The organism is Streptomyces sp. LUP30, from assembly GCF_001746365.1.
Classification (GTDB): Bacteria; Actinomycetota; Actinomycetes; order Streptomycetales; family Streptomycetaceae; genus Streptomyces.
Genome location: NZ_MJAJ01000069.1, coordinates 1 through 42830 on the forward strand (window position 1 = coordinate 1; position 42830 = coordinate 42830).

The following is a 42830-nucleotide window of genomic DNA, read 5'->3' on the forward strand; positions in this document are numbered from 1 at the left end:
ACGCCCTCGTCTGCGACCAGAGCGGCCCCACCGTCCCCAACACCTGCGAAGTCGTCGACAAGGTCCTCTACCGCAGCAGCAGACTCGTCTCACTCGCCGCCACGGCCTACAACAACGAGCACGCCAAGTTCCTCACCGACGGCGGCCTCATGCTCTCCGACCACGACCCGATCACCGTCGGCTTCTCCTGGACCCGCAACCCGGACTACCAGCTCAGCGACCAGTTCGGCGGCCCCCACGGCGACTACTACAACGACATCGACGCCGTACCGGCGGGCGCGCGCCCTGTCAGCCTGTCGCTGCACAGTGGGGCCCGCGTCGACGGCGTCGGCCTGACCCTCGGCAACGGTCAGGTCCTCAGCCACGGCGGCATCGGCGGGACGGTGTCCACCCTGACCCTCGGCAGTGGGGAGTACGTCACCTCCGCACAACTCTGCCAGGGCCAGAAGGACGGCCTCACCCGGATCTTCTACGCCAAGTTCACCACCGACCGGGGGCGCACCCTGGCCGGCGGGACCGTCACCTCCGACTGCGTGACACGCACCGCGCCCGCGGGATGGCAGCTCGCCGGCTTCCACGGCCGCGCCGCAGACGAGCTGGACAAACTCGGCTTCGTCTACACCAAGCGCTGACCCCGCCCCAGCCCGAGCACGGCGACGGCCGGACCCGCCCCTGCGGCACCGCCCGCCCGCCCAGCACGCACATGGCGTGCGGGCGGCGGGGGCCGGGGGGCGGGTCCGGCCGCGGTGGTCGGGTCAGACGTTGACGCCGAAGTCCGCGGCGATGCCCGCCAGTCCGGAGGCATAGCCCTGGCCGACGGCACGGAACTTCCACTCGCCACCGTTGCGGTAGAGCTCGCCGAACACCATGGCCGTCTCCGTCGAGGCGTCCTCGGACAGGTCGTAGCGGGCGATCTCGGCCCCGCCGGCCTGGTTGACGACCCGGATGAAGGCGTTGCGGACCTGGCCGAAGCTCTGTCCGCGGCTCTCGGCGTCGTGGATGGACACCGGGAAGACGATCCGGTCGACCTCGGCGGGCACGGCCGCGAGGTTCACCTTGACGGACTCGTCGTCGCCCTCGCCCTCGCCGGTCAGGTTGTCGCCGGTGTGCTCGACCGAACCGTCGGGGCTGGTCAGGTTGTTGTAGAAGACGAAGTGGCGGTCGGACAGGACCTTGCCGGACGCGTCCAGAAGCAGGGCCGAGGCGTCGAGGTCGTAGTCGGTGCCCGTGGTGGTGCGCACGTCCCACCCCAGGCCGACGAGAACTGCCGTCAGGCCCGGCGCCTCCTTGTTGAGTGAGACGTTGCCGCCCTTGGACAGGGAAACTCCCACGGTGAACTCCTTCGTCGATGCGACAGGTCCGGGCCGTCGCGGCCCGGACCTGAAATCTACATCACTGTAGAAATCGATGAAGGGCCAGTCGCGGCACAGGAGTTGCCGCGACTGGCCCTGCCGACATCGCTCACGCGCCCCCCGGTCCGGCGCGTCGGTACGCCCTGGGGTTCGGCTGCCGCCCGACGAGTGCCGGGACCGAGTCCGTCCTGCCCGAGGCCGGGGGCCCTACGAACACGACCAGCCCCCGTCGGCATCCGGATCCATCCGTCGCCGACGGGGGCATGTTCGTCCCTGACGTGTGCGGTCGCCGCATGTACGGGCGGCGACGCCCGAGTCCGTCACTGAGTGGTGAGCATTCCTTCCCGCAGGCGGGTCAGCATGCGGGTGATCAGGCGGGAGACGTGCATCTGGGAGACGCCGAGACGCTCGCCGATCTCCTTCTGGGTCAGCTCCTCGACGAAGCGCCAGTGGATGATCTGGCGGTCCCGCTCGTCGAGCTCGGCGATCATCGGCGCGAGGGCGTGGAAGTCCTCGACCAGCCCCAGGGCGGCGTCCTCGTCGCCGATGAAGTCCGCGAGCGCGGCCTCGCCGTCCTCGTTGCCGCTGATCGCCGCGTCCAGGGAGGCGGACCGGTAGCCGTTGGAGGCCAGCTGCGCGTCGACGACCTCCTCCTCCGGCAGGCTCATCAGCTCGGACAGTTCCCTGGTGGTCGGCGTCCGGCCCAGCCGGCTCCGCAGTTCCTCATTGGCGCGGGCCAGCTGGACGCGCGCCTCCTGCAGCCGGCGCGGCACGTGCACGGCCCAGGAGGTGTCGCGGAAGAAGCGCTTGATCTCGCCCACGATGTACGGCACGGCGAAGGAGGTGAACTCGACCTCGCGGGTGAGCTCGAACCGGTCGATCGCCTTGATCAGACCGATCATGCCGACCTGGACGATGTCCTCCATCTCTTCCGGTCCGCGGCTGCGGAAGCGGCCGGCAGCGTAGCGGACCAGGGACATGTTCATCTCGATGAGCGTGTTGCGGGCGTACTGGTATTCGGGCGTCCCCTCCTCCAGCACCGTGAGCTGGTCGAAGAACACCTTCGACAACTCCCGCGCGTCCTTCGGCGCCACCTTGGACGGGTCCGCGATCTCCGGAACCTCCACGGTCCGCCCAGCAGCCGGCGCGGTCGTCGTCAACATGATGTGCCCCTCCCTGTCGATCAGCATCGTTCTCGCCGGTCCCTGCTCCGGCAAGGACGCGCTTACCCCGCGATCCGGAGCACATGCCTGCGTCTTGCCGACCGATCATCGGATTCTTTTCCGGATCCCGGGCCCCGGGTCCCGAGCTGCCGGACCCCGTCCCGGGTGGGGCAGGCTCAGTCGTCGCTGTCTCCCCGGCTGCGGACGACCTCCTTCACCTTGGCGACGGCGAAGCCCCAGCCCTGCTCCACGGTCGGCTTGGCCGGGACGGCGATCTCGTCGGGGTTGGTGAGGACGTCCAGCAGCACGGGGCCGGGGGTGTCGAAGGCGCGGCGGACGGCGCTCTCCAGGTCGGCCGGGTCGGTCACGCGGATGCCGGTGATGCCCATGGCCTCGGCGACGGCCGCGAAGTCGGGGTTGTCCAGCACGGTGCCGAACTCGGGAAGACCGGCCTGTTCCTGCTCCAGCTTCACCATGCCGAGCCGGCGGTTGTCGAAGACGACGAGCTTGACGGGGAGGCGGTGCGTCTTGAGCGTCATGAGGTCGCCCAGGAGCATGCTGAGCCCGCCGTCGCCGCAGAACGCCACGACCTGGCGCTCACGGTCCAGGCACTGGGCGCCCAGCGCCTGGGGCATGGCGTTGGCCATGGAGCCGAGGTTGTAGGAGCCGATCAGACGCCGCTCACCGCGCATCTCGACGAAGCGCGAGAGCCACACCGTTGCCATGCCCGTGTCGGAGGTGAAGACGGCGTCGTCGGACGCGATCCGGTCCACGAGGGCGGCCAGCGCCTCCGGACGGATGTCGTGGCTGCGGTTGTCCAGAGCGGAGCGGACGCGGCCCACGAGACCCTTGTCGTGCGACGGATCGGCCAGCCGGGCCTGTCCGGCGCGCCACTTGTCGAAACGTTCGCGGGCCTTCTCCAGGTGCGAGCGGTCGCGCGCGCCCTCGGTCCCGGCGGGCGCGGCGTCGAGCCGGGCCAGGATGTCGCGCACGGTGGCGCCGGTGTCGCCGACGAGCCCCACCTCGACGGGCACCCGACGGCCGATGTGCGCGGCCTCGGTGTCCACCTGGATGACGGTCCGGCCCTCGGGATACCAGTCCCGGTAGGGGAAGTCGGTGCCGAGCAGCAGGAGCGTGTCCGCGTCCTGGAGCGCCGACGCGGCCGCCGGGTTGCCGATCAGGCCCGTCTGACCGACCTGGAAGGGGTTGGCGTCGCCCTCGAAACCGGCCTTGGCCTTCAGGGTGAGGACCATCGGCGCGGCGAGGCGGTCGGCGAGCGCGAGGACGTCCGCACGCGCGCCGCGTGCGCCCTGACCGACGAGCAGTGTGACCCGTTCGGCGCTGTCGAGGAGCTCCACGGCCCGGCCCACGGCGGACTCGTCGGGGCGGCTCAGGGGCGGGTTCAGGGAGAAGCGCGCCGGACGGTCGGCGGTCAGTTCCTGTTCCCCCAGGTCGCCGGGCACGGTCAGCACGGCGACCCCCTTGCGGCCCAGGGCGTTGCGCACCGCCGTCTCCAGCATCTGCGGCAGCTGGTCGGGCGAGGTGATGGTGGCGCGGAAGACGGCCACGTCGCTGAAGAGGGCGTCGTTGTCGACCTCCTGGAAGTAGTCGCTGCCCAGTTCCGCGAGGGGCACCTGGCCGGCGATCGCCAGCACCGGGGTACGGCTCTTCGCCGCGTCGTACAGCCCGTTGAGCAGATGGACGGAACCGGGTCCGACGGTGCCCATGCAGACGCCGAGCGTGTCGCTGAGCTGCGACTGGGCGCTCGCGGCGAACGCCGCCGCCTCCTCGTGCCGACAGCTCACCCACTCCAGTCCCTCGGTGGTGCGGATGGCGTCGGTGACGGGGTTGAGCGCGTCTCCCACGACGCCGAAGACCTGGCGCACACCGAGTTCGCTCAGTGCGTCCACGATGACACGGGCAACGGTACGGGCCACTTGGCACTCCAGTTCAGACGGTGAATCGGTCAGGGTCGGCGGCCTTCCAGTCGGCCGCCCAGGACAGGGGAGGCTCGGCGAGCAGCTGCCCCGGCTCGAGCCACTCGTACAGCTCCGCGTAGGAGCGTTCGGTGTAGGGGTCGATGCGTCGTCGGAGCATGTGCGGACGCAGCTGGGCCGGATCGGTGACACCCATGGAGGCCATGATCTGCAGGGCGCTGGCCACGGTCGCTTCCTGGAAGCGCTGGACGCGCGGCGTCTTGTCGCGGACGTCGAGGGCGCGGGCGCGCCGGGGGTCCTGGGTCGTGACGCCGGTCGGGCAGGTGTTCGTGTGGCAGCGCTGGGCCTGGATGCAGCCGACGGCGAACATCATCGCCCGTGCGGCGTTGCCGTAGTCGGCGCCCTGGACGAGGCGTTTGACCAGATCGGTACCGGTGGCGATCTTGCCGCTCGCGCCGACCTTGACGAGGTCCCGCAGGCCCGTGCCGACCAGGGCGTTGTGGACCGTGAGGAGGCCTTCGGTGAGCGGGGTGCCGACGTGGTCGGCGAACTCCAGCGGCGCCGCGCCGGTGCCGCCCTCGGCGCCGTCCACGATGATGAAGTCGGGAACCGTGCCCTCCTCCAGCATGGCCTTGCACACGGCGAGGAACTGCCGGCGCGACCCGACGCAGAGCTTGAACCCGGTCGGCTTGCCGTCGGCGAGCTCCCGCATGTGCGCGATGAAGCGGACGAGTTCGCGCGGGGTGGAGAAGACCTTGTGGTAGGGCGGTGAGACGACCGTCCGGCCTTGGGGCACGTCCCGGACCCGGGCGATCTCGGCGTTGACCTTGGCCCCCGGCAGGACCCCTCCGATCCCCGGCTTGGCGCCCTGCGACAGTTTCAGGGACACGCACTTGACGTGGTCGTGGGCGGCCTTGTCGGCGAACTCGGACGGGTCGAAGTCGCCGTCCTGGGTGCGGCAGCCGAAGTAGCCGGTGCCGATCTCCCAGACGATGTCGCCCCCAGGACGCAGGTGGTACTCGGAGAGGCCGCCCTCTCCGGTGTCGTGGGCGAAGCCCCCGGCCGCGGCTCCGCCGTTCAGCGCGAGGATCGCGTTGGCCGACAGCGAGCCGAAGCTCATGGCCGACACGTTGAGCAGGGCCATGTCGTAGGGGCGGGTGCAGTCGGGGCCGCCGATGTGCACCCGCGGCGGTGTCTTCGGCACCTCGCGGGGCGCCATCGACGGCACCAGGAACTCGTAGCCGGGCTGGTACACGTCACGCTCGGTGCCGTACGGCTCCTCGGCGGCGGTGCCCTTCGCCCGCTCGTAGACGATGCTGCGCACGTCCCGGTCGAAGGGGCGGCCGTCGTAGTTCCGCTCGATGAAGTACTGCTGGAGTTCCGGACGGATCCGCTCCAGGAGGTAGCGGGCATGGCCCAGGACGGGATAGTTGCGCAGCACCGAGTGGCGGCGCTGCAGCAGGTCCCGGACTCCCAGGAGTCCCAGAAGCAGCAGCGGGACGGCGGCGATGAGCCAGTAGAGCGAGATCCCGACCGCTGCCGCCACGGCCACGAGAGCGACGAGCAGAGTCACAAGAACGATTCCGACGCGTGTCACGTTTCGCACCTTGCCCGCCAGGCGTGTCCCATGCACGTCGCCGCCACCCGAACGGCTCATGAAATGGTCAAGGAACCCGCCGCGGCGCCCGAACCTGCCAGGTCACCGCCCGGCGCGTCCGGCTCACCGGGGGCGCCGCTCGGTCACGCGCTCCGTTCGGCTCCGGCGAACGCGGTGATCAGGCCGTGGGGTGCGTCCTCGCCGAACATGAGCTCGTGCAGGCGGGCGCCGTCGGCGGCCGTCTCGGTGCTCCGGCGGAACATGGCCTGCTCGTAGGCGGTGAGCGCGGCCTCGACGTCGTCGGGATGCCCGGCGAGGGCCTCGCCGAGTTCGGCGCCGTCGTACATGGCCAGATTGGCGCCTTCGCCGTCGGGGGCCGAGACGTGGGCGGCGTCGCCCAGCAGGGTCACGCCGGGCATCCGGTCCCATCGGTGCCCGACGGGCAGCGCGTTGAGGGGCCGCAGGACGGGCGCGGTGTCGCTGTCGGTGATCAGCGCGGTGAGCTCCGGCGCCCAGCCCTGAAACTCCTGTGCGATACGTGCGATCGCCGCGGCGGGGTCGGTGAAGTCGACGGCGGCGAACCACTCCTGCGGTTCGGAGAGCGCCACATAGGTGTGCAGGGTGGCCCCGCTCTCGCGGTGCGCCTGGATCCCCCTGCCCGGGGCGAGCGCGAGCATCGATCCGCCGCCCACGGCCTTCGCGGCGGCAGGGTGCCGGGTGTCGCAGTCGAACAGGTAGGTCTCCACGAACGACCGGCCGAAGTAGCGGGGTGTGGCGGTGGAGAGCAGCGGGCGGACGCGCGACCATGCGCCGTCCGCGCCGACCAGCAGGCTCGTGACGACGGTGGCGCCGTCGGTGAAGGTCACCTCGTGGCGTCCCTCGCCCAGGGAGCGGACGCCGGTCGCCTTGCGGCCCCACCGGACGGCGTCGGCCGGGAGCGAGTCGAGCAGCATCCTCCGCAACTCGCCACGCTGCACCTCGGGGCGTCCGCCGGTGCCGTCGTCGGGCTCCTCGAACAGGACGGTTCCGTCGCGGTCGAGGAGCCGCAGGGCCTGGCGGCCGGGCAGGATGAGGCTGCGGAACCGGTCCGTCAGGCCCGCCGCCCGCAGAGCGAGCTGACCGTTGTGGTCGTGGATGTCGAGCATCCCGCCCTGCGCACGAGCCGTCGGCGATGTCTCCGCCTCGTAGACGGTGGCCCGAATGCCGTGGACGTGCAGGACGCGGGCGAGGACCAGCCCGCCGAGTCCGGCGCCGACGATGGTGACGTCATAGGTCATGGTGATTCCTTACGGGTCGCACGCCCGCCGGACGGCCGCCGGCGGGATCTCCTGCAAGGTTCCAGACCTCGCCGACAGACTGCCGACACAGGACCGACAGCCCCGGCAGACCACCGACACCGCCCGTCCGGGGAACTGTCACCGCAGGTCGCGGCCGCCGTTCCGGCACGAGAGAGCGCCACGGGGCCGGGGCGTCCGGCCCTGAGCGGTGCGCCCCGCAGGACGCAGGCGTCCTCCACGCGGGTGGGCGCGGGGGCTCGTCCCCTCAGGCGGCGATGCCCGCCCCCTCAGGCCGCTGCGCTCGGAGCCCCGCGCCCCTCGGCCTCGTCGAGGAGCACGACGAGGGCCGCGCGGGCCCGTGCGACCCGTGAGCGGATCGTCCCGACCGGGCAGCCGCTGGCCTCGGCCGCCTCCTCGTACGGCAGCCCCGCCAACTGGGTGAGGACGAACGCCTCGCGACGCTCGGCCGGCAGCGCGTCCAGCAGGTCGAGCAGCGCAACGCCGTCGTCGAATCCGGGCAGACCTCCGGGCTGGGCGCGGTCGGCCCAGGTCGTCCAGTCGTCCACGTCGGCCGACCGCGGCCGGGCGGCGGCGCGCCGCAGGCTGTCGACGACCGTGCGGCGCGCGATGGACAGCAGCCAGGTGCGGGCGGACGAGCGCCCCTCGAACCGGTGCAGACTGCCGAGTGCCCGCAGAAAGGTGTCCTGGGCGAGGTCGTCGGCCAGTTGGCGGTCGGCGGAGAGGTAGGTGACATAGCGGACGACGTCCGGATGCAGGGCACGCACGAAGCGGTCGACGGCGTCGGGATCGCCGGCCCGGGCGGCGAGGGCCCAGACGGTCGCCGGATCGTCGGCCGGCGTCGTCGTGGCGGGTCGGTCCGCCGTCACGCACCCCGTGTCGCGCTTCTCGGACGGCAGGGGGAGGACAGGAGTGATCACCTGATGTCCTTCTCGGGTGGTCCGGGACCGAGCCCGCACGGCGCGCCATGCGCGCGAGCGGATGCCGAACACGCCGGACTCGAGGTGCACGCCGGGCGTGGGGCCGCCGGGGAGGGTCCCGGGACGGGAGGGGGAGGGGGCGTGCGCCGTGCACGTCCCGCGCCCGAGGCCTCGGAACCGACCCATGCGGAGTCGGCTCGACGGCCTCGGGGAACCGGCTGTCTCAGATGACAGCGGTCCCGGCCGGAGGCCCTCGAGAGATGATCGTGTGCGTGAGCGTCAGCCGCGGGAGCCGTTCGGCGTGTTCGCGCGTCGGCCGCAGCCCGGACCGGCGTACCGGCACGGGCAGGGCGGTGAGGGGCAGCCGCAGCGGAGCGGCCAGCCACCCGGCGACGGCCCGCAGGAGACGGAACGCGGCGCGCTCGCCGTACGCCAGCCACAGGCCGGTCAGCAGGGCGGCCAGCGTGTGGGCGGCGAGCATGCCCGGCGAGGACATGCCCTCGCCGTGGGCCATGTGACCGAGGTGCCCGGCAGACACGGAGTGCACCGCCTGCCCCATGCCCAAGGAGCCCCCGGACCCCATCGAGCCCATGGCACCCATGGAACCCGAGTCCATCGCGTCCATGGGCATCGAACCCATGGACATGCCGTTCACGCTCTGCGCCGAGGGGCCCGTGCCGGATCCTGACGCCGTCGGCCGGCTCCAGGAGAAGCCCGAGTGCAGCGCCCCCTGTGCCAGGACCACGACGGACACGACCGTCGGGAGCCCGCGTTCACGGCCGGCAAGGGTCCAGCCGACGGCGCTCGTGGCCGCGAAGCCGGCGGACATCGTCCACCACGGCACGGTGGAGCCCGACATCAGGACGTGGCCCAGGGCGGCGAGCAGCACACAGACGGCCGCGAACACCGCGGCCCGTACCGTGCGCACACCCCGCCCAGCAGTCATGACCGCCTCATCCTCGCATCCGGCCACCGCCCGTCACGGGTGGGTACGCACGGAACCCGGCCCTGTCACTCACTCCCCGGAGAGTGATCCAGGACACAGGCCCCCACGGTGACGGCGCTCGTCCCCCCGGCCGTCCCGGCAGCCGGACGAGCGGAGGAGGTCGGTCGGCCCTGCCGTCAGGTGTCCGACGGCGGGGCCGACGACCGGACTACTCCGGCCGGGATCCGGCGGAACGCCCGCTGACGACGGCGAACACCGCGGCCGCCAGGCCCAGCACGCCCACCACCAGTCCGGCGACACCGAGCCCGCGGGCGGTGGAGTCGTCGGCGGACGCGGTGGCCGTGGAACTGCCGGAGCTCTTCGTGGCCGCCGAAGCAGCCGGGGCGGCGCCGTTTTGCGTCGCCCCCTCTGCCGTCCCCTCGGCGGCCTTCGCGGTGAGCTTCAGGACCGGGGCCGGGTTCTCCGGCTCCGCGCCACCGGACTCCGCCTCCTCGATCCAGCGGACGGTCTTGCCGTCGGAGTACGTCTGCAGGGTCTTGAAGGCGAGTTGGCCGGCGTTGTCGGGCAGCTGACCGAAGGCCACGTCGAAGTCCTCGAACTGCCCGGCGCCGATCTTCCCGCCGGTCCAGGTGATCTCGGAGACGGCGTCGGTGATGGTGCCGTCGTCCGTCTTGACCGGCGTCTTGAGCTTCGTGTTCGTGACCTTGGCGGTCCAGCCGTCCCGCGGCGCGACGAGCACGCCGAGCACCGGGTGGTCGGTCGGCAGGAAGACCTGCACCTTCGTGGTGGCGGCCGCGTTCTCCTCGTTGGGGACGCGGAAGGTCAGGACGCCGTCCGTGGCGCCCTTGGCGTAACTCTCGGGGTGCACGGTGACATGCGCCGAGGCGGCGCCGGCCGCGGTGAGGACCGCGACGGCGGCAAGGACGGCGCCGGCGCCGGCGCGGCGCAGGGGGGTGGTGCGAGTCGTGGACATGACTGAGTGGATCTCCGTACTGGGGGACGAGGGACGTCTGGTGTCAGATCGCGTACGACGTCCCCGTCGGCGGCCCCCGCCGGTGCACGGCGTACCGCAGCCTCGTCCGGCGCAGCGGGCGCGTTCCCCCGGTCGCGAGGCGCACGGTACCGGGTGTCCCCCACCCGCCCCGGAAGTCCCTCGCCAGATGCCACCAGGCGGCGAGCCCGGGCACGAAGGCGACCGCCCACCGCAGCAGCGACCACAGCGCGGCCTCACCGCGCCGCAGCCACCAGGTCAGTGCCAGGGCGGCGACGATGTGGGCGGCGCCGGCGTGCGGGGTCAGCGCGTGCGGGCCGAGGGCGTGCGCGGAGGAAGCGGAGGAAGGAGACATCCGCATCCCGTGCATGAGCATCGCGGAGTCCGGCCGGGCGGTGTGGAACGCAAGATGCAGCGCGCCCTGCGACGCCAGCGTGCCCGCGCCGATGCCGACCAGGGACCGCTCCCGACCGCCCAGCAGGCACGCCCCGAGGAAGACCGGCACCGCCCCGACGATCTGCACCCGCGCCGCGGGCGCCACACCGGTGGCCAGCGCGTGGCCCCCCGCCGCGAGCAGCACGCAGAGTGCGGCGAACACGGCCGCGCGCAGGCATCGCACCGCCATGGACGCACTCATGTCGGCAGATGGTGTCATGCCTGCGGGGGACCTCTTCCCGCGCGTGCGCACGCTCATCACCGCCCCCGTAGCCCGTGGTTGGACCCGCCTCCTTCTTACGGGTCGCGCGCGGGAGCCGTTCAGTTCCCTTCGCCACCACGAACCGGGCCGGAGGCGAGGACGGATCGGGGCGCGGCGGGAGCTGCGCGTGGCAGGCGCCGTGCCCGGACGCTGCTGCCGGTGCGGCCCTTTTCGCCGGTGTGACATCGCGTCGTCGGGGATACCTGCAGATCATGAGCGTGACGAGAACACTGCGGGAAACGGACCGGCGGCTGACCCGGCAGGCGGCCTCCCGCATTCCGCCCGGGTTCGGCAAGGTGCTGTCGGCCGTGGAGGAGAGCGCGGAGAGCTCCAAGCTGTGGTGCGGCGCCGCCTTGCTGATGGCGGCGTGCGGCGGGTGGCGGGGGCGGAAGGCCGCCACCGCGGGGCTGACGGCGCTCGCCGTCGCACAGTTCGCCGCCAACGGGCTGTGCAAGCAGCTCGCCGACCGGCCCCGGCCGCCCAAGGAGTGGATCCCGCACGACGAGGCGGAGGACCGGCCCGACTCGTCCTCCTTCCCCTCCGGGCACACCGCCGCCGCAGTCGCCTTCACGGCAGCGGTCGCCCCCTCCCTGCCCCTGGCCGGCGCGTTGTGCGCGGTCCCGGCCGCGCTGGTCGCCGTCGAGCGGGTGCAGAGCGGCGCCCACTACCCGACCGACGTCGTCACCGGCGCCGCCGTCGGACTGGGCAGCGCCTGGGCGGCACGGAACGCCCCGCGCCTGGCGCGCAGGCTCTGGCTGACGTGACGGGCGCGGGCCGGGGGCCGTCGTCCGGGCCGGGCGAGCCCGGCATGAACGACGGTCCTAGCTCAGGGTGCGGGCCGCGGGGGCGCCGGTGCCGGGGGTCTCGGCCAGGGCGATGCGTGCCGTGATGCGCTTGCCGACCGCCTCCTGCTCGACGAAGAGGTCCTCGGTGACGGCCTTGACGATCTCCAGGCCGTGCTGGCCGATACGCCCGGGGTTGGCGGCCCGTGCCGCCGGAACCGTGGGATCGCTGTCCCACACGACGACGTCCACCCTGCCCGCGGTGATGCGCAGTTCCATCAGCACGGGTCCGGGGGCGTACTTGCGGGCGTTGGTGACCAGCTCGCTGACCACCAGTTGAGTAAGATCTCTCACCCGCGACGGCAGGGGAAGGCGATGATCGGAGTGGGCCCGGTCGAGGAAGGCCACGGCGTGGTGGCGGGCGTCGGCGATGCAGCCGTCATCCTCCCCCAGTGCGTAGCCGGCCCGCATCAGGTACTCCTCCGGACCGCTGCAGCCGTCATCGTCGGCATGGGATTCCACGCGTTCGCCCTCACTCCCCCGTTCACGTGCGCCGGTACCCACAACGGCGTCGTTCATGCCAGGGGTGTTGTTCCACGCGTCCGCCCGGGTGCATGCCGCCGTGGCATCGGGGCAGAATTCCGCGCACGCCCGTTTTCCGGGGGCCAGCCTAAGCGCAGTCGAGGGGACAGTGACCGACAACCACCAAATGGACCGGCCGGAACGGCTGTCCGTCCGGCCCGAAGTGGTCGAAGGCGTCCGTGTCGTGCGGGTGAGCGGTGAGATCGACCACGACGTCACGGATGTCCTCGGCCGGGCGCTGACGTCCGAGGACGGCGCGACTCCGCCCCACATCGTGGCCGATCTCAGCGGGGTGACCTTCATGGACTCCAGCGGGATCAACGTCCTGGTCGCCGCCCACCAGCGGGCGAGCGACGCTCAGGGGTGGCTGCGCATCGCCGGCGCACAGGCGCCTGTCTCCCGTGTGCTGCACCTGGTCGGCATCGACCTGCTCATCCCCTGCCGTCCCACCGTCGAGCAGGCCCTGCGCGGGTGATGGCGCTCTGCGTCGCCGCCCGGTGCGGTGCGGTGCGCTTGCCGTCACCGTCTCGGATCCGGTCTGGTGCCGGCCGGTCGGCGACGGTTGCCGTGCCAGTCCAGTATCACGACCGTGGCGTCGTCCCTGAGGCTGCCGTGGCAGGCCTCGATCACGGCGGCCGTCAGACTCTGGACCGCTTCCCGCGGGTGCAGCGCGCGCGTGTCGTGGAGGACCGAGGCCAGGTCGGCGGCCGCGGCACCGCGCTCCTGCATGCCGTCGGTGAGCAGGATCAGGCGGTCGCCGGGGAGCAGTTGCAGCTCCTGCAGGCGATAGGAGGTGGGCGCCGCCACGCCGAACGGCAGGTTGACGGCGAGTCTGACCTCCTCGACGACGCCGTCGCGCAGCCGCAGCGGCCAGGGGTGACCGGCGTTGACCAGTTCGCACAGGCCGGTGTCGAGGTCGACGCAGAGCAACTGCCCGGTGGCCAGGCCGCGGCTGTGGCTCAGCAGGGCCTGGTGGGCGTGCTGGGCCTGCCTGAGCGCGTCACAGCCGCTGCGGCGGGCCCGTCGCAACGCGCCGACCAGCAGGGTTGCCAGCAGGGCCGAGTTCGTGTCGTGACCCATGGCGTCGGTGATGGACAGGTGCAGGGTGTCGCGGTCGAGGGTGTAGTCGTAGGTGTCGCCGCCGATGTCGTCGGCCGGGATCAGCCCTGCGGCGAGCGTGAACTCCTCCGCCTCGCAGCAAGGGGCCGAGGGCAGCAGCTGGTGCTGGATCTCCGCGGCCAGGCTGGTCTCGGTGGTGCGGCGGCCCAGGTGGTACAGGTCGGTGAAGCGCCGGTCGGTGACGATGATGTACGCCAGCGCGTGAGCCGCGTCGCGGACCTGCCGCAGCACGGCGTCGTGCACGGACTGCAGGGTCATCTCCAGCACGCCGATGCAGTCACCGCGGTTGGTGACCGGCGTGATGACGCACTGCCCGCCCTGGTCATCGGCTTCCACGCGCTGGCGTTGGCTGCGCAGGACCTCCTCGTAGACGCTGCCCTGCAGGTCGATCGGCCCGGCATCGTCGGCGACGTCGTCACCGGCCGCGACCAGCCGCACCAGCCGTCGGCCGACGAGATCGGCGAACAGAAAGGACACACGTTCGGCGCCGAACCGCTTCTGCAGATCGTGCGCCACCACGTCGACGGACTCACCGGGCGGGGCCGCCTCCGCAGCGGCCAGCAATTCGCCCAGTTCCAGATCTCCACCCTCCACAGCAACCTCCCATCGGCTGCCGCAACTTCTTCCCCCAATCTCCGCAACGTCACCTGATCTGCCCGTCTTGGCTGGTCGACGGCGTTTCGCGGTAGGCCGGCCAGGCTCGTAGGTCCGGCTGGGCGGTCAGCCGGCCGGGGGTTCGGGCTGCGACTCCTCGATCTTCCGCAGCAGCGCCAGAAGGGTCTGCCGCTCCGCCTCCGTCAGGCCTTCGAAGCACTCCCCGAGCACGGTGTCCGCCACATCGTGGCCCGCGTTCAGCACCCGCTCCCCCTCGGCGGTGAGGTGGTGCTCGATGCGGCGGCCGTGGCCGGGGCGCCGGTCCACCAGGCCCTGTGCCACCAGTCGTCCCGCGAGAGTGCCGAAAGCCTGCTCGCTCTGGAACGTCGCCGCCGCCAGTTGGCGCGCGCTGGCGCCCGGCGTGCGGCCGATCGCCCTGAGGGCGTCCCACTGGGCGAGCGTGCTGCCGATCGACGCGAGGCGACTGTCGAGCGCCCGGTGCTGGCGGTGCTGGACGGCCTTCACGGCCCGTCCGAGGATCTGCAGTTCAACGGCCATGTCCGCCAGGTTAGCACCCTGACTAAACTTGCTTATATAAATATCCTTAGTTATGGTCCGGTCATGACTTCACAACTGACGCTCACCGAATCCGGCCCCGCCGCCGGCCGCCCCGTCCTCGTCCTGCACGGCGGCGGCGGTCCACTCACCGTCGCCCCCGTCGCCGAGCACTTCGCCGCGACCGCACACGCCCTGCTGCCCACCCATCCGGGCTGGAACGGCGCCCCCCGGCCCGCCGACCTCACCACCGTGGGCGACCTCGCCGCCGCCTACCTCCGCCTCCTGCGCGAACGGCGCCTGTCCGACGTCCTGGTGGTGGGCTCCTCCCTCGGCGGCTGGATCGGGGCCGAGTTGGCCGCAGCCGACACGGAGGGGCTGATCAGCGGGCTCGTGCTGGTGAACGCGGTCGGCATCGAGGTCGACGGTGAGCCGGTGCGCGACTTCTTCAGCCTCGACGCACGGGGCGTCGCCGAGCACGCCTACCACGACTCCGAGCGTTTCTACGTGGACCCGGCGACCTTCCCGGCGGAGCGGGTCGCCGGCATCCAGGCCAACATGGCGGCCCTGCGCGTCTTCTCCGGCGGCCCCGCGATGAGCGACCCCACCCTGCGCGCCCGGCTCGCGGCCGTCACCGTCCCGACCCTCGTCGTATGGGGGGAGAGCGACGGCATCGTGACCCCGGCCTACGGCAAGGCCTTCGCGGCCGCGTTCCCCGACGCCCGTTTCGCCACCGTGCCGGAAGCGGGCCACCTGCCCCACCTCGAACAGCCGACACGGACCTTCGCCCTGCTCGACGCCTTCGCCGCGGAGACCGGACGCCACTGAGACCGGACGCCGCCGACCCGGCGGTCGCGCACGGCGGCACGTCGACCTCGGCCGAGGCGGCCGCCGAGGCGGCCGCCGGGGCGTTCCTCAGCGGGTCAGCACGCGTCGTACTTCCAGGCGTCGCCCTCCAACGCCCACGGCTGCGACTGCTGGTCGAACTTGGGCAGCCCCGTCACCTTGTAGGTGGCACGACCCTTCGTCCCGGACACCTCCGCCTGCACGTCGCTCACCGCGTGGTCCGCCCCGTAGTCGGCCGACGCCCGCTTGACGACGGCGGCGTAGGAGCTCTTGGCGACCTTCTTCGCACAGCGGGTGGACAGCATGCTGTACGCGGTGTCCGCGTCGCCGGCGAAGTAGGCGGCGGTGTAGACGGCGACGGCGGCCTGGAGGTCGTCGCCCTGGTGCGCCGCGGGGACGCTGACGGTGGGTTCGGCGACGGGAGTGCCCGAATCGTTGGCGGCCGGGGCGTCGCCGGCGGACGAGGACGAGGAGCAGGCGGTGAGCGCGGCGAGGAGCAGCGCCGCGGTGGCGATGGTGGCGCGGGTGCGCATGGTGTGTCCCCCCTGGACGTGGTGCCGGAGCGAGCATGGTGCCACGGCGCGCCGGGCGGGGGCGCGGGGCGGAGGGGGATCGGTGAAGGCCTGTGACCGGGCCTGCACGGGGATGTGACAGGGGAAGGGGTCCGGCTCGGCGCAGGCCGCCGCCATAACGCGATCAATCCCGCGCCGCTCTGCACGTACCGGCTCACGGACAGGGCGCAGAGCATGCGGTGGTTCGGCAGCGGCAATGGCTCACGGTGCGGCAATTCGACCGGCGCGCACATCGAATGCAGTTCGCCGAGCGCTCATCCCGGTTCGCGGGCGGACTCACGCCCGAAAGCACCGCCGACGGCCTCTTCGGCTGCCGTATGACAGTTTTTCAGCCAACGTGTGACATGGATACCGCGATGCAGGTCACGGGCCAGGGATCAGGCCTGGGCGGAGGCCTCGACGGTTGCCCGGCGGCCCGGCGTTCGAAGCGCCCAGGCCGTCGCATATCCGCTCCGACCTGGCCCGTGGCAGTTCCGCTTGCGCCCCGGGAAGGTCACCACGATGTCCGGCGGGAACTCCCCGCAGCCCGCCCGCCGACGGGAATTCGCTATCTCCGCATCCGGCATGTCCCGACTCCGCGGGGCGGCGAGATACGGGAACAGGCATTTCGATGAACTTCGAAAAGCGGTTTGGGCGAAGGCCGCACGACAAGGCGTAAGCTCGGATCAGCCGCGCGCGACGGGGACGCACGGCGCGAACCGGGGGACAGAAATGACCACCTATTCGAAACTTCAGCTGGGAAATCTTTCCGATCTCCACGTCCATGTCATCCCGCACCCGGGGGCGAGTCTGCTCTCGCTCGTCGCGGACGCGTTCGGCGAGCGGCGGCACGCCGTTCCGCACTCGGCGCGCAGGGCCGTTCGCACAGCCGCTCCGGCGCATGCCGAGGCAACGCTGCGGCCGCTCTTCGCCCCCGAACACCCGGCGATCCCGGACTGTCTGACGCCGACGGGCACCATGTCGCACGAGGGCGCGGCCCGCCACCTGGAACACTTGCAGGACCTGTCGGGTGACGTGCTGCTGGCGGATCTGGAGGCCGAATTCGGCGGCGACGTCCCGCCGCAGTGGCGTCATGTGACCGAGCGCCCGAGGCAGTGGCTGTACGCCTATGCGCAGGTCATGCGGTCGGTGTGGAAGACCGTGCGGCCGGTGTGGACGGCGGCGGGCGGAGCGCTGGGCCGGGAGGCCGAGCGCGTGGGCGGCTCACTGGTGTACGGCCGTCCCGAACTGGCACTGTCCGCGCTCAGCCCGCGCTACCGCCTGGACGGCACGGTGCTGCGACTGCCGGACGAGCACCCCGAGGACTTCGCGCTCCTCGGACGCCGGCTGCTCCTGGTGCCCGTCGCCTCCGGCAGCGACGCCTCGCTGTTCGCCTTCGACGGGCCGGACACCGTCTGGGTGGGCTATCCGCTGCCCGGGCTCGACGCGCTCTGGGCCGGCCGTCCGCCCGAGCCCGGGCGGAACCGTCAGGATCCCGCACAGCTCATCCTGGGGGACGCGAGAGCCGCCATCCTCCGGGCGACCAGCGCGGCCACGCACATGGGAAGCCTGTCGTCGGCGCTGGGCTATGCGCCCGGCACGCTGTCCCACCACTGCGCCCGGCTGGAGAACGCCGGTCTCATCCACCGCCGTCGGCAGGGACAGCACGTCGTGGTCCGTCGCACGCAGCGGGGCAGCGAACTCCTCGACCTGCTCACTCGCTGAGCCCGGAGGCGGACGAACGCCGGGGACGGCGCCTCGCCCTCCCCGGCCACCGCCCGTCGCTCGAGACAGCCGCCCGCTTTCACCCGACCGGTACCGGCCTTCGGGGGAACTCCGCGTCGGGGCCGCGATCGACGTGTCGGCCCGTGGTACGGGCATGGGGTGTCCACACCCCCGGATCAGCCCGCCTCGCCGCCCGGACGCCGAAGCGGCGCGGATCCGCGCGTGCCTGATCCGCGCGTGCCGGGGCCGTTGCGGACGGCGGCCGCGTACGCCTGGCGGATCATCGCCGTCGGCATCGTCGTGCGCGTCGTCTTCTCCGTGCTCGGGCAGTTTCACCAGATCGCCATCGCCGTCTTCCTGGGTCTGGTCATCACCGCGGTGCTGCGCCCCGTGGCCGACTTCCTCGCCCGGTTCACGCCCCGCCCGCTCGCGGTGGCCGCCGCGCTCATCGGCGGCGTCGTCCTGGTCCTGGGTGTGCTGACGCTGGTGGGTGAGTCCGCGGCGGGTCAGCGCAGCGGGCTGCAGAAGGAGTTCGTGACGGGCGTCGACCGGATCGAGCGTCAGCTCGAAGGGCCTCCCCTCCGGATCTCGTCGCACGCGTTCGACGATCTCCAGTCCCGGATCGGCGAGGTGCTGTCGAGCCACCGTTCCGCCCTGTTCAGCACGGCGCTCAGCGGTGCGAGCCGGCTGGTCGAGGTGCTGACCGTGCTCGCCCTGTCCGTCTTCTGCTCGGTCTTCTTCACCCACTCCGGGGACCGGCAGTGGCAGTGGCTGTGCGATCAGTTCCCCGCCGGAGGACGGCGGAACCTCGCGGCGGCGGGCGGAGCCGCCTGGCGGACGTTCACCGGGTACACGCGCGGCATCCTGCTGGTGGCGGCGACCAACGCGTTCCTCGTGGGCATCGCGCTGTTCGCTCTCGGGGTGCCGCTCGCCGTCCCGCTCGCATTACTGGAGTTCCTGGCCGCCTTCGTCCCCCTGATCGGCTCGCCGATCGCCCTGGCGGTCGCGGCCGTGGTCGCCCTGGCGTCGAAGGGGGTGTTCATCGCCCTGCTGGTCGTGGTCCTGATCGTGGTCATCGGCCAGATCGAGGGCCACCTCCTGCACCCCCTCGTGATGAGTTGGGCGGTCCGGTTGCACCCGGTGGTGGTCGCGCTGGCCGTCGTCGGCGGCGCGGTCGCCGCCGGTGTCATCGGCGCCGTGGTCGTCGTACCGCTGGTGGCCGTGGCCTGGTCCGTGTACCAGGCGCTGCGAGGCCCCGTCGACGCGCCGGAATGACGGCGGTTCACCCCGAGCGGCCGGGGATCTTCCGCCGTCCGGTCAAGGACTCAACAAAAGAGACGTTTGTACGGGCGCGGATGGTGCACACGAAAGCTAACACCGTTCTTACAAGACGAAGCGGAGACGCATCATGGGCATCATCGCGTGGATCATCATCGGCCTGCTCGCCGGCGCCATCGCCAAGGCCTTGATGCCGGGCAAGGACCCCGGCGGCATCATCATCACCATGCTCATCGGCATCGCGGGCGGTCTCCTCGGCGGCTGGCTCGGCAAGGTGATCTTCGGCGTCGACTCCATCGACGGGTTCTTCGACCTCTCCACCTGGATCGCCGCGATCGTCGGCTCCTTCATCCTGCTCGCCCTCTACCGCCTCGTCACCGGCAACCGGCACTCGCACCGCCACGCCTGACGCGCGGGCGTCGCACCTCTTTCGGGCATCTGGACGGCTCCCCCCTGTTCGCAGGGCGGGAGCCGCCGCCTTGAACGGCCCTCCGCCGGGCGCCCACGCGGTCGTGGTCGTCGAGGCATCACCGGCGCCGGGCGAAGCGGAGGGTCGGATTCATCTGTCTGTGCGATCATTCGCCCGTGAACGCACCTTCCAGCCCTTCTTCGGGCGTGTCTTCAGCCGAGCACGACGCCAAGTCGCCTGGTTTCGCAGCCGAGTTCAAGGACGCGGTCACGCTACGGGCCTTCGGGCTCGTACTCGGGGGCCTGCTCGTCCAGCTCGCCTTCGTCGTGTCCTACGTCGGGGCCTTCCACTCCCCCACACCGCACCGGATACCCGTCGCGGTCGTCGCGCCGCAGCAGGCGTCCGCGAAGATCGTCGCCCAGCTCGACGCCCTCGCCGGCGCCCCGGTCGACGCGACGGCGGCGCCGAACGCCGCGGCGGCCCGGCAGTGGGTCCTCACGCGCAAGGCGGACGCCGCCTTCCTCTTCGACGCCACGGGCGCCGAGGACACCCTCCTGGTCGCCTCCGCGGGCGGGCCGTCGGTCTCGCAGACCGCCGCACAGATCGCGCAGAAGATCGAGACGGCGCAGAAACGGCAGATCACCGTCACCGACATCCGGCCCCCGAACGCCGGGGACGGGCGCGGCATGACCTCCTTCTACCTCGTGCTGGGCTGGGTGATCGGCGGCTACCTGACTGCGACCATCATGGGCATGGCGGCCGGTTCCCGTCCCGCCAACCGTCAGCGCACCCTGATCCGCCTGGGCGTGCTCGCGCTGTACGCGGCCGTGTCGGGAGTCGCCGGAGCGGCCGTCGTGGGGCCGGTGTTCGACGCGCTCGACGGTCACTTCTGGGCCCTGAGCGGCATCGGCGCCCTGGTCGTCCTCGCCTCGGCGGCTACCGCGCTCGCCCTGCAGACGCTGCTGGGCCTTCTGGGCACCGGCCTGGTCATCCTGCTCTTCGTGGTGCTCGGCAACCCGAGTTCCGGCGGCGTGTACCCGGCGCCGCTGCTCCCCTCGTTCTGGAGCGCGATCGGACAGCTCCTTCCGCCGGGGGCCGGGACGACCCTGGTCCGCAACACGGTCTACTTCTCGGGCCACGCCGTCACGTCCGCGCTCTGGGTGCTCGGCGCGTACGCCGTGGGAGGCGCGGCACTCGCCTGGGCGGCGTCCTGGCGCAACGAACGCCGACCGGCCGCCCCCGCCACGGAACCCGAGTCGCCGCCACAAGCCCTGCCGGCCGGCTGACGACCCAGTACGCGCAGGCAGCGGGCCCGGAACTCCCGGCGGGCGGGCGGCACTTCGGATCTTCGCGGTCCGCGGGCGCGGATCCTCGAGGTGCGCAGGCGCCGCCGGGCTGTCGCCCCGCGCTCCGCCGGCCACGAGCGGCGGACGCTCAACTCATCCATGTGGAACCGGTGTTCGGGTCTCGTGGCGGGCGGCCGCTTGGGGCAGACTGCACCCATGGGGGATGTCCTCAGCGGCGGCCGGGAGTTCGCCGCCGCCGTCGCCGTCCGGCAGCCCCTTCCCCGGCGGCGCGGACGCCGTCGTCGGAGCGGGGCAGACCCCCGGCCTGGTGATCGCGGGACTGTCCCTGCCTCGGGGCGCCACCCTGATCAAGCATGACCGGACCGCGCACGCAGGACCCTGGACCGTGGTCGTACGGCGCGCGGGCGGGTCTCTGGGGCGGCACGGCGCGGTGGTCACGTTCCCCGTGGCGGCGCCGTCCGACGGACGCCCGGTCCGGGTCGGCGACGTCTCGGGGCGGGCCCGCGAGCACGAGATCACCTGCCCCCTCGCGGGCTCGTACGCACGCGTACGCGGGGACCTGCCGCGATCCGGCCTGACCGCCGTCGCCGCGGGCACCGGCGTCGTCTCGGGCCGCCCCGCCGTCGACCCGCCGCCGGGACTCTCCGTCGTCTCCGAGGGAGTCTCCCGCCCGGTCGATCTGCTCGAAGCCCGCTACGGCTCGAAGGCGACCGGTGAGTCCGAGGAACTCTCGGGGGGCCTCACCTTCACCGGCGTCGCCCGGTGCGGCGGCCTCGAAGACGGGTTGTACGCAGCCCCCGTGCGAACGGCGGGGACCGTGCACGGCAAGCCCGCGGTCGTCACGTCCGCCCTCGGCGGCAACGGCGCGCTGGTCTGGGAGCCGGCCCCGGGCGTCGTGGCGTACGTCGGCTACAGCGGAGCGTCGCTGGACGACGGCGCCGTCGCCGCGCTGCGCCGTCTGGCCGCGCGGACCCGTCTGCTGACCCCCGGACAGTGGCGGGCCACCGCGCCTGCCACGAGCGACCAGGACAACGACCTCGACCTGTCGGAACCGTCCGCCTGAGGTCGGGCCGCAGCGGCCCCCTCCCCGATGGTCCTCGTCGGAGACGACACCCGAAGTGGCCCTGCCCGTAAGGGAGTTGCGGGCACGGCCGGAGGGAATCCACGGGCGGGGACAGCGCCGCGGTTCATGGCGGACGTGATGCAATGACCGCATGGTGAAGGACCGTACGTTCCTGGGACCGTTGGAACTGAATGACGGCCGCTGGGGGGTCGGTGACGCCGCTCGACCGGGCGCCCACTGGGTGGAGTTCCGCCCCGACGGGTTGTACCAGCACCAGCCGGACTCCGAGGGACGGCCGATCCCGTGGTCCAGGATCATGACCGGCATCTGGATCACCTGGGGCAGACACTCCTGGAACACCGACACCAGGGGCGTGTACACGCCCAGGGGAACGGTCGCCAGGCGCGAGGGCGGCTGGATGCGGATGACGCTGCGTCAGCCGTACGAGGAATGCCTGCTGCGCTTCGACCAGCACATGCGCCCCTACCGGGCGGTGGACTCCCTCCGGCTGGAGTACCTGCTGCGGAAGCTCGTCGACGAGGGCAAGCTCCATCTCCTCGGCGACCCGGAATGGGTGGGCCGTGCCGTGGCGCACCTGGCCGGCGGGAAGAACCGCTGGGTCACGACCCGTGCGCTGCGGCGGGCGGCGACGGAGGCCCTGGCAGCGGGCGGCCCGAGCACCCCCTGACGGCACGGTCACGGGCCGCCCGCCGGGACCGGCGCGCGCGCCCGGGGGCCGGGGCCGGCTCGGGAGCCGGTCCGTGCGGCGCTGCAGGGCGGCAGGCCGACGATCTCCAGGACGTCCTCGGCCGGCCGCCCGGCACCCTCGACGAGGCCGTCACCGCGATCCAGGCCCACCCTTGACGGCGACCAGGACGACGTGGACGACGCGGTCCGCCGACCGTCCTCCCGACGGCCTGGACACTGCCATGACCTGCGTCTCTCCCCCGGCGCCCGAAGCATAATTCGGTGTCCTGCCGCCCTCCCCGCACGTGACAATCAGGGACCGGCAAGGGGAGGAACACCATGAGCCAGGACCACCTGACTCTTCATGAGCTGCTGCCGCCGCAGGAGTTGGCGGCGGCGCTCGACGCGGGGCACGTCACGCGCAAGGCGCACCCGGAACTGCCGCTGTCGATCTACACGTACACGCGGACGTGCCAGTACGAGCGGGTGTGGAACCGGGTGACCACCCGTTGCCGCGGCCTGGTGGCCGACGACGGCACCGGGGAGATCGTCGCGCTGCCGCTGCCGAAGTTCTTCAACGTCGGTGAGCACGAAGCGGGTCAGCCCTACGCGCCCGGCCTGCCCGACGAGCCGTTCGAGGTGTACGACAAGGTCGACGGCAGCCTGGCCGTGGTCTTCCACTACGCCGGCCGGTGGCGCGTCGCGTCCAAGGGCTCGTTCATCAGCGCCCAGGCCGCCTGGGCGCAGCGGCTGCTCGACGGCAAGGACACCTCCGCTCTCGTCCCCGGCGTGACCTACCTCGCCGAGATCCTGTACCCGCAGAACCGGATCGTCGTCGACTACGGCGAGCGGCGCGATCTGGTACTGCTGGCCGCCATCGCCAAGGACGGCACGGAAGTCGCCCTGGCCGACGCCGCGCCGCACTGGCATGGCATCGGATCGGTCGTCACGGCGTGGCCCGCCATGCCGCTGTCCGAGCTGCTGGCACTGGCCGAGGCCAACCGGCTGCCCGGCGGCCGGGCGGCCACCGGCACCGAGGCCGAGGGGTTCGTGCTGCGCTTCGCCTCGGGCGTGCGGGCCAAGGCGAAGCTCGCCGAGTACGTCCGACTCCACAAGGTCCTCACCGGCGTGAGCGAGCGGGACGTCTGGCGCGGTCACGGCGTCCAGCGGTTCGCGGGTCTGCCCGCCAAGCAGGTGGCTCAGGCGCTGGGCTGCTCGGCCGACGACGTCGAGGCGTCCGGCGGCCGTCCCCTGGACGCGCTGCTGGAACAGGTGCCCGACGAGTTCGACGCGTGGGTGCGCGCCCTCGTCGCGGGCATCGAGAAGCAGGTGGAGGACCGTGAGCGGGCGATCGACGACGCGTTCCGTTCCCTGGCGCCGCTCGCGGGCGACCGGGGAGCGTTCGCCCGCGCCGTGGGGGCGCTGCCCGATCCGGCCCTGCGCCCCGCCATGTTCCTGCGCCTGGACGGGCGTCCGACCGAGCTCGTGACCTACCGTTCCGTCCGGCCGGAGGCGTCCGACCCGTTCCAGACCGACGAGGAGAACTGACCGTGCCCGTAGTACACGTCATGACAGGCCTGCCGGCCTCCGGGAAGACGACCGCCGCGCGCAGGTTGCAGGCGGAGTCCGAGGGCCGGATGCGCCGTGTCAACCTCGACGATCTGCGGGCGATGCTCGACGTGCCCGCGCCCGAGGGAGGCCGGTCGTACGCGCACGAGCAGACCGTGCTGGCGATCCAGGACGCGGCGGTGCGGGCGGCCGTCGACGACGGTTTCGACGTCGTGGTGGACAACACGCACATGACGCCGCACATACCGAAGCGGCTCAAGGCCGCCGTGGCGGGACTGGCCACCTTCGTCGTGCACGACTTCACCGACGTCCCGGTGGAGGAGTGCGTACGGCGCGACGCCGAGCGGGACGGAGCGGTCGGCGAGGAGATCATCCGCATCCTCGCCGACAAGCACGCCAAGTCCAGGCGAGGCGGCTGGCGGCTCACCGCGGAGTGGATGAACGACCAGCCTCCCGTCGAGCCGTACCGCGCGGACCCGACGCTGCCGACGGCGGTCATGTGCGACATCGACGGCACGCTCGCCCTCCGGGGCGACCGGGGTCCCTTCGATTTCACCCGCTGCGAGGAGGACCTGCTCAACGAGTCGGTGCGCGGCGCGCTGCGTTCCTTCCGCAGCGCCGACGGCGACGTCGTCGTGCTGCTTTCCGGCCGCGGCGAGGAGCACCGCGGCAGGACGGAGGCGTGGCTGCGTGCGCACGAGGTCCCGTACGACGAGCTGTGGATGCGCGCCGCCGGCGACGGCCGCCGCGACGACGTGGTGAAGGCCGAGCTCTTCGACCGTCATGTGCGCCACCGCTTCGCGGTCCGGGTCTCGCTCGACGACCGCGACCGCGTCGTCGCCGTGTGGCGCCGGATGGGTCTGCCGACCTGGCAGGTCAACTACGGCAGCTTCTGACCGGCGCCTCCCGGCGCCCCTGGCGGCCGGACGCCCGTGCGCCGGCCGCTGGTAAACTGGGGGCACGCTTCGACACCGCCGGGGCCCGTACCGAGGGGTACGGGCCCCGGCGCGTTCCGGGCGTCAGACCAGGAAGGCTCCCCATGAACGCGCAGCTGCCGGAACCCGGACTCCCGCAGGCCGGCAGGCTCCCGCGGACGACGGGTCCGAACGACGACCTGTCCACGCCGCAGGCGGTGTCCCCCGGCCTGCCGCCGGCCGCCTCCTTCGACGCACTCGGGCTGCCCCCGGCGCTGCTGGAGACGATGACCGGCCTGGGCGTGACGGAACCCTTCCCCGTCCAGGCGGCGACCCTGCCCAACGCGCTGGCCGGCCGTGACGTCCTCGGCCGCGCGCGGACCGGCTCCGGCAAGACGCTCGCCTTCGGTCTGGCACTGCTCGCGCGGACGGCGGGTGTGCGAGCGGAGGCGAAGCGGCCGCTCGCCCTGGTGCTGGTGCCGACCCGGGAACTCGCGCAGCAGGTCGGCGAAGCGCTGGCGCCGTACGCGCAGACGCTGAACGTGCGGCTGGCGACGGTGGTCGGCGGTCTGTCCATCAACCGTCAGCAGGCGCAGCTGCGGGCCGGCGTCGAGGTGGTCATCGCCACGCCGGGTCGGCTGACCGACCTGGTGTCCCGCCGCGACTGCCATCTGAACCAGGTGCGGATCACGGTCCTGGACGAGGCCGACCAGATGTGCGACCTGGGATTCCTGCCGCAGGTCTCGGACCTCATGGGCCAGGTCCGCGCCGACGGGCAGCGGCTGCTGTTCTCGGCCACGCTCGACCGCAACGTCGACCAGCTGGTGCGCGACCACCTGCACGACCCGGTCGTCGTGTCGGTCGACCGGATCGCGGGCTCGGTCGCCACGATGGACCACCACGTCCTGAACGTCCACGCCGCCGACAAGTACGCCACCGCGACCGAGATCGCCGCGCGGGACGGCAGGGTCCTGATGTTCCTGGACACCAAGGCCGGCGTGGACCAGTTCACCCGCCACCTGCGCGCGGCCGGCGTCCGGGCCGCCGCCCTGCACAGCGGGAAGTCGCAGCCGCAGCGCACGCACACGCTCGCGCGGTTCAAGGAGGGCGAGATCACCGTGCTGGTGGCCACGAACGTCGCGGCGCGGGGCATCCACATCGAGGCGCTCGACCTCGTCGTCAACGTCGATCCGCCGGCCGACGCCAAGGACTACCTGCACCGTGGCGGGCGCACGGCGCGCGCCGGGGAGTCCGGGCGCGTGGTCACCCTGGTCACCCCCGACCAGCGGCGCGACGTGAACCGGATGATGTCCGAGGCCGGCGTCCGGCCCACGGTCACGCAGGTGCGCTCCGGTGAGGAGAAGCTGAGCGCCATCACCGGGGCGAAGCGACCGCCGGCCGGGACGAAGAGCGGTGGCGGCAACGCCCCCTTCCGCGGCATCGGCACCCGTCCGGGCCGCCCCGCGAAGGAGTCCCGCAAGGCCGCCGAGGCCCGCAAAGCGGCGGAAGCCCGGGCCGCGGCCCGGGTGCGCAAGAGCCGCTGACGCCGGCGGACGGCCCTCCCCCCGCGGGGCCGTCGGCACGGCCCGCCGGGCTGAGTCCGGCGGGCCGTGACCGGATGCGGGTCAGCTGATGAAGGAGCCCGGCGCGCAGGCGCTCGCCGCCACCCACACGTGCGAGCGGATGTTGTTGTTCATGTTGTGCACGCCGTCGGTGAACTTGGAGCGGCTCAGGTCGTCCACGTAGAGCTCGCCCGGCTTGAGGCAGCCGTAGGCGTGGTCGTCGTACCCCTTCAGGTAGTAGAAGGCGACGACGTCCTTGCCGCCCACGTTGCCGCTGTTCATGACGGACGACGCGGCGTCGCCGTCGGAGCCCTGGAAGGGGCCGAAGGCGTCCTGCCAGTCGGAGTCGTTGCCGGGCGTGACGCCGAGGAGGGTCCCGCCGCAGTCGGTGCCGTCCCAGGCGCGCACGTTGCCGTCACGGCCGTGGCTGTTCCAGTTGGCGTTGCAGCCGGGGCCCGCGTGGGCGGTGGCCGGGAGGGCGATGCCGAGTGCGGCGAGACCCAGCGTGGCGAGGGAGATGGTCAGTTTGCGCATGACGGACGTCCTGTTCTGCCTCGTCGGAGGCGTGATGAGGGTGATGAAGGTGATGAGGGGAATCGCCGCGAGGGTCGTCGCGGAGCGTGATCCGTGGCACGACGGCCCGGAAGAACGGGGAGGCCGGGGGGGTGCCCCCGAGCCTCAGCTGATGAAGGAGCCCGGCGCGCAGGCGCTCTCCCTCACCCAGGTGTGCGACACGATGCTGTCGTTCATGGTGTGGCCGTTGGTGAACCGGCTGCGGGTCAGGTCGTCCACGTAGAGCTCGCCGGGCTTGAGGCAGCCGTATCCCGTGTCGAGGTAGTTGAGGCGGAAGTAGAAGGCGACCACGTCCTTGCCGCCGACGTACCCGCTGTTCATGACGGAGGAGGCGGCGTCGCCGTCGTTGCCCTGGAAGGGGCCCGTCGTGTCCCACCAGTCCGGGTCGCTGCCGGGGGTCACGCCCAGGAGCTCGCCCTGGCAGTTGATGTCCCGCCAGGCCCGCACGTTGCCGTCGCGGCCGTGACTGTTCCAGTTGGCGTCGCAGGCCGCGCTCGCCTGGGCGGTCGCGGGAAGGGCGACGCCCAGGGCCGTGAGAGCGAGGGTGGCCAGTCCGAGCGTGGCGAAGGAGGCGGTCGGTCTGCGCATGGCGGATTTCCTGTTCTGCCTGATGGAGGGGGTGCCGGCGGGAAGCCGGGACGGGAGCGGGCGGGAGGCCGGGTCAGGTACGGGCGGTGACGATCCGCTCGGCTCGGGTGAGTGCGAGCCGCTTCATCCGCGCGTAGGCGTCGAGGGCTTTTCCGTAGGTGCCGGTGAGTCCGGCGACGTAGTGGGCCTCTCGCCGCCGGCCGATCGACCGGAGGGAGGCGGTGCGGGCGCAGGTCGCGTCGGCGACGGCGACGCGGGTTTCGGCAGCGAAGGTGCGCGCCTCCTCCGCCGGGCTCTGCTGTGCGCTGTGCTCCCGTGTGGCCTGGCGGGCCGCGGCCGGGTCGGCGTAAGGGTGGCCGGCGTCTCGCATGCAGCGCGACCATGCGCGCACCGCGCGGGTGAACTGCCCGTCCTTCAGCAGCTTGTCCACGTACAGGGGGCGGAGGTTGCTGACGGTCGTGTCGGCCGCGAACCACTTCGCCGGGTCGCCGTACAGCGCCTTCTCGGCCTCGCCGGTGCACCCGCCGGACTGCTTGGTGATCGTGCCGCCGGTCGGCGCCTCGGTCCTCAGGAGCTCGGCCTCGCGGCCGCCGTCCATCGCGGCGTCGTAGGCGCGCTGCCGGTCTGCGGAAAGGGTCTTGCGGTAGGCGATGTTGGGGTTGCCGAGGCGGGCGCGGTCCTCCTTGGACAGGATTCGGCTGCCGTAGCCGTAGGTGCGCGCCCAGTGCACGTCGTCCTGGACATAGCCGAGGGGGCGGCTTTCGGCCAGGCTCAGCCGCTGCTCGTCCCAGAAGCGGAATCCGTGCGCCTTCATGCACTGCGTGATGAGGTGCTGTTCGGCGTCGGAGATCCTCAGGTCCTCGGCCCAGCTGAGTCCCGGCTGCGCCGCGGAGGCGTCGGCGACGGCGGCCCGGGAGGTGCGGCCGGCCGTGTCGCCCTGCGCCGTGCAGGCGGTCAGGGCGAGGGAGGCGACGGCCGCGACCACGCACATCGTGGCGGTGGCGCGTCGGGGCAGGCGCCCTGGCAGGCGGGCCGGCCGGGCCGGTCGTGCCGTCGGGGACGGTGCGGTCGCGGTGGTGCCGGCGACGGTGTTCACGGCCGGCCGGCGGGCGACGTCGGTGCGCTTCATCGGCTCCCTCCCGGAGACGGATCGAACGGAGAACGGTCGAAACGGAAGCTGATCGAGCCGGGCCCGATCGAGCGGAGGCGGTGCTTTCGAGCCGTTGACGCCCTGGACGCCGCGTTCGTATGACCCCGGATCCGAACGGTTCTTCCGGGCCGGCGGGCTCATACGAACGCCTCCTGCGCGCCGTCCCTCGGACGAGCCACCCGTCTCGCGCCCATCGAATCCGGCCAAGTGCCGCCGCGGGCGGGAACCCACGGGCCGCCGTGTCCGCCCCGGCGCCCGGCCCGCGCGAGGGTGTGTCCGCTGCGGCTCACCGGCCGGATCCGGCCAGGCGGCCCCGCGCCCGGCATCCTCCGAACGACGCCCGCCGATATCGTTGGCGCGCTCCGCGGTGCGGGAACGGTACAGCGATCGGGGACTCATGCTCGAGGTACGACTACTCGGTCCGGTCGAGGTGTGGGCAGGGGACCGGCGGGCCCCGCTCGGTGGGGTCCGACCGCTGGCCGTGCTGTCCGCGCTCGTCGTCCATCTCGGCCAGGTGCTCTCCACCGAACGGCTCGTGGACTTCGTCTGGGACGAGCAGGCTCCCGCCACCGCCGCCGCTCTCGTCGCCACGCATGTCTCCGCCGTCCGGCGTGCGCTGGCCCGCGTCGGCGGGGCCGAGGCGATCCGGACCCGGCCGCCCGGCTATCTCGCCGAACTCGACCCCTCGCAGGTCGACGCCCGCCGGTTCGAGCAACTGCTCGCGGCGGGCCGGGCGTCGGCCGCGGGCGGCCGCCCGGACGAGGCCGCCGACCTGCTGGCCTCGGCGCTGGGACTGTGGCGGGGGCAGGAGGCCCTCGAAGGCCTCGGCCAGTCGTTCGCCCGGATCGAGGCCGCACGGCTGGCGGAACTGCGCCTGGTCGCACAGGAGGAGTCCTTCGGACTGCAGCTGACGCTCGGACACGCGGACCGGACGATCGCACCGCTTCTCGCGCACGTGGCCGCCCACCCGCTCAGGGAGGGACCACGCGGCCAGTTGATGACGGCGCTGTTCCGCACGGGGCGGGTCTCCGACGCGCTGCGCACGTACCAGGAGGGCCGCGTGGCCCTGCGCGACGAGCTGGGCATCGACGCCGGCCCTGAACTGCGGGCCCTGCACAAGGCGGTGCTGACCAACGACACCGCGCTGCTGGGCACGGACGCCGGCTCGGCGGCCGCGCGGCCGGCCGGGCTTCCCACGGCGCGTCAGGCGGCCGCTCCCCCGGCGTCTCCTCCCGGACAGGCCGGTCGCCCGGCGCCCGCTCCCTCCCACCTCCCGCCCGACATCGCCGACTTCGTCGGTCGCACACAGCAGATCCAGTGGGCCGACGCACTGTTGCGCGGTGTGGACGACGCCGAGCGCACCGCGCCGCCGATCTGCGTGATCTCGGGACGCTCCGGTACCGGCAAGACCGCCCTGGCCGTGCACGTCGGTCACCGCACGGCCGAACTCTTCCCCGACGGACGGCTGTTCATAGACCTGCGGGCCGCGGACACCGCGCCGCTGCAGCCGGCCGACGCGCTCGCCCGGCTGCTGCGGGCCATGGGCGCCGACCCCAAGACGCTGCCCGGCTCCGCCGAGGAGCTCACGGGCCTGTACCGCACGCACATCGGGCACCGGCGCATTCTGCTGATCCTCGACAACGCGGCCGGCGAGGCACACGTACGGCCCCTGCTGCCGCCGGGCCCCGGCTCGGCGGTGCTCGTGACCAGCCGCCGCCGGCTGGTGGCCCTGGAAGGCGCGGCCCACCTGGACCTGGCCGTCCCGGGCTCGGAGGAGGCGCTGGAACTCCTGCGGCGCGTGGCGGGCCGGGAGCGGACCGGCGCGCAACCCGAGCGGGCGGCCGAGATCGTCGCGCTGTGCGGCCGGCTGCCGCTGGCCGTGCGCATCGCCGGAGCCCGACTGGCCGCCCGCCCGCACTGGGCGCCGGGGCAGCTCGCCGGGCGGCTGCGCGACGAACGCCGCCGGTTGAACGAACTACGCGCCGGGGACCTGGAGTTGCGCACCAGCCTGGAGCTCGGCTACGCCGATCTCGACCCTCAGGAGCGCCGGGCGCTGCGCCGGCTCGCCCTGCTCGACCTGCCCGACTTCGCAGGCTGGATCGCCGCTCCCCTGCTGGACATCGACACCGAGGACGCCGAGGAGGCGGTGGAGCGGCTGGTGGACTGCCACTTCATCGACGTCATCGGCGTGGACGAGACGGGCCGCAACCGCTATCGCATCCATGACCTGGCCCGTGAACACGCCCGTGAGCGCTGTCTGTCCGAGGAGAGCGCGGAACAGCGCGAGGCGGCCGTGCTGCGGCTGGTGGGCTGCTGGCTGGGGCTCGCCGAGAAGGCGGCAGCGCGCGGCCCGGGCGGCGCGGTCAGGTACTTCCCGCAGCCGGCGACCGTGCACCCCCTCGACACGGACACCGAGGAGTCGTTGCTGGAGCGGCCCGCGGCCTGGTTCGCCGCCGAACAGGCCTCCCTGCTGGCGGCGGTGGAGTACTGCGCCGACCACCGGCTGGACCGGCCCGCCCGGGACCTGGCCGGGGCGCTGATCGCGAGTTCGGCCGCGCTGTACAACCAGTTCGACGCATGGTCCCGCTCGCACACGGCGGCCATCGCGGCGGTGCGCCGCAGCGAGGACGGCGAGGGCGAGGCGTGGCTGCTCAACGGTCTGGGACAACTCTGTTACGAACAGGACGAGTTCGAGGATTCGTACGCCCGGTTCAGTGAAGCCCTGCGACTGTTCGAGGAGCGCGGGGGCCCGTCGCAGGGCGCGGCGGTGGCGCTGGCGGGTATGGGCACCGCCCGGCGTGAACAGGCCCGGTACACCGAGGCGCTCCGGTTGCTCGACGCGGCGCTCGACCGGTACGGGCCGGACGCCGAGCGCGGCGCCCGCGCCCGCGTGCTGTACGGCATCGGGTACGTGCACCGGGAGCAGGGACGCGGTCCGCAGGCCTGGGAGGCCCTGACCCGGGCGCTGGAGCTGTACCGCGCGCAGGCCGACCGGCACGGCGAGGCGCTCACCCTGCGGTCGCTGGCCCTGTGCCACCGGGCCGAGGGCGCGCTGGAGCAGGCCGAACCACTGCTGCACGACGCGCTGCGCATCTTCACCGGCCTGCGGGACACGTTCGGCGTGATGTACGCCGAACAGTCGCTGGCCAAGGTGGAGTTGCGGCAGGGCCGGCTGGAGGAGGCGGCCGCCCGGCTCGACCGGTGCCTCGCGGTGGCGCACGAGCGCCAGGACCGGTTCGGCGAGGCGCTGGTCCTGCGCACCCTCGGCGAACGGCACCTGGCGGCCGGCGAACCCGACCGCGCACGGGAGCCGTTGGAGCGGGCACTGGCGGGCTGGGAGGCGCTGCGGCTGCCGCTGTGGCGGGCGCGCACGCTCTGGGACCTGACGCAGGTGTGGACGGCGGACGGCGACGAGGCCCGCGCGCGGGCGGCCCGGTCCGAAGCGATCGCGGTCTTCCGGGAGCTGGACTGCCGTGAGGCCCGTGAGCGGGCCGTCGACGCCGGTTAACCCGGCCCCGCTGTAAAAGGCCTGGTCGCATGCTTGCAGGCAACCTGCAGAGCATTTGCAGCGGCCCGGGGGACGCTTCTCCCGTGACAGACATCATCACGCTCTCCGACCCTCGGGTCGCCGCCGTCGCGGAGGACGAATGCGGTGAGCCGCTCGTCGACCTGCGCGGCAGCGGCGGCCTGCGGCTCGACCCTCGGCAGGCCGACGAGGACGGCAGCTACGCCCATCTGAGGTCGGGCGCGCTGCGGCGACTCGTCCGGGCGCAGCGCATGCTGCCGGCCGGTGTCCGGTTCCTGGTGGTGGAGGGATACCGGCCGCCGGACCTCCAGCGCCGCTACTTCGAGCAGTACGCGGCGACGATGCGAGGGGTGCATCCCGACGCGGCGCCCGAGCGGATCCGGGAGCTGGCGAGCGCCTACATCTCCCCTCCGGAGGTGGCGCCGCACGTCAGCGGCGGAGCGGTCGACCTGACGCTGTGCGACCGTGACGGCCGCGAACTGCCGCTGGGCACCGAGGTCAACGCGACCCCGGAGGAGAGCGCGGGCGCCTGTCGCACCGAAGCCCCCGGCATCGCCGCCGAGGCGCGTGCGAACCGGGCGCTGATGGCCCGGGCCCTCACGTCGTCGGGGTTCGTCAACTACCCGACCGAGTGGTGGCACTGGTCCTACGGCGACCGCTACTGGGCCCTGCTGCTCAGCGCCCCGGCCGCCCGCTACGGCCCCGCCGCCCCGCCCTGCCCGACGGCCTGACCACCGCGGGCACGGCACGGCGCAGCACATGACACATCCGACCGAGGGGGAGAAGAAATGGAGTTCAGCAACGCGTCCTGTCCGCCACCATCGTGTGCGGACGACGAGAGAATGAGTCCGGGAGAGTTCGACGCCTCCTTCACTGCCGACATGCCGCGGCTGCGCAGAAGGCTCCTGGCGCTGACGGGGAATCCGCACGACGCCGACGATCTGCTCCAGGAGACGTATCTGCGGCTCTCCCGGCGAGCCCGCGCCCGGTCCCTGACCCAGCAACAGCATCCGTACGCCTACACGTGCGCCGTCGCCGCCAACCTGCTGCGCGACTCCTGGACCAGGCCCTCCCGGCGCGAGCACACCAGCGACCGGCTGCCCGAGTCCGGCTGGGACGGCGGACTCGGCGTCTACGAGGCGTCCGCGACCGCGCTCGCGCTGCTGAGCGTGCTCTCCGAGAAGGAGGCCGCCGCGGTGATCCTCGTGGATCTGGAAGGCCTCAGCCACGACACTGCCGCGGAGCGGCTCGGCGCGCACCGCGGCACGGTCCAGCGCAACCGCATGCGCGGCCTCGCCAAGATGCGCGCGGCGCTCGTCCTCTAGCCGCGTGCCGCATCCCACGGGGGTGGGTGCGGCACGCCCCGTTCTCTCCGCCGTCACCGCAGACGCCGGTGACGTCACGTCGACGAAGGAAGAGTTCCCTTGAAGATCACCAGCGCGCGCCGCCGGACCAGCGGCGCGATCCTGGGCGCCTCGGTTCTGGCCCTCTCCGCGTTCTTCTCCGCCCCGGCCCACGCCGCGCCCGCCGCCTCCTGCGGTGTCCTCGCGCCGGGCGCGACGGCCACCGCGCAGGCCGCCGTGTCCGCGGCCTGTTCCCAGATCGGCGTCTGGTACAGCTGGGGCGGCGGCCACGGCGCCACGCCGGGCGCCACCTACGGCTACTACGACGGCTCGGACCCCGACAGCGCGCACGACAACGAGCGCAAGGGCTTCGACTGCTCCGGTCTGATGCGCTACGCGTACTACCAGGCGACCGGCAAGGACCTGCTCAACGGCACGGCCGACGACCAGTTCCACAGCTCGCAGGCCGTCGCCCGCTTCTCCGCCGCCCAGGGGACCGCGCCGCTGCTGCCCGGCGACCTGATGTTCTGGGGAACCGGTCACGTCCACCACGTCGCCATGTACCTGGGCGGCGGGCAGATGGTCGAGGCGTACGAGTCGGGCACGCACATCCGGGTCGCGCCGGTCCGCACCGGCGGCGACTACGCCGGCGCGATCCGGATCAACGGGTCCGGCACCCCGACCCCGCCGCCCGCCGACGGCGGCACGACCTTCGAGACCTGGGGGACGGGGGTGCGCACCCACTCCACGCCGAGCGTGCGCTCCTCGGTCGTGGACACCTTCGCCGGGCCGACCCAGGTGTCGGTGCAGTGCCAGGAGCACGCGGAGACCGTGTCCGCCGAGGGCTACACGAACGACATCTGGTCCAAGCTGGCCGACGGCTCGTGGCTGACCAACATCTACATCAAGGGCCCGGCCGAGCTGCCCGGCATCCCGGACTGCGGCGGCAGCAGCACTCCGCCGCCGACCGGTGGCAGCAAGGCGCACCAGACGTGGGGCACGGGCGTGCGCACCCACAGCGAGCCGAACGTCAACGCCGCGGTCGTCGACTACTTCGCGCAGCCGACCGCGATCAACGTGGTGTGCCAGGCGCACGCCCAGGAGGTGACCGCGGAGGGCTACACCAACGACGCCTGGTCGAAGCTGACCGACGGTTCCTGGCTGACGAACATCTACATCAAGGGCCCGGCCTGGCTCTCCGACGTCCCCACCTGCTGAGGCCGTTCCCTCGGCGGCGCCCGGAGCGGTGGCCGGGCACGACACGCCGCCGTCTCCGCGCGCCTGCGGGTCTTCTCGGGACTCCCGGGCGCGCGGAAGGAGCCGGGAATCGCTGAAGGAACGCGGGAACGCGGGAACGCGGGAAGAACGTCGGAGGAACCGTGCCGTCGGACGCCCGGAGGCCGTGCCGGGGCAGGTCGTGGGTCGGAAGGCCGCAGGGCCGATCGGCTCGGACTCGGCGCGCCTCGGTCGTTCTGACGGGCGCTGGTGAAGGATCGCGGGGGCGGCGGCCCGGGAGTGGCTCCGCCCGGTACCGCCCCACCGCGTGAAGAGGTCCGCCATGGCACTGTCCGACACCCCGCCGTTCGACGACCCGCCGTTCGACGACCCCCTGCACGGCGATCCGCCGTCGGCGGCCCTCGCGGGGCGGTCCTCCGGACACGTCAGGACCGGCGGCGGACCCCGGACCGCCCCATGACCGCCGCCCGGCGCGGGGAAGGGGCCGGCGACGGCCGTTACGGCGAGGCCGTCTTCCGGCCGGAGCAGGCGGGCGAGGGCGAGCGCATCGACTTCGGCGCGCTCGCCTACGACGACATCACCATGGCGCGGCTGCGGGCGCTCGGGGTCGGCCCGGGCTGGCACTGCCTCGACGTGGGCGCCGGCACCGGCACCGTCTCCCGGCGGCTGCTGGAGGAGGCCGGCGTGGCGAGCGTGCTCGCCGTGGACCGCGACACGCGCTTCCTGGACGCCCGGCCGACACCCGGGCTCGACGTGCTGGAGGCCGACATCACCGACCCGGAGGCCGTGCCGGGCCGGTTCTCGCTCGTCCACGCCCGATTCGTGCTGATGCATCTGCCCGCTCGCGACCGCCTGCTCGGCACGCTGGCCGAACTCGTCGCGCCCGGCGGCCTGTTGGTGCTCAGCGACGCGGTCGACCTCACGAGCGACCTGACGCCCGCCACGCCCTGCAGCACAGCGATGCGGGCGATGTGGCAGGGGCTGAGGGCCACCATCGGCACCGATGTCTCCTGGGTGCCGTCGTACCCGTGGCTGCTGCGCGGCGCGGGGCTCGTCCCGGTCGCCGCCGAGATCCATGTGCCGCCGCTGACGCCGGGCAGTCCCCTCAGCCGCTTCTGGGCGGACACCTGGGAGCGCAGCCGGGCGGCGATGCTCGCGACCGGGCTGGTCGACGACGCGGGCGTGGACGCCGCGATCCGCTACCTGGCCTCCGACGACTGCACCGCGCTGTCGGCCGGCATGCTCACCGCCTGGGGACGCAAACCCGGGGAGAGCCCGTGAGGACCGGCCGTGGCGCTGTACCGCGCCGGCCCGCCCTGTGCGCCGTCATCGCGACCGCAGGCAGGCCCTGGGCCGCTCAGCGCTACCCGCCGCAGCGCACGGCGAGCGCCTTCGGACGGGCGAGTTCGCGCCGCGCCGTCGGCGGGTGAGCGGGGCCGGGCGCCATCCCGGCTCGGGCGGCGAGGGCTCATCGGTCGGCGGCCGGACCGGGGGCAGGGCCGGCGGCTGCGCGCGGGGCGTGCACGTCGTTCAGGCGTCGGCTCCGGCGTTCGCGAGGCGGTCACCGCGGTCGGGGCCGTGCCAGTCCAGGCAGAGCACGGTGGCGTCGTCTCTCACATGGCCGTGGCAGGCCAGGGTGACCTCCTGGACCAGGGCGCGCACCACCTCACGCGGGTGCTCGGACGCCGTGTCGCGCAGGAGGGCGGCCAGGTCGACCGCTTCCGCCTGACGTTCCTGCATGCCGTCGGTGTAGAGCAGGAGACGGTCGCCGGGGCGCAGGTCGACGTCCTGCATCAGGTACGGGCCCTGGCCGACGACGCCGAAGGGCAGGTTCACGGTCAGGCGCAGTTCCTCGACCGTGCCGTCGCGCAGCCGCAGCGGCCAGGGGTGGCCTGCGTTGACGAGCTGCGCGCCGGTGCCGTCCAGAGGTATGCGCAGCAGCTGCCCGGTGGCGAAGGTCCGCCGGCCGTGGTCGAGGAGCGCCTGATGGGTCTGGCGGGCCTGTTCGGCCAGGTCCGCCCCGGCGCGCCGGGCCCCGCGCGAGGCGTTCACCAGCAGGGTGGCCATCAGCGAGGCGTCGACGTCGTGGCCCATGGCGTCCGTGATGGACAGGTGGAGGGCCTCCTGGTCGAGGGAGTAGTCGTAGGTGTCGCCGGCGATGTCGGAGGCCGGGACCAGAGCCCCGGCGAGGGCGAACTCGGCGGCCTCGCAGGAGGGGGCCGAGGGCAGCAGCTGACGCTGGATCTCGGCGGCCAGGCTCACCGAGGTGGTGCGATTGCCCCAGTGGTAGAGGTCGGTGAATCTGCGGTCGGTGACGATGATGTACGCGAGCGCCTGCGCGACCTCCTCCACCTGCTCCAGGACGTCCTCCGTGACCTCGGTGAGGAACAGTTCCAGGACGCCGATGGCGTCGCCGCGGTTCGTGACGGGGGCGAGCACCCGCTGCCCCTGGTCGCCCTGCGGCGCCTGCACCAGCTTCTGGGTGCGCAGGACGTCGTCGTAGACGCTGCTGCCTTCGAGGGGGACCCGACCGGTGCGGCGCCCGTCCTGCCCGGCCGTTCTGTCGCTGACCCGCAGCAGGCGCCGGCCGACGACGTCGAGGAAGAGGAACGACACGTAGCGCGCGCCGAACCGGTCGCGCAGGTTGCGCGCCACGACGTCGAGAGAGCCCACCGGCGCCGCGTCCTCCGCGGCGGCAAGCACCTCGGCGAGTCCGATTCGGTCACGTGTCACTTCCGCCTCCTGGGTCTTGGGCTCTCCGTCCCGCGGACACGCGTGCCCCACGTCCGCGACGGAGATGTTAAGGGCTCAACGACCGCAGGACGTGCGCGCTCCGTCCGGCGGCGGCGCCTTGATAGGCAAGCGAGCACTTGCCTATCATGGGCGCCATGGCGGAGGACGTGTTCAGGGCGTTGGCCGACCCCACCCGTCGGCGCATCCTCGACGAGCTGGTGGAGCGGGACGGCCAGACACTGTTCGAGATCTGCGCCCGGCTGGTGACCAGACACGGCCTCGGGCTGTCCCGCCAGGCGATCAGTCAGCACCTGGCCGTCCTCGAAGCGGCGGGCCTGGTGGTCTCCCGGCGCGAGGGCCGCTACAAGTTCCACGATCTGAACACCGGACCCCTAGAGCGCATCGCGACCCGGTGGCTCAGGCCCGACCCACGGGAGAGCACCCCATGAGGATCCACCTTTCCAGCGTCTTCGTCGACGACCAGGAGACGGCGCTGCGTTTCTACACGGACGCGCTGGGCTTCGTGAAGAAGCACGACGTCCCCCTCGGCGAGCACCGGTGGCTGACCGTGGTGTCGCCGGAGGACCCCGACGGCACCGAGCTGCTGCTCGAACCCTCCGGCCATCCCGCGGTACGTCCGTACAAGACGGCACTGGTCGAGGACGGCATTCCCGCCACGTCCTTCGCCGTGGACGACGTACGGGCGGAGTTCGACCGGCTGCGCGGGCTCGGGGTGCGCTTCACCCAGGAGCCGCTGGAGATGGGCCCGGTCACCACCGCGGTTCTGGACGACACCTGCGGCAACCTGATCCAGCTGGTGCAGAGCAAGTAGCCCTGCCACGCTCCCTGACGACCCGTCGCACGCCGTGCGGTCGCAGCCCGTTCGGGACCGTCGGGGCGGGCTGCCCCGGCCGACGCCCGCACGCGCCACGACGTCGGGTGCGCGTGCGGCAGCCTGCCGCCGGAGGCCCGGGGCCCTGAGACCTGAAGGCCTGAGCCCTCGGCGCTCTCGCGGGTCAGGACGCCGCAGTCTTCTCGGCCAGTTTCTGGAACTCGCCGAGGTCGTAGTTGGCGAGGACCGAGTCGAGATGGGTGAGCGCGCCGAGATGCTCGACGAACCCCTTGGGGTCGTACTCGATCTGCACCGTCACACGGCTCGTGGTGTCGCTCAGCCGGTGAAAAGTGACCACGCCCGCGTGCTCGACGCCCTCCACGGTGCGCCAGGCGATGCGGTCCTGCGGGACGACCTCGGTCAGTTCGGCCACGAAGTTCTTGTCGGCGCCGGGCAGTTGCAGCTGCCAGGCGAAACGGCGGTCGTCCAGCCGTTCCACCAGACGTACGTGGCTCAGGAAGGACGGCCACCGTGTCACATCGCTCCACAGGCCCCAGGCGACGCTGACGGGGGCTTCGACATCGACGGTCTCCACGAGGGACGCGGACATGGGGTGCACCTCTCCCGGTCGGGTTCGGGGCCGGTCCCCGAAACTCGCAGTGCGGAGCGGATACCCGCGCCGACGCGGTGCACACGGTGGGACGAAGGCCCGTCGGGCGGCCGGGATCGGCGCCGTCCGACGGATCAGGAGGAGGTGGCGGTCGAGGTCGTGGGATGCGGTGGGCCGTCCTGGGCGCGCAGCTGGTCGTTGATGCGCTGGGCCTCTTCGAGTTGGTCCTCGAGGATGACGATGCGGCAGGCCGCCTCGATCGGGGTGCCCTGGTCCACGAGTTCGCGGGCCCGGCCCGCGACGCGCAGTTGATAGCGGGAGTAGCGGCGATGGCCGCCTTCGGAGCGCAGGGGGGTGATCAGCCGGTGCTCGCCGAGGGCACGGAGGAAAGCGGGCGTGGTGCCGAGCATTTCGGCCGCCCGGCCCATGGTGTAGGCGGGATAGTCGTCGTCGTCGATGGGGGCGACGGATGGGGTACTGCGAGGGGGCATAGACCTCTTCTTCCAAAAGACGCGTCGGGGGGCCCGGGCGCCATGCCGGCACCCGGGCCCCGAGCCTTCAACACCATCTGCCGGCTGACTGCGCCGGTATTTTGTTCCGCAGGGTGCACCCGGGAGGGTGCGGCTGCGGGGATCGCGGATGCGTGACCGGGGACCACCTTCCAATCCGGGGCCTGCGGTACCCGGGCGGACTGCTTCCTCGCCCGGGCGATCCTGATGGCGTGCGCTCCTTACCTTCGATCACTCGGTTTCACTGCTGGTTACACGGATACTGCTCACGACCCGCATGGGCCGTGTCCTGCTGGTCCTGCATGCGCGGCGAGCTCGTGTCGGCCGCGCCTCTTCCTTCGACTTTCTGCGTACGCCAGAAACTCTAGCTCTGCAGTGAGCCCATGTCTACTCCCGCCACTACAGATTTTCTCCAGGACGATCACCCGGCCGCGACCCGGGCGCCACCCCGCCGAGGGCCGGCCGACGCCCCGCGAGAGCTCGGCCAACAGCCGCCGGAAACCTGGCCGTTGACAAGCGTGGCTAATGCGATTAGCTTTTGGCTAACAACATTAGCCGAACATCTGGGGATGCCATGACCGAGTACCTGGCCGTCGACGGCGGCACGATCGCTTACGAGGTGGCGGGGTCCGGGCCCCTGATCGTGCTCGCGCACGGCATGGGCGACAGCCGCGCCGCCTACCGTGCCGTCGTTCCCCCGCTCGTCGCGGCGGGGTACCGGGTCGCCGCCGTCGACCTGCGCGGCTGCGGCGAGTCGAGCGTCGACTGGCCGGACTGGAGCCGCACCGCGATCGCCGGCGATCTGCTCGCCGTCGTACGCCATCTGGGCGGCCCGGCCGTCCTCGTCGGCCACTCCGTGTCCGGCGGCGCCGCCACCATCGCCGCGGCGCAGGACCCCTCCCTGATCACCGCCGTCGTCGAGTTGGCGCCCTTCACCCGCAAGCAGTCGCTGCGTCTCGGCGACCTCCGGGTGAAGCGATTCCGGCAGAGCCTGCTGCGACTGCTCGGCGCAGGCGTGTTCGGCAGCGTGCCGCTCTGGCGCTCGTATCTCGACATCGCCTACCCCGGTGCGAAGCCGTCCGACTGGGCCGAGCGGCTCGGCCTCTTCGAGTCCCGGCTGCGCGAGCCGGGCCGGATGAAGGCGATGCAGGGCATGGGCCGCAGCGCGCCCACCGACGCGGGCGCGCAGCTCGGCGCCGTCCGCTGCCCGGTCCTGGTCGTGATGGGCACGCTCGACCCCGACTGGGCCGACCCCCATGCCGAGGGCTCGGCGGTCGTCGAGGCCCTGCCGTCCGGCCTCGGCCGGCTCGAGATGATCGAGGGCGCGGGGCACTACCCGCACCACCAGCTCCCCGACCAGGTGGCTTCCCTGGTGCTCGCCTTCCTCCGATCGGACGCCCCTCGTGCCTAGGGTCGGTCTGGACCGGGCCGCCGTGGTCGCGGCCGGCGCCGCCCTGGCCGACGAGGTGGGTCTGGACCGGCTGACGATGGCCCTGCTGGCCGAGCGCGTCGGCGTGCGCACCCCGTCCCTGTACAAGCACGTGGGCGGTCAGGACGACCTCAACCGCCGTATCGCGGTCCTGGCCCTGAGCGAGGCCGCCGACGCCGTCGGCGTCGCGGTCCAGGGGCGCGCGGGCCGAGACGCCCTGGGGGCCGCGGCGCGCGCCTTCCGCGCCTTCGTCGTGGAGCACCCCGGGCGGTACGCCGCCACCATCGGCGTGGAACCGTCCGGCCCGGACGATCCGCTGGCCACCGAGGGCGAACGGCTGCTGGCCGCGTTCACGGCGGTCCTGCGCGGCTACGACATCGCCGAGTCCGACGTGGACCACGCCCTGCGCATGCTCCGCAGCCTCTGCCACGGCTTCGCCACGTTGCAGTCGGCCAACGGCTTCCAGTGGAGCGCCGACGTCGACGAGAGCTTCGAGTGGCTGATCGGCTTCGCCGACCGGGGCCTGCGCGCCGGCTGAGCCACCGTCCCGTCGATGGCACCGCGTACTTCCTTCCGCCCGCCCGCGGCCGACGGCCCACCACTAGGCTTCACCTCAAACCGGCGTGACGGGGGACGGAGCACATGACGGCTGAGACGGCACAGCGGTGGGGGTCGGTCCTCGACGCGGTGGTGGTGTACTCCCAGGGGGCCCTCTGCCGCCGGCTGGCCCGGGGCAGCATGCCGCCGGACGGCCGGGTCCGGGTGACGGGACTGCCCCGTTCGCTGGACCCGGGATCCCTGCGGGCCCGTGTCACGGGCACCCGCGCGGCACGCGTCGTCGAGGCGCGGGTGGAGGTCGAGGCCGAGCCGCTCGGCGACGTGGGGTCCGACGCCTTGCGACGTGAAGTGGAGCGGCTGCGCGACGAGTGGGCGGCCGCACAGGGTCGCCGGGACCGGCAACGGGGTCTGGTCGAGGAGGTCAGCGCGCTGCGCCCGGTCCCGCCCGCACGCAGACGGGAGGACCCGCACCGCCGCACCCCCGTGGACGCCTGGCTGGAGTTCGCCGAGTTCGTCGACGAGCGGCTGACCGGACTGCATGCCCGTCTCGTCGAGCTGGAGAAGGCGCTGGAACGCGCCGAGCACGCGTTCCTGGTCGCCTCGGACCGGCTCGACCGCGCCTCCACCGACGCACCGCCCGCGCAGGTGCGGACGACGGTCTCGGCGGTCCTGACCTTCGACGTCTGCGTCGATCCGACGGCGGGCGCGGAAGAGGCACAGGCAGAGGCGGGCGCCGAGGTGGAGGTCGAGGTCGAGTACGCGGTGCCGGGCGCCGTGTGGGCGCCGGCCTACCGGCTCAGCCACCGCCCGGGCGACGGCAGCGGTCGTCTGGTGCTGCGGGCCTCCGTCGCCCAACGCACCGGCGAGGACTGGACCGGCGTGCGCATCGCGCTGGCCACCGCCGACCTGCGGCGCCGTACCGACCTGCCCAGACTTCGTTCGATGCGCATCGGACGCCGTCAGCCCTCCCCCGTGCCGTCCGGCTGGCGCGAGCCGCCGACGGGCCTGGCCGACCTGTTCGCCGGCTACGACGGGGCAGGCGCCCGTACCGACGGGACCGGCGCTCGCGCCCCCGGCTCCGTGACGGTGGGCGGCGGCTTCCCGGTCGCGGCTGGGGCGCCGACGGGCTATGGCGCTTCCCCTTCCGTGCCGCTCCCCGGCAGCGCCTACCCGGAGGCCGTCACCGGCGGCTCGGCCGACCTCTCGGCGCCGCCCCGCTCCCGGCCGGGGCCGGGCGGGGCGCGTCAGCGGATGGGCGGCATGCCGCCGGCGGCCCCCGCCGCCATGGCCTCGGCGCCTTCC

At 72.8% G+C, this 42830-nt stretch carries 43 protein-coding genes; 24 read left to right on the top strand and 19 right to left on the bottom strand.

Annotated features, from left to right (window positions below):
• A partial coding sequence (locus BG482_RS36080; protein ID WP_256096591.1) for a jacalin-like lectin occupies window positions 1-632 on the top strand: 632 nt, incomplete at its 5' end.
• 123 nt (window positions 633-755) lie between these two features.
• Here BG482_RS36080 and BG482_RS36085 read toward each other — a convergent pair.
• From BG482_RS36085 to BG482_RS36125, 9 genes are all read right to left on the bottom strand, one after another.
• The gene (locus BG482_RS36085) at window positions 756-1331 is read right to left on the bottom strand and encodes a TerD family protein (RefSeq protein ID WP_069773441.1); all 576 of its coding nucleotides are present in this window, start codon (window positions 1329-1331) and stop codon (window positions 756-758) included.
• Between the two features lie 341 nt (window positions 1332-1672).
• The gene (locus tag BG482_RS36090) at window positions 1673-2515 is read right to left on the bottom strand and encodes an RNA polymerase sigma factor SigF (RefSeq protein ID WP_069773476.1); all 843 of its coding nucleotides are present in this window, start codon (window positions 2513-2515) and stop codon (window positions 1673-1675) included.
• 176 nt (window positions 2516-2691) lie between these two features.
• Entirely contained in the window at window positions 2692-4452 is a 1761-nt protein-coding gene (locus BG482_RS36095; RefSeq protein WP_069773442.1) for a thiamine pyrophosphate-dependent enzyme, read from the bottom strand.
• Window positions 4453-4465: 13 nt separating this feature from the next.
• On the bottom strand, window positions 4466-6049 hold the full coding sequence (locus tag BG482_RS36100) for an FMN-binding glutamate synthase family protein (protein ID WP_069773443.1): 1584 nt from the start codon (window positions 6047-6049) through the stop codon (window positions 4466-4468).
• A gap of 143 nt (window positions 6050-6192) precedes the next feature.
• Complete coding sequence (locus tag BG482_RS36105; RefSeq protein WP_069773444.1) at window positions 6193-7326, bottom strand: NAD(P)/FAD-dependent oxidoreductase; 1134 nt, start codon at window positions 7324-7326, stop codon at window positions 6193-6195.
• A 287-nt stretch (window positions 7327-7613) separates the two neighbouring features.
• Window positions 7614-8264 (bottom strand): sigma-70 family RNA polymerase sigma factor, encoded by a 651-nt coding sequence (locus BG482_RS36110; protein ID WP_176741556.1) that lies wholly within the window; start codon window positions 8262-8264, stop codon window positions 7614-7616.
• A 223-nt stretch (window positions 8265-8487) separates the two neighbouring features.
• Window positions 8488-9210 carry a hypothetical protein gene (locus BG482_RS36115; protein WP_069773445.1) on the bottom strand — a complete coding sequence of 241 codons (723 nt, stop codon included), beginning with the start codon at window positions 9208-9210 and terminating at the stop codon, window positions 8488-8490.
• A gap of 208 nt (window positions 9211-9418) precedes the next feature.
• On the bottom strand, window positions 9419-10183 hold the full coding sequence (locus BG482_RS36120) for a YcnI family protein (RefSeq protein WP_069773446.1): 765 nt from the start codon (window positions 10181-10183) through the stop codon (window positions 9419-9421).
• A gap of 43 nt (window positions 10184-10226) precedes the next feature.
• Complete coding sequence (locus BG482_RS36125) at window positions 10227-10838, bottom strand: hypothetical protein (protein ID WP_069773447.1); 612 nt, start codon at window positions 10836-10838, stop codon at window positions 10227-10229.
• 272 nt (window positions 10839-11110) lie between these two features.
• On the opposite strand from BG482_RS36125, the gene BG482_RS36130 reads away from it, so the two are divergent.
• Window positions 11111-11662, top strand: a complete 552-nt coding sequence (locus BG482_RS36130) for a phosphatase PAP2 family protein (protein WP_069773448.1) — start codon at window positions 11111-11113, stop codon at window positions 11660-11662.
• 57 nt (window positions 11663-11719) lie between these two features.
• Here BG482_RS36130 and BG482_RS36135 read toward each other — a convergent pair whose 3' ends face one another.
• A complete protein-coding gene (locus tag BG482_RS36135; protein ID WP_069773478.1) occupies window positions 11720-12202 on the bottom strand; it encodes an ATP-binding protein in 483 nt (160 codons plus the stop codon).
• A 187-nt stretch (window positions 12203-12389) separates the two neighbouring features.
• Between BG482_RS36135 and BG482_RS36140 the strand changes: the two genes are divergently transcribed.
• Window positions 12390-12737, top strand: coding sequence for an STAS domain-containing protein (locus BG482_RS36140; RefSeq protein WP_079142590.1), 348 nt, complete (start codon window positions 12390-12392; stop codon window positions 12735-12737).
• A gap of 44 nt (window positions 12738-12781) precedes the next feature.
• Here BG482_RS36140 and BG482_RS36145 read toward each other — a convergent pair whose 3' ends face one another.
• On the bottom strand, window positions 12782-13975 hold the full coding sequence (locus tag BG482_RS36145; RefSeq protein ID WP_069773450.1) for a PP2C family protein-serine/threonine phosphatase: 1194 nt from the start codon (window positions 13973-13975) through the stop codon (window positions 12782-12784).
• A 126-nt stretch (window positions 13976-14101) separates the two neighbouring features.
• A complete protein-coding gene (locus tag BG482_RS36150) occupies window positions 14102-14533 on the bottom strand; it encodes a MarR family winged helix-turn-helix transcriptional regulator (protein WP_069773451.1) in 432 nt (143 codons plus the stop codon).
• 63 nt (window positions 14534-14596) lie between these two features.
• Here BG482_RS36150 and BG482_RS36155 point away from each other — a divergent pair, with 63 nt between their 5' ends.
• On the top strand, window positions 14597-15358 hold the full coding sequence (locus tag BG482_RS36155; RefSeq protein WP_069773452.1) for an alpha/beta fold hydrolase: 762 nt from the start codon (window positions 14597-14599) through the stop codon (window positions 15356-15358).
• A gap of 95 nt (window positions 15359-15453) precedes the next feature.
• Here the strand turns inward: BG482_RS36155 and BG482_RS36160 are convergent, their stop codons facing one another.
• Window positions 15454-15909 carry a hypothetical protein gene (locus BG482_RS36160; RefSeq protein WP_069773453.1) on the bottom strand — a complete coding sequence of 152 codons (456 nt, stop codon included), beginning with the start codon at window positions 15907-15909 and terminating at the stop codon, window positions 15454-15456.
• A 750-nt stretch (window positions 15910-16659) separates the two neighbouring features.
• Between BG482_RS36160 and BG482_RS36165 the strand changes: the two genes are divergently transcribed.
• The 9 genes from BG482_RS36165 (at window position 16660) to BG482_RS36205 (ending at window position 26423) form a co-directional block, all read left to right on the top strand.
• The gene (locus tag BG482_RS36165) at window positions 16660-17652 is read left to right on the top strand and encodes a helix-turn-helix transcriptional regulator (RefSeq protein ID WP_069773454.1); all 993 of its coding nucleotides are present in this window, start codon (window positions 16660-16662) and stop codon (window positions 17650-17652) included.
• A 222-nt stretch (window positions 17653-17874) separates the two neighbouring features.
• Window positions 17875-18927 (top strand): AI-2E family transporter, encoded by a 1053-nt coding sequence (locus BG482_RS36170; protein WP_069773455.1) that lies wholly within the window; start codon window positions 17875-17877, stop codon window positions 18925-18927.
• Window positions 18928-19060: 133 nt separating this feature from the next.
• Window positions 19061-19339 carry a GlsB/YeaQ/YmgE family stress response membrane protein gene (locus tag BG482_RS36175; protein WP_069773456.1) on the top strand — a complete coding sequence of 93 codons (279 nt, stop codon included), beginning with the start codon at window positions 19061-19063 and terminating at the stop codon, window positions 19337-19339.
• 206 nt (window positions 19340-19545) lie between these two features.
• Complete coding sequence (locus BG482_RS36180) at window positions 19546-20625, top strand: DUF3533 domain-containing protein (RefSeq protein ID WP_069773457.1); 1080 nt, start codon at window positions 19546-19548, stop codon at window positions 20623-20625.
• A 223-nt stretch (window positions 20626-20848) separates the two neighbouring features.
• Complete coding sequence (locus tag BG482_RS44360) at window positions 20849-21709, top strand: hypothetical protein (protein ID WP_069773458.1); 861 nt, start codon at window positions 20849-20851, stop codon at window positions 21707-21709.
• A 151-nt stretch (window positions 21710-21860) separates the two neighbouring features.
• Window positions 21861-22397, top strand: coding sequence for a hypothetical protein (locus tag BG482_RS36190; RefSeq protein ID WP_069773459.1), 537 nt, complete (start codon window positions 21861-21863; stop codon window positions 22395-22397).
• A 338-nt stretch (window positions 22398-22735) separates the two neighbouring features.
• Entirely contained in the window at window positions 22736-23944 is a 1209-nt protein-coding gene (locus tag BG482_RS36195) for an RNA ligase (protein ID WP_069773460.1), read from the top strand.
• 2 nt (window positions 23945-23946) lie between these two features.
• On the top strand, window positions 23947-24861 hold the full coding sequence (locus tag BG482_RS36200; protein ID WP_256096592.1) for an AAA family ATPase: 915 nt from the start codon (window positions 23947-23949) through the stop codon (window positions 24859-24861).
• A gap of 143 nt (window positions 24862-25004) precedes the next feature.
• On the top strand, window positions 25005-26423 hold the full coding sequence (locus BG482_RS36205; protein ID WP_069773462.1) for a DEAD/DEAH box helicase: 1419 nt from the start codon (window positions 25005-25007) through the stop codon (window positions 26421-26423).
• A gap of 81 nt (window positions 26424-26504) precedes the next feature.
• Here BG482_RS36205 and BG482_RS36210 read toward each other — a convergent pair whose 3' ends face one another.
• The 3 genes from BG482_RS36210 to BG482_RS36220 form a co-directional block, all read right to left on the bottom strand.
• Window positions 26505-26975 (bottom strand): hypothetical protein, encoded by a 471-nt coding sequence (locus BG482_RS36210; RefSeq protein WP_069773463.1) that lies wholly within the window; start codon window positions 26973-26975, stop codon window positions 26505-26507.
• A gap of 144 nt (window positions 26976-27119) precedes the next feature.
• Window positions 27120-27602 carry a hypothetical protein gene (locus tag BG482_RS36215; protein ID WP_069773464.1) on the bottom strand — a complete coding sequence of 161 codons (483 nt, stop codon included), beginning with the start codon at window positions 27600-27602 and terminating at the stop codon, window positions 27120-27122.
• 73 nt (window positions 27603-27675) lie between these two features.
• Entirely contained in the window at window positions 27676-28731 is a 1056-nt protein-coding gene (locus BG482_RS36220; protein WP_079142594.1) for a hypothetical protein, read from the bottom strand.
• Between the two features lie 418 nt (window positions 28732-29149).
• Here BG482_RS36220 and BG482_RS36225 point away from each other — a divergent pair, with 418 nt between their 5' ends.
• The 6 genes from BG482_RS36225 to BG482_RS36245 all read left to right on the top strand — a co-directional run bounded on the left by BG482_RS36225 (window position 29150) and on the right by BG482_RS36245 (window position 36138).
• Window positions 29150-32260 carry a BTAD domain-containing putative transcriptional regulator gene (locus BG482_RS36225; RefSeq protein WP_069773465.1) on the top strand — a complete coding sequence of 1037 codons (3111 nt, stop codon included), beginning with the start codon at window positions 29150-29152 and terminating at the stop codon, window positions 32258-32260.
• 83 nt (window positions 32261-32343) lie between these two features.
• Window positions 32344-33009: a M15 family metallopeptidase gene (locus BG482_RS36230; protein WP_069773466.1), complete on the top strand. Its 666-nt coding sequence runs from the start codon at window positions 32344-32346 to the stop codon at window positions 33007-33009.
• 57 nt (window positions 33010-33066) lie between these two features.
• Window positions 33067-33603 carry an RNA polymerase sigma factor gene (locus BG482_RS36235; RefSeq protein WP_069773467.1) on the top strand — a complete coding sequence of 179 codons (537 nt, stop codon included), beginning with the start codon at window positions 33067-33069 and terminating at the stop codon, window positions 33601-33603.
• Between the two features lie 99 nt (window positions 33604-33702).
• Complete coding sequence (locus BG482_RS36240; RefSeq protein WP_069773468.1) at window positions 33703-34839, top strand: C40 family peptidase; 1137 nt, start codon at window positions 33703-33705, stop codon at window positions 34837-34839.
• A gap of 340 nt (window positions 34840-35179) precedes the next feature.
• Window positions 35180-35317 (top strand): hypothetical protein, encoded by a 138-nt coding sequence (locus BG482_RS44365; protein WP_176741557.1) that lies wholly within the window; start codon window positions 35180-35182, stop codon window positions 35315-35317.
• The gene (locus BG482_RS36245) at window positions 35314-36138 is read left to right on the top strand and encodes a class I SAM-dependent methyltransferase (protein WP_069773469.1); all 825 of its coding nucleotides are present in this window, start codon (window positions 35314-35316) and stop codon (window positions 36136-36138) included. The genes BG482_RS44365 and BG482_RS36245 overlap by 4 nt, the downstream gene beginning before the upstream one ends.
• A gap of 249 nt (window positions 36139-36387) precedes the next feature.
• Here BG482_RS36245 and BG482_RS36250 read toward each other — a convergent pair whose 3' ends face one another.
• A complete protein-coding gene (locus BG482_RS36250; protein WP_069773470.1) occupies window positions 36388-37590 on the bottom strand; it encodes a PP2C family protein-serine/threonine phosphatase in 1203 nt (400 codons plus the stop codon).
• A gap of 155 nt (window positions 37591-37745) precedes the next feature.
• Here BG482_RS36250 and BG482_RS36255 point away from each other — a divergent pair, with 155 nt between their 5' ends.
• Together BG482_RS36255 and BG482_RS36260 are read left to right on the top strand one after the other, a co-directional pair.
• A complete protein-coding gene (locus BG482_RS36255; protein ID WP_069773480.1) occupies window positions 37746-38039 on the top strand; it encodes a helix-turn-helix transcriptional regulator in 294 nt (97 codons plus the stop codon).
• The gene (locus BG482_RS36260; protein ID WP_069773471.1) at window positions 38036-38422 is read left to right on the top strand and encodes a VOC family protein; all 387 of its coding nucleotides are present in this window, start codon (window positions 38036-38038) and stop codon (window positions 38420-38422) included. The genes BG482_RS36255 and BG482_RS36260 overlap by 4 nt, the downstream gene beginning before the upstream one ends.
• Before the next feature lie 184 nt (window positions 38423-38606).
• On the opposite strand, the gene BG482_RS36265 is transcribed toward BG482_RS36260, so the two are convergent.
• Together BG482_RS36265 and BG482_RS36270 are read right to left on the bottom strand one after the other, a co-directional pair.
• A complete protein-coding gene (locus BG482_RS36265; RefSeq protein ID WP_069773472.1) occupies window positions 38607-39032 on the bottom strand; it encodes an SRPBCC family protein in 426 nt (141 codons plus the stop codon).
• A 134-nt stretch (window positions 39033-39166) separates the two neighbouring features.
• Window positions 39167-39523 (bottom strand): MerR family transcriptional regulator, encoded by a 357-nt coding sequence (locus tag BG482_RS36270; RefSeq protein WP_069773473.1) that lies wholly within the window; start codon window positions 39521-39523, stop codon window positions 39167-39169.
• Window positions 39524-40115: 592 nt separating this feature from the next.
• On the opposite strand from BG482_RS36270, the gene BG482_RS36275 reads away from it, so the two are divergent.
• The 3 genes from BG482_RS36275 to BG482_RS36285 all read left to right on the top strand — a co-directional run.
• Window positions 40116-40952 carry an alpha/beta fold hydrolase gene (locus BG482_RS36275; protein WP_069773474.1) on the top strand — a complete coding sequence of 279 codons (837 nt, stop codon included), beginning with the start codon at window positions 40116-40118 and terminating at the stop codon, window positions 40950-40952.
• A gap of 22 nt (window positions 40953-40974) precedes the next feature.
• On the top strand, window positions 40975-41508 hold the full coding sequence (locus BG482_RS36280) for a TetR/AcrR family transcriptional regulator (RefSeq protein ID WP_069773475.1): 534 nt from the start codon (window positions 40975-40977) through the stop codon (window positions 41506-41508).
• Between the two features lie 104 nt (window positions 41509-41612).
• A partial coding sequence (locus tag BG482_RS36285; protein WP_141746701.1) for a DUF4139 domain-containing protein occupies window positions 41613-42830 on the top strand: 1218 nt, incomplete at its 3' end.

Excerpts from the sequence above, each read along its gene's own strand:
- BG482_RS36090 (WP_069773476.1), bottom strand. The coding sequence starts at position 2,515 with ATGTTGACGACGACCGCGCCGGCTGCTGGGCGGACCGTGGAGGTTCCG.
- BG482_RS36105 (WP_069773444.1), bottom strand. The coding sequence starts at position 7,326 with ATGACCTATGACGTCACCATCGTCGGCGCCGGACTCGGCGGGCTGGTC.
- BG482_RS36115 (WP_069773445.1), bottom strand. The coding sequence starts at position 9,210 with ATGACTGCTGGGCGGGGTGTGCGCACGGTACGGGCCGCGGTGTTCGCG.
- BG482_RS36120 (WP_069773446.1), bottom strand. The coding sequence starts at position 10,183 with ATGTCCACGACTCGCACCACCCCCCTGCGCCGCGCCGGCGCCGGCGCC.
- BG482_RS36125 (WP_069773447.1), bottom strand. The coding sequence starts at position 10,838 with ATGAGTGCGTCCATGGCGGTGCGATGCCTGCGCGCGGCCGTGTTCGCC.
- BG482_RS36130 (WP_069773448.1), top strand. The coding sequence starts at position 11,111 with ATGAGCGTGACGAGAACACTGCGGGAAACGGACCGGCGGCTGACCCGG.
- BG482_RS36140 (WP_079142590.1), top strand. The coding sequence starts at position 12,390 with ATGGACCGGCCGGAACGGCTGTCCGTCCGGCCCGAAGTGGTCGAAGGC.
- BG482_RS36150 (WP_069773451.1), bottom strand. The coding sequence starts at position 14,533 with ATGGCCGTTGAACTGCAGATCCTCGGACGGGCCGTGAAGGCCGTCCAG.
- BG482_RS36155 (WP_069773452.1), top strand. The coding sequence starts at position 14,597 with ATGACTTCACAACTGACGCTCACCGAATCCGGCCCCGCCGCCGGCCGC.
- BG482_RS36160 (WP_069773453.1), bottom strand. The coding sequence starts at position 15,909 with ATGCGCACCCGCGCCACCATCGCCACCGCGGCGCTGCTCCTCGCCGCG.
- BG482_RS36165 (WP_069773454.1), top strand. The coding sequence starts at position 16,660 with ATGACCACCTATTCGAAACTTCAGCTGGGAAATCTTTCCGATCTCCAC.
- BG482_RS36175 (WP_069773456.1), top strand. The coding sequence starts at position 19,061 with ATGGGCATCATCGCGTGGATCATCATCGGCCTGCTCGCCGGCGCCATC.
- BG482_RS44360 (WP_069773458.1), top strand. The coding sequence starts at position 20,849 with ATGTCCTCAGCGGCGGCCGGGAGTTCGCCGCCGCCGTCGCCGTCCGGC.
- BG482_RS36190 (WP_069773459.1), top strand. The coding sequence starts at position 21,861 with ATGGTGAAGGACCGTACGTTCCTGGGACCGTTGGAACTGAATGACGGC.
- BG482_RS36195 (WP_069773460.1), top strand. The coding sequence starts at position 22,736 with ATGAGCCAGGACCACCTGACTCTTCATGAGCTGCTGCCGCCGCAGGAG.
- BG482_RS36205 (WP_069773462.1), top strand. The coding sequence starts at position 25,005 with ATGAACGCGCAGCTGCCGGAACCCGGACTCCCGCAGGCCGGCAGGCTC.
- BG482_RS36210 (WP_069773463.1), bottom strand. The coding sequence starts at position 26,975 with ATGCGCAAACTGACCATCTCCCTCGCCACGCTGGGTCTCGCCGCACTC.
- BG482_RS36215 (WP_069773464.1), bottom strand. The coding sequence starts at position 27,602 with ATGCGCAGACCGACCGCCTCCTTCGCCACGCTCGGACTGGCCACCCTC.
- BG482_RS36220 (WP_079142594.1), bottom strand. The coding sequence starts at position 28,731 with ATGAAGCGCACCGACGTCGCCCGCCGGCCGGCCGTGAACACCGTCGCC.
- BG482_RS36225 (WP_069773465.1), top strand. The coding sequence starts at position 29,150 with ATGCTCGAGGTACGACTACTCGGTCCGGTCGAGGTGTGGGCAGGGGAC.
- BG482_RS36235 (WP_069773467.1), top strand. The coding sequence starts at position 33,067 with ATGGAGTTCAGCAACGCGTCCTGTCCGCCACCATCGTGTGCGGACGAC.
- BG482_RS44365 (WP_176741557.1), top strand. The coding sequence starts at position 35,180 with ATGGCACTGTCCGACACCCCGCCGTTCGACGACCCGCCGTTCGACGAC.
- BG482_RS36245 (WP_069773469.1), top strand. The coding sequence starts at position 35,314 with ATGACCGCCGCCCGGCGCGGGGAAGGGGCCGGCGACGGCCGTTACGGC.
- BG482_RS36255 (WP_069773480.1), top strand. The coding sequence starts at position 37,746 with ATGGCGGAGGACGTGTTCAGGGCGTTGGCCGACCCCACCCGTCGGCGC.
- BG482_RS36260 (WP_069773471.1), top strand. The coding sequence starts at position 38,036 with ATGAGGATCCACCTTTCCAGCGTCTTCGTCGACGACCAGGAGACGGCG.
- BG482_RS36265 (WP_069773472.1), bottom strand. The coding sequence starts at position 39,032 with ATGTCCGCGTCCCTCGTGGAGACCGTCGATGTCGAAGCCCCCGTCAGC.
- BG482_RS36270 (WP_069773473.1), bottom strand. The coding sequence starts at position 39,523 with ATGCCCCCTCGCAGTACCCCATCCGTCGCCCCCATCGACGACGACGAC.
- BG482_RS36275 (WP_069773474.1), top strand. The coding sequence starts at position 40,116 with ATGACCGAGTACCTGGCCGTCGACGGCGGCACGATCGCTTACGAGGTG.